Source organism: Sunxiuqinia indica (assembly GCF_009847015.1).
Taxonomy (GTDB): Bacteria; Bacteroidota; Bacteroidia; order Bacteroidales; family Prolixibacteraceae; genus Sunxiuqinia; species Sunxiuqinia indica.
In genome coordinates this window covers 1-57,671 of record NZ_WVEM01000019.1, presented here as the reverse complement: position 1 = coordinate 57,671, position 57,671 = coordinate 1, and the positions used below count along the sequence as shown (strand labels likewise).

General features: G+C 40.0%; 50 protein-coding genes (1 of these 50 running past the window's edge). 34 read left to right on the top strand and 16 right to left on the bottom strand.

All coding sequences use genetic code 11. The features are described from left to right. The 7 genes from buk to GR929_RS20280 form a co-directional block, all read left to right on the top strand. Positions 1-952: the 3' portion of a butyrate kinase gene (gene buk, locus GR929_RS20310; protein ID WP_159523367.1), read on the top strand. 143 nt of this gene lie to the left of the window's left edge; the window shows 952 of its 1,095 coding nt (coding positions 144-1,095); the start codon falls outside the window, past its left edge; it ends in the stop codon at positions 950-952. A 289-nt stretch (positions 953-1,241) separates the two neighbouring features. Further along, a complete protein-coding gene (locus GR929_RS20305) occupies positions 1,242-3,374 on the top strand; it encodes an amino acid permease (RefSeq protein ID WP_159523365.1) in 2,133 nt (710 codons plus the stop codon). A gap of 127 nt (positions 3,375-3,501) precedes the next feature. Continuing rightward, positions 3,502-4,782 (top strand): cation:proton antiporter domain-containing protein, encoded by a 1,281-nt coding sequence (locus GR929_RS20300; RefSeq protein ID WP_159523363.1) that lies wholly within the window; start codon positions 3,502-3,504, stop codon positions 4,780-4,782. 171 nt (positions 4,783-4,953) lie between these two features. Beyond that, positions 4,954-6,234, top strand: coding sequence for a glucuronyl esterase domain-containing protein (locus GR929_RS20295; RefSeq protein ID WP_201301074.1), 1,281 nt, complete (start codon positions 4,954-4,956; stop codon positions 6,232-6,234). 21 nt (positions 6,235-6,255) lie between these two features. Next, a complete protein-coding gene (locus GR929_RS20290; protein WP_159523361.1) occupies positions 6,256-6,783 on the top strand; it encodes a DUF1697 domain-containing protein in 528 nt (175 codons plus the stop codon). Positions 6,784-6,885: 102 nt separating this feature from the next. Then, entirely contained in the window at positions 6,886-8,355 is a 1,470-nt protein-coding gene (rhaB, locus tag GR929_RS20285; protein ID WP_159523359.1) for a rhamnulokinase, read from the top strand. A 164-nt stretch (positions 8,356-8,519) separates the two neighbouring features. Next, the gene (locus GR929_RS20280; RefSeq protein ID WP_159523357.1) at positions 8,520-10,373 is read left to right on the top strand and encodes an alpha-amylase family protein; all 1,854 of its coding nucleotides are present in this window, start codon (positions 8,520-8,522) and stop codon (positions 10,371-10,373) included. Here the strand turns inward: GR929_RS20280 and GR929_RS20275 are convergent. Further along, complete coding sequence (locus GR929_RS20275) at positions 10,351-11,190, bottom strand: FRG domain-containing protein (RefSeq protein WP_159523355.1); 840 nt, start codon at positions 11,188-11,190, stop codon at positions 10,351-10,353. The two genes, GR929_RS20280 and GR929_RS20275, sit on opposite strands and share 23 nt — an antisense overlap. 188 nt (positions 11,191-11,378) lie before the next feature. On the opposite strand from GR929_RS20275, the gene GR929_RS20270 reads away from it, so the two are divergent. Then, positions 11,379-12,668 (top strand): hypothetical protein, encoded by a 1,290-nt coding sequence (locus tag GR929_RS20270; RefSeq protein WP_159523353.1) that lies wholly within the window; start codon positions 11,379-11,381, stop codon positions 12,666-12,668. Between the two features lie 33 nt (positions 12,669-12,701). Here the strand turns inward: GR929_RS20270 and GR929_RS20265 are convergent, their stop codons facing one another. The 7 genes from GR929_RS20265 to GR929_RS20235 all read right to left on the bottom strand — a co-directional run bounded on the left by GR929_RS20265 (position 12,702) and on the right by GR929_RS20235 (position 19,522). After that, positions 12,702-13,460: a ThuA domain-containing protein gene (locus GR929_RS20265; protein WP_159523351.1), complete on the bottom strand. Its 759-nt coding sequence runs from the start codon at positions 13,458-13,460 to the stop codon at positions 12,702-12,704. 94 nt (positions 13,461-13,554) lie between these two features. Beyond that, positions 13,555-15,198 carry a sodium ion-translocating decarboxylase subunit beta gene (locus tag GR929_RS20260; protein ID WP_235934531.1) on the bottom strand — a complete coding sequence of 548 codons (1,644 nt, stop codon included), beginning with the start codon at positions 15,196-15,198 and terminating at the stop codon, positions 13,555-13,557. A gap of 15 nt (positions 15,199-15,213) precedes the next feature. Further along, on the bottom strand, positions 15,214-15,639 hold the full coding sequence (locus GR929_RS20255; RefSeq protein ID WP_159523349.1) for a biotin/lipoyl-containing protein: 426 nt from the start codon (positions 15,637-15,639) through the stop codon (positions 15,214-15,216). A gap of 26 nt (positions 15,640-15,665) precedes the next feature. Then, positions 15,666-16,031, bottom strand: coding sequence for an OadG family protein (locus GR929_RS20250; RefSeq protein ID WP_235934529.1), 366 nt, complete (start codon positions 16,029-16,031; stop codon positions 15,666-15,668). A 12-nt stretch (positions 16,032-16,043) separates the two neighbouring features. Continuing rightward, on the bottom strand, positions 16,044-17,603 hold the full coding sequence (locus tag GR929_RS20245; protein WP_159523347.1) for an acyl-CoA carboxylase subunit beta: 1,560 nt from the start codon (positions 17,601-17,603) through the stop codon (positions 16,044-16,046). Between the two features lie 25 nt (positions 17,604-17,628). Continuing rightward, positions 17,629-18,033 (bottom strand): methylmalonyl-CoA epimerase, encoded by a 405-nt coding sequence (mce, locus tag GR929_RS20240; protein ID WP_159523345.1) that lies wholly within the window; start codon positions 18,031-18,033, stop codon positions 17,629-17,631. Positions 18,034-18,205: 172 nt separating this feature from the next. Next, a complete protein-coding gene (locus tag GR929_RS20235) occupies positions 18,206-19,522 on the bottom strand; it encodes an acetyl-CoA hydrolase/transferase family protein (protein WP_159523343.1) in 1,317 nt (438 codons plus the stop codon). 779 nt (positions 19,523-20,301) lie between these two features. Here GR929_RS20235 and GR929_RS20230 point away from each other — a divergent pair. The 20 genes from GR929_RS20230 (at position 20,302) to GR929_RS20140 (ending at position 43,253) form a co-directional block, all read left to right on the top strand. Further along, a complete protein-coding gene (locus GR929_RS20230) occupies positions 20,302-20,868 on the top strand; it encodes a DUF4255 domain-containing protein (protein ID WP_159523341.1) in 567 nt (188 codons plus the stop codon). A 3-nt stretch (positions 20,869-20,871) separates the two neighbouring features. Further along, positions 20,872-21,921 (top strand): hypothetical protein, encoded by a 1,050-nt coding sequence (locus GR929_RS20225; protein ID WP_159523339.1) that lies wholly within the window; start codon positions 20,872-20,874, stop codon positions 21,919-21,921. A 20-nt stretch (positions 21,922-21,941) separates the two neighbouring features. Continuing rightward, positions 21,942-23,351 (top strand): phage tail sheath family protein, encoded by a 1,410-nt coding sequence (locus GR929_RS20220; RefSeq protein WP_159523337.1) that lies wholly within the window; start codon positions 21,942-21,944, stop codon positions 23,349-23,351. A 38-nt stretch (positions 23,352-23,389) separates the two neighbouring features. Beyond that, complete coding sequence (locus GR929_RS20215; RefSeq protein ID WP_159523335.1) at positions 23,390-23,821, top strand: phage tail protein; 432 nt, start codon at positions 23,390-23,392, stop codon at positions 23,819-23,821. A 12-nt stretch (positions 23,822-23,833) separates the two neighbouring features. Beyond that, positions 23,834-24,280 (top strand): phage tail protein, encoded by a 447-nt coding sequence (locus GR929_RS20210; RefSeq protein ID WP_159523333.1) that lies wholly within the window; start codon positions 23,834-23,836, stop codon positions 24,278-24,280. A 3-nt stretch (positions 24,281-24,283) separates the two neighbouring features. Beyond that, a complete protein-coding gene (locus GR929_RS21810; RefSeq protein WP_201301073.1) occupies positions 24,284-24,448 on the top strand; it encodes a DUF5908 family protein in 165 nt (54 codons plus the stop codon). Position 24,449: 1 nt separating this feature from the next. Beyond that, positions 24,450-25,187, top strand: a complete 738-nt coding sequence (locus GR929_RS20205) for a CIS tube protein (RefSeq protein WP_159523331.1) — start codon at positions 24,450-24,452, stop codon at positions 25,185-25,187. Next, positions 25,184-26,938: a type VI secretion system tip protein VgrG gene (gene vgrG, locus GR929_RS20200; protein ID WP_159523329.1), complete on the top strand. Its 1,755-nt coding sequence runs from the start codon at positions 25,184-25,186 to the stop codon at positions 26,936-26,938. The genes GR929_RS20205 and vgrG overlap by 4 nt, the downstream gene beginning before the upstream one ends. A gap of 10 nt (positions 26,939-26,948) precedes the next feature. After that, positions 26,949-27,236: a PAAR domain-containing protein gene (locus tag GR929_RS20195; RefSeq protein WP_159523327.1), complete on the top strand. Its 288-nt coding sequence runs from the start codon at positions 26,949-26,951 to the stop codon at positions 27,234-27,236. A gap of 17 nt (positions 27,237-27,253) precedes the next feature. Continuing rightward, the gene (locus GR929_RS20190) at positions 27,254-27,679 is read left to right on the top strand and encodes a GPW/gp25 family protein (RefSeq protein WP_159523325.1); all 426 of its coding nucleotides are present in this window, start codon (positions 27,254-27,256) and stop codon (positions 27,677-27,679) included. Positions 27,680-27,685: 6 nt separating this feature from the next. Further along, positions 27,686-30,769 (top strand): baseplate J/gp47 family protein, encoded by a 3,084-nt coding sequence (locus GR929_RS20185; protein ID WP_159523323.1) that lies wholly within the window; start codon positions 27,686-27,688, stop codon positions 30,767-30,769. Between the two features lie 100 nt (positions 30,770-30,869). Further along, positions 30,870-33,479: a diguanylate cyclase gene (locus tag GR929_RS20180; protein WP_159523321.1), complete on the top strand. Its 2,610-nt coding sequence runs from the start codon at positions 30,870-30,872 to the stop codon at positions 33,477-33,479. A 57-nt stretch (positions 33,480-33,536) separates the two neighbouring features. Beyond that, entirely contained in the window at positions 33,537-36,245 is a 2,709-nt protein-coding gene (locus GR929_RS20175) for a hypothetical protein (protein WP_159523319.1), read from the top strand. Between the two features lie 111 nt (positions 36,246-36,356). Beyond that, positions 36,357-37,844 (top strand): contractile injection system tape measure protein, encoded by a 1,488-nt coding sequence (locus GR929_RS20170; RefSeq protein ID WP_159523317.1) that lies wholly within the window; start codon positions 36,357-36,359, stop codon positions 37,842-37,844. Beyond that, positions 37,844-39,190 (top strand): ATP-binding protein, encoded by a 1,347-nt coding sequence (locus GR929_RS20165; protein ID WP_159523315.1) that lies wholly within the window; start codon positions 37,844-37,846, stop codon positions 39,188-39,190. The genes GR929_RS20170 and GR929_RS20165 overlap by 1 nt, the downstream gene beginning before the upstream one ends. Before the next feature lie 19 nt (positions 39,191-39,209). Then, positions 39,210-40,847, top strand: coding sequence for an eCIS core domain-containing protein (locus GR929_RS20160; protein ID WP_159523313.1), 1,638 nt, complete (start codon positions 39,210-39,212; stop codon positions 40,845-40,847). A 26-nt stretch (positions 40,848-40,873) separates the two neighbouring features. Then, entirely contained in the window at positions 40,874-41,572 is a 699-nt protein-coding gene (locus tag GR929_RS20155) for a CBS domain-containing protein (RefSeq protein ID WP_159523311.1), read from the top strand. A 167-nt stretch (positions 41,573-41,739) separates the two neighbouring features. Further along, positions 41,740-41,910, top strand: a complete 171-nt coding sequence (locus GR929_RS20150) for a hypothetical protein (protein ID WP_159523309.1) — start codon at positions 41,740-41,742, stop codon at positions 41,908-41,910. Between the two features lie 107 nt (positions 41,911-42,017). Continuing rightward, complete coding sequence (gene folE / locus GR929_RS20145) at positions 42,018-42,755, top strand: GTP cyclohydrolase I FolE (protein WP_235934528.1); 738 nt, start codon at positions 42,018-42,020, stop codon at positions 42,753-42,755. 144 nt (positions 42,756-42,899) lie between these two features. Further along, positions 42,900-43,253: a T9SS type A sorting domain-containing protein gene (locus GR929_RS20140; protein WP_159523307.1), complete on the top strand. Its 354-nt coding sequence runs from the start codon at positions 42,900-42,902 to the stop codon at positions 43,251-43,253. A 39-nt stretch (positions 43,254-43,292) separates the two neighbouring features. On the opposite strand, the gene GR929_RS22060 is transcribed toward GR929_RS20140, so the two are convergent. Beyond that, entirely contained in the window at positions 43,293-43,421 is a 129-nt protein-coding gene (locus tag GR929_RS22060; RefSeq protein ID WP_262886065.1) for a hypothetical protein, read from the bottom strand. Positions 43,422-43,604: 183 nt separating this feature from the next. On the opposite strand from GR929_RS22060, the gene hutI reads away from it, so the two are divergent. Further along, positions 43,605-44,855, top strand: coding sequence for an imidazolonepropionase (gene hutI / locus GR929_RS20135; RefSeq protein WP_159523305.1), 1,251 nt, complete (start codon positions 43,605-43,607; stop codon positions 44,853-44,855). 75 nt (positions 44,856-44,930) lie between these two features. After that, positions 44,931-45,977 carry a glutamate formimidoyltransferase gene (gene ftcD, locus GR929_RS20130; protein ID WP_159523303.1) on the top strand — a complete coding sequence of 349 codons (1,047 nt, stop codon included), beginning with the start codon at positions 44,931-44,933 and terminating at the stop codon, positions 45,975-45,977. A 99-nt stretch (positions 45,978-46,076) separates the two neighbouring features. Here ftcD and GR929_RS20125 read toward each other — a convergent pair whose 3' ends face one another. Both GR929_RS20125 and GR929_RS20120 read right to left on the bottom strand, forming a co-directional pair. After that, a complete protein-coding gene (locus tag GR929_RS20125) occupies positions 46,077-46,943 on the bottom strand; it encodes a transglutaminase-like domain-containing protein (protein WP_159523301.1) in 867 nt (288 codons plus the stop codon). Between the two features lie 6 nt (positions 46,944-46,949). Further along, complete coding sequence (locus tag GR929_RS20120; protein WP_159523299.1) at positions 46,950-47,825, bottom strand: nucleoside phosphorylase; 876 nt, start codon at positions 47,823-47,825, stop codon at positions 46,950-46,952. Positions 47,826-47,998: 173 nt separating this feature from the next. On the opposite strand from GR929_RS20120, the gene GR929_RS20115 reads away from it, so the two are divergent. Beyond that, on the top strand, positions 47,999-48,817 hold the full coding sequence (locus GR929_RS20115; RefSeq protein ID WP_159523297.1) for a prohibitin family protein: 819 nt from the start codon (positions 47,999-48,001) through the stop codon (positions 48,815-48,817). Positions 48,818-48,907: 90 nt separating this feature from the next. On the opposite strand, the gene GR929_RS20110 is transcribed toward GR929_RS20115, so the two are convergent. The 5 genes from GR929_RS20110 to GR929_RS20090 all read right to left on the bottom strand — a co-directional run bounded on the left by GR929_RS20110 (position 48,908) and on the right by GR929_RS20090 (position 54,687). Then, the gene (locus GR929_RS20110; RefSeq protein WP_159523295.1) at positions 48,908-50,146 is read right to left on the bottom strand and encodes a PQQ-binding-like beta-propeller repeat protein; all 1,239 of its coding nucleotides are present in this window, start codon (positions 50,144-50,146) and stop codon (positions 48,908-48,910) included. 77 nt (positions 50,147-50,223) lie between these two features. Then, positions 50,224-50,643 carry a gamma-glutamylcyclotransferase family protein gene (locus GR929_RS20105; protein ID WP_159523293.1) on the bottom strand — a complete coding sequence of 140 codons (420 nt, stop codon included), beginning with the start codon at positions 50,641-50,643 and terminating at the stop codon, positions 50,224-50,226. A 243-nt stretch (positions 50,644-50,886) separates the two neighbouring features. Then, entirely contained in the window at positions 50,887-52,914 is a 2,028-nt protein-coding gene (locus GR929_RS20100; RefSeq protein ID WP_159523291.1) for an ATP-binding protein, read from the bottom strand. A gap of 75 nt (positions 52,915-52,989) precedes the next feature. Next, positions 52,990-54,135, bottom strand: a complete 1,146-nt coding sequence (locus GR929_RS20095; RefSeq protein ID WP_159523289.1) for a BT_3928 family protein — start codon at positions 54,133-54,135, stop codon at positions 52,990-52,992. A gap of 9 nt (positions 54,136-54,144) precedes the next feature. Next, positions 54,145-54,687, bottom strand: a complete 543-nt coding sequence (locus GR929_RS20090) for a DUF1599 domain-containing protein (RefSeq protein WP_159523287.1) — start codon at positions 54,685-54,687, stop codon at positions 54,145-54,147. Between the two features lie 108 nt (positions 54,688-54,795). Here GR929_RS20090 and folP point away from each other — a divergent pair, with 108 nt between their 5' ends. From folP to GR929_RS20075, 3 genes are read left to right on the top strand one after another with little or no spacing between them, the layout of a single operon-like run. Further along, positions 54,796-55,677: a dihydropteroate synthase gene (gene folP, locus GR929_RS20085; RefSeq protein WP_159523285.1), complete on the top strand. Its 882-nt coding sequence runs from the start codon at positions 54,796-54,798 to the stop codon at positions 55,675-55,677. Next, positions 55,674-56,468 (top strand): diadenylate cyclase CdaA, encoded by a 795-nt coding sequence (cdaA, locus tag GR929_RS20080; RefSeq protein ID WP_159523283.1) that lies wholly within the window; start codon positions 55,674-55,676, stop codon positions 56,466-56,468. Before folP ends, cdaA begins: the two co-directional genes overlap by 4 nt. Further along, positions 56,458-57,543 (top strand): mechanosensitive ion channel family protein, encoded by a 1,086-nt coding sequence (locus tag GR929_RS20075; RefSeq protein ID WP_159523281.1) that lies wholly within the window; start codon positions 56,458-56,460, stop codon positions 57,541-57,543. The genes cdaA and GR929_RS20075 overlap by 11 nt, the downstream gene beginning before the upstream one ends. Positions 57,544-57,671 lie beyond the last annotated feature (128 nt).

The following is a 57,671-nucleotide window of genomic DNA, read 5'->3' as shown; positions in this document are numbered from 1 at the left end:
ATTTGATTATCGTAAGGGGATGATTATTGATTCTCTGGTGGAAGAAGGTTTTGAGGTGGATCGCATCAAATATATTATTGGTCGAGGTGGTTTGACCTATCCTCTGGAATCAGGCGTTTATTTGGTAAACAACGAAATGCTATTGCATGCCAGCCAGGGAGTTTACGGCCAGCACGCCAGCAACCTGGGGCCTTTGATTGCTGATTACATAGCCAACCAAATACCCGGAGCTCAGGCTTTTATTGCCGATCCGGTGGTTACTGATGAAATAAGCGATATTGCTCGAATTACAGGTCATCCAAATTTCGAGAAGAGATCAATCTTTCATGCGCTGAATCAGAAAGCAACAGCTCGTTTTCATGCTAAAAAACAAGGTGAAATATATGAAGATATGAACCTGATTGTTGCTCATCTGGGAGGAGGTATTTCCGTTGGAGCACACCAAAAAGGACGCGTTGTGGACGTTAATAACGGCTTGGATGGAGATGGCCCGTTTAGCCCGGAGAGAAGTGGGGGATTACCAACCGGCCAGGTAATCGACTGGTGTTTCGATAGTAACATGACTAAGGACGAAGTTCGTCGCATGGTGGTTGGAGAAGGTGGCTATGTCGCTTATTTAAAAACCAACAATGCGAAAGAAGTTGAGGAGCTTGCTGGTCGGGGAGATGCGCAGGCAAAGTTGATTCAGGACGCTATGGCCTACCAAATAGCAAAATCAATTGGACAAATGGCTGTTGTTTTTGACGGCGTTGTGGATGCCATTTTGCTAACCGGTGGTGTTGCTTACAATAATTATTTAACAGATTACATTCGCAAAAAAGTACAATTCATTGCCGAGGTATTCGTTTATCCAGGTGAAGATGAATTAGAAGCATTGGCAAAAAATGCCCTGAGAGTAGCTCGGGAAGAAGTTGTAGCCCAAAAATATCAGCCCAGATATCCGAAGGGATAATTTAGAAATATTTACAATTTTAACAATAACACATCATTGTGCCGTTTCAATTTTCATGTTGAGCAAAGGTGTCTCATCTATAGTTAAATAGCGATTCCATTATATTGACATTGGTTTGTCAACATTCTTTTTCTGATTGATTTTTTGAGATCAGCTTCAATACTTTTATTCTCCTATCTGTTATTCATGATAGTTGTATTTTAGTGATCTAATTTATTTGGGTATGAAAGACAGTCGTGTTCTAATCAGTTCGATTTTCTTGTCTAATTCAATTTTTCAACGGTGAACTATGAAAAAAACTGAAAAACTAAAAAAGGAGCTTGGATTATTTGATGTGTTTTCAATTAGCACAGGAGCAATGTTTAGCTCAGGATTTTTTTTGTTGCCGGGGTTAGCGTCTCAGTATACCGGACCATCTGTTTTTGTCGCTTACCTGTTTGCCGGATTACTAATTCTTCCGGCGATGTTTAGTATTGCTGAAATTTCAACAGCGCTTCCCCGGTCAGGAGGAGCTTATTTTTTCCTTGATCGGAGTTTAGGTCCATTAATGGGTACCATTGGAGGTTTAGGTACCTATTTCGCCTTGGTTTTTAAAACAGCTTTTGCGATTGTTGGAATAGGTGCTTACGCCGCTATTTTTTGGGATGTCCCTGTTAAAACGATTGCGGTGGCAGCTACTTTTTTCTTTATGGCATTGAATCTAATTGGTGCTAAAAAAACCTCGCGAATGCAGAGCTTTTTAGTTGTCTTTTTGTTGGTTGTTTTAGGAACTTTCGTTTTTGACGGTCTTTATCGAATATTTTTCACTGTTGGCGTGGATAAACCTTCGATCAACACTCATTTTAATCCTTTTTTCACCAATGGTTTTGAAGGACTGATTACAGCGGCTGGCTTTGTTTTTGTTTCTTATCTAGGATTAACAAAAATTGCAAGTGTCGCTGAAGAAATCAAAAATCCGGAAAAGAATATCCCACTGGGCATGGCTTTATCACTGATCGTTACTTCGCTCATATACTTTCTCGGAGTCTTTATCATGGTTTCGTTGATCCATCCCGATGAGTTCGCAGTTGATTTGGCACCTGCAGCAAGTGCTGTAAAAGTATTATTTACATGGTTACCAGGAGATTTGGGAACCTATCTGATGATCGGTGCAGCTATGGCTGCTTTTGCTTCCACCGGTAATGCAGGCTTACTGTCTTCTTCTCGTTATCCATTTGCAATGGGAAGAGACAAGTTGTTTCCTGCCTTATTTTCGAAAGTTGGAAAGAAAGGAACTCCCGTGGTTTCTATCGTAATGACCACCGCATTAATTGTCATCTTCATTCTTGTTTTATCAGAAGAAGGAATTGCTAAACTAGCCAGCACATTCAACCTCATTATCTTTTTACTTATAAATTTTGCAGTGATAGTTTTTCGAAGTAGTAAAATAAGTTCCTATGATCCGGGATTCAATTCTCCGCTGTATCCCTGGATGCAAATTGCAGGTATGCTTATCTCTCTGGTTTTAATTGTATTTATGGGATGGGGAGCTATTCTGTTCAGTTTTGTTATTATTTTATTGGCTTCAATGTGGTTTTATTATTATGCCAAGAAAAATGTAAAGCGTGAGGGAGCGATTTATCACTGGTTCGCACTTTTAGGACAGCACCAACATGTCGAGCTTGAAAATGAATTTATGACAATATTAAAAGAAAAAGGATTAAGACAGGGAGATCCTTTTGATGAATTAATCATTAACTCCAAGATTACTAAAATTAAGCAGGAGAACATGACTTTTGAAGAACTGGTTGTTCAGGTGGCTGGCTGGCTTTCTTTTCAACTCGTTGTTTCTAAAAAGGAGCTTATTGATGACTTCCATGCGCTATCAGCCTTTGACTCCTCATTGATTAAACCTGAAGTTGCAATCTTACATGCAAAAAACAGCCGGATAAAAAAGCCGTTGCTTCATGTAATACTCTTCGAAAAAGGCATACCTAAACCAGTGGCAAAATCAGGAATTCAATCAGAAGATAATATCAAAATATTTTTCTTCCTTGCCAATCCTGAAGGTGAACCCAGACTTCAATTGCGCATGTTAGCTCGGTTAATCGACATTGTAGAACGCGAAGATTTTGTGAAAGAACTCTTGAATAAAGATAATGATCGGAGTATCAAGGAATACTTGTTGCACAATGAACGTTACATCACAGTTCAATTATTGAGAAACACAGTTCAATCAGAATTGATTGGTAGGTATTTAAAGGACGTAGTTTTCCCGGAAAATGTTCTTGTTGCACTGGTTGAACGAGATGGGCTCTCGTTTGCACCCCATGGAAATACCTTGCTAAATAAGAATGACATATTGACTATTATCGGAGAACCTCAATCGATCTCCAGGTTGTATAAACAATATATGCAAGCGGAATTTAAAAGTAAGAAGTAGGACCTTGATCTTAAGTAGAGTATACTTGTGATCTCGAAAAACTAGCAGAACTAGGATCAGTTTAGCTTACTTTGTTCAGGCATATTTCAGGCTAATTGTTATATTCGGCTAAAATAAAATTTAGTGAATGAGTGCTTACTTATTTGTAATTAGCTTGTGTGTTGTTGTTATTATTTCATTCTTCTTTAGTTTAATAGCTAAAAGAACCAATTTGCCGAGCGTGCTAATGCTCATCCTTCTAGGAGTTGGAATTCAACAAGTATTGCTCTATTTCGGGATTGAGCCTCAATATTTTAATACCCTCGAGGTGTTAGGTATCGTAGGTTTGATTATGATTGTACTGGAAGCGGCGCTTGACTTGGAATTGAAGAGAGATAAATGGCCAATTATTTGGAAATCATTTGTTATCGCGTTTGTTTCTCTCGGATTTTCCAGTGTATTAATCGCTTTTGTAACCCAATTATTCATTCAAAACCTGGATTTCATTTCTGCATTGATTTACGCCATTCCTTTTTCGATAATGAGCAGTGCGATTATTATTCCAAGTGTGTCTAATTTATCAAAGGACAAGCGGGAATTCATGATTTACGAGAGTACATTTTCTGATATTCTTGGTATTATGTTTTTCTATTTTTTAATTGAAAATGTGGATGCAAGTGGTGCCGGAGAAGTTGCAATTGCTCTCGGAAGTAATATTTTCCTTACGCTTATTATCTCGGTTGTTTTAAGTTATGCCTTAACGTATATTATTCAAAACATAAAAACAGAGGCTAAGTTTTTCTTGTTTTTGGCTGTTTTGGTTTTACTTTATGCCGTTGCAAAACTGTTCCATTTGTCTTCTTTGCTAATTATTCTCATGTTTGGTTTATTACTTCGCAATCATAAAGTACTACTGTGGGGAAAATTAGAACGATGGTTAGATGATGAGGCTATTGATGGTTTGTTCGAGAATTTTAAAATGATCACGATTGAAAGTTCCTTTTTAGTGCGAACCTTTTTCTTTGTCGTATTTGGAATCAGCTTGTCGCTTAATACATTGGTGAATTGGGAAGTTTGGATCATGAGTGGCTTGTTTTTAGTTATTCTTTACCTGATTCGGTATGTCATGTTTTTTGCAGTAGAACGAAAGGACATATTTCCGCAAGTGTTTTTAGCACCACGAGGTTTAATCTCAATTTTGTTGTTCTTTGCTATTCCTGAAGATTTTAAAGTGCCTGAGCTCGAAAGTGGTGCGTTGTTGGTTGTAATTATTTTTACCAGTCTGATTATGGCTTGGTCACTGATTTCTGAAACTGCTAATGCCAGGTTGAAGAACAAAGAAAAAGATATTAAAATAGCGCAGCAGGAGAAACTACCCTTTCAGAAAATTAAAGAGAGTAAACTTACTGATGTTTTTCACAATAATTGATGAGGCTGCAGGATTGTTTAAGGCAATAGAATCGGAAAAAGTTAACAAGCAAAAATGATTGGATTTGCACCATTAATACTATTATAAAGAATAGTTTGTTATTCGTCCGATTTAAAAGAAAACGCTATTTTTGAGATAGCTAAAACTTCATGAAAAAAAACAGAATTTGCTATGAGATACCTTGTTCTCTCACTTTCCTTTATAATTAGTTTTAATTTGTTCGGACAGCAAACCGATGTTAATTACGACGAAAGTGAGATTCCTGATTATAAATTGCCAAAATTGCTGATTACTGAATCTGGTCGAAAAGTTAAAAACGTAAAGCGTTGGGAGAAGAAACGTCGTCCGGAGTTATTGGAAATATTTAAACACGAAATATATGGAAATATTCCAGAGGAAATTGATATTTCCGACGTGATTGTCCATGAAGAAAATGGTGTTTTTTTTGACGGGCTAGCCAAGCGTAAGCAAGTGGAAATAATCTTTAAAAAAGACGATCGCGAATTGAGTGCAGAGATATTGATCTATACACCAAAGGATTCAGTAAAGGCTCCTGTTTTTGTTGGTTATAACTTCAGCGGAAACCATACAATTTCTTACGATCCGAACATTCGGCTGACTGAGTCCTGGGTGCCCGATAATCCATCTTGGGGAATCGTTCACAATCAGGTTACCGAGCAATCCAGAGGAGTAGCCACCGATAAATGGCCGGTTAAAAAGATGATCGAAGCCGGATATGGTGTGGCAACAATATATTGCGGCGATATTGATCCTGACCGGGATAACTTTCAGGATGGCATTCATCCATTTTCGTATCAGCTGGGGCAATTTCGTCCGGGATATGACGAATGGGGAAGTATCTCTGCCTGGGCTTGGGGACTGTCAAAAGCGATGGATTATTTTACAACTGATCAAGATATTGATTCGACCAAGGTAATGGTTTTTGGTTTTTCGCGTATGGGAAAAGCAGCTGTTTGGGCTGCTGCATTAGATCAACGTTTTGCGATGTGTATCTCCAATAATTCCGGTTGTATGGGAGCAGCATTGTCTCGTCGTCGCATTGGAGAAACAATTGGGATTATTACTTATCATTTTCCACACTGGTTTTGTGAAAACCTGAATAAGTATTCCGGGCACGAAGATAAACTACCAATAGACCAACACATGCTTTTAGGAATGATCGCCCCTCGGCCGCTCTATGTAACCAGCGCTACGGCCGATTTGTGGTCAGATCCGAAAGGTGAATTTTTGTCGACACTGGAAGCCGGAAAAGTATACGAACTTTACGATAAGAGAGGTTTGCCCGTAACCGAAATGCCTGCACCGAATACCCCGGTTTCGGAAACTGTGGGTTACCATATTCGGACCGGGAAGCACGATATTACTCCTTATGACTGGGAACAATTTATCAACTTTGCCAACAAACAGTTTTACTCCCAACCCGAAGAATAGTGGGGGATTAGTTTTGTACTGATGAAAAAATATGTTGTTTTTATGCGTGGTATTAATGTAGGAGGGAACAAAAAAGTTCCTATGAACCAATTGAAAGATGTTTTAACGCGAAATGGATACCATAATGTAAAAACGCTTTTGGCTTCGGGAAATGTCGTTTTTGAAAGTGAGGAAGAGCGAATTCGTTTAGTTCAGAGTATTATTGAAGAAGCTTTTGGTTTTTCGATACCTACCATCGTGTTTCCTTTCGATTACATTAAGGCCATTGTAGAAAATCAGCCATTTAAGGACGTTGAAACGGCTTCAACGATCAAATGCAATGTCACTTTTTCGCAGGCTGAGTTGAAAACCTCGTTAAGTATTCCGTTTCAAAACGAAGATGGTTCTTTCAGGATTCTTCAAGTTACTGATCATTCTGTGTTTTGGATGAGTGATACGAGCAAAATAAAAACAACGGAGGTCATGAAACTTTTGGATAGGGAATTTGGGAAAGAAATTACTACCCGAAATTACAATACTGTTGTAAAGCTGGCAAAACTGGCATCTTGATAAAATTTGATTGATGGTTGTCAGGATTGAACAGGATAGCCAATCTCATTATTCTTACTTAATTTGATTGAAACTGAAATTAACCGACTAACAAACAAACTTATGCAACACAATAACTTTCTGGCTTTCGATCTGGGAGCATCAAGCGGAAGAGCAATTTTAGGCACTTTGGAACAAGGAAAACTGAAACTGACAGAGGTTCACCGCTTTGATAATCAGATGCAATACATCAATGGACATTTCTTTTGGAACATCTTCAGCTTGTTTAATGAGTTAAAAACAGGCTTAAAAAAATGTATTCAGGAATTTGGTGTTCAACCGGATTCTATTGGAGTTGATACCTGGGGAGTTGATTTTGTGCATCTGAACAAAGAAGGAATGATCATTTCGCTTCCGTTTGCTTATCGCGATTCGCGGACAGATACTTCCATGGATGAATTGTTTGCTAAAATTCCAAAAGAAGAAGTATACGAGCAAACCGGCATCCAGTTTATGCAATTTAATAGTTTATTTCAGCTTTTTTCTATGATTCAGGATCAATCGTCATTGCTTGAGATCACCGATAAAATTTTGTTTATGCCTGATGCGCTGAACTATCTTTTTTCTGGTGAAGCTGTTGCTGAATATACCATTGCAAGTACCAGTCAGATGGTTGTTCCGGGTGAAATGAAATGGCAAACCGGATTAATAGAGAAAGCAGGAATCCCGACTTCAATTTTAGCCAATCTAGTGAAGCCCGGTACCCAAATTGGAAAAATAAAACCAGATGTGGCGCAAGAAACAGGAAGCACAGAAGTGCCGGTGATTGCTGTAGCCGGACATGACACTGCCTCTGCTATTGCTTCGGTGCCGGCTGATGATAAAAACTATGCCTATATCAGTTCAGGTACCTGGTCGCTGATGGGGATTGAAAGTGAGAAACCTTTGGTGTCGTCAAAGACACTGGAAATGAACTACACGAACGAAGGGGGAGTGGAAGGAACAACTCGCTTTTTAAAAAATATTATGGGCATGTGGCTCATCCAGGAATGTCGGCGTGCCTGGCTCGATATGAAGAACTACACGTGGGATGAAATGGTGAAACTTGCGTCAGGTTCTGAACCATTTAAATATTTGATTAACCCTGACGATTCATGCTTTTTGAATCCGAAGAAGATGCCTGAGGCAATTATAGAATACTGTGCAAAAACGGGCCAGGGTAAACCCGAAAACCATGCTCAAATTATTCGTTGTGTGTATGATAGTCTGGCTTTGAAATACCGATTTACACTGGAACAAATTCTTTCCGTAAGCGAAGAACTTATTGAGAAGATACACATCATTGGAGGAGGCGCCAATAATCGCTTTTTAAATCAACTAACAGCTGATGCTACAAAGCTAAAGGTGGTTGCCGGACCAACAGAAGCAACAGCTACCGGAAATATTCTATTGCAAGCCAAGGCAATGGGAGCATTGCAATCATTAGCAGAGATGCGCACAGTTGTAAAGCATTCTTTTGAAGTGGAAGAATTTACTCCTGGCTCTGATTTGGACTGGGATGCCGCGTATCAAAGATATACCAGTTTAAAATAAGTCTATCGAAAAAGCTGAATGAATCATCAAATTTGAATTTTGTGTATTTAAGTTTTAAAAATTATGCCAAACAGATGGTGTAAAATGTTTGCTTTTATAAGCATATCAGTTAATTTAGACCTTTTAATTTTAGTAGGGCAATTTTCATATAAATAATTCTTTTCGTGGACGATATAACTGTTGGTAGACGTAGAAATAGAACCTTGATTTTTATGATATTGGCTTTTTTTGCATTTGCGAATACAGTTCAAGGGCAAAACGAGTATCATTTTGATGAAAGTGATATTACGATTGAAGGAAGTTTGAGGCCATTTAGGCCTACAATTAGTGTTGAGCAGATATCAATGAGCCGTTATCAGGTATATTTTGCTCTTCATTCCTCTGCGCCGAGCCAACTACCTGATTTCTCAATGACTTTTAAATTCCCCAAGAATAAAATTAATCAACTGTGGAACTCTCAAACCTGGTCAAACAAGTCTTATTTTTCGTTGCCATCGTATGACCGTGCTACAGCTGACTTTTCCATTATTTCCGGCTTGACACTTAATGATCAGAATCAAATAACGTTTACTTGCAGCGATCGATTCGATTCGAGGTTTGCGACTACATTTGTGAAAGAACAAAATGATACCTTAGAGTTTGGAATCACTTTTTTTGAAGATAATCCTCCACGATCAAGTACGCAGGATTACGTTACGCAAATACTGATCGATTTTAGAAATATTCATTTTTCACAGGCTGTTTACGAAGCTTCAAAGTGGCGGTTCCAAAAAGTTTTTAAGTATGCCGCTTTAAAATCGAACAGAAGTGTAGCTCCTGTTTATTCAACCTGGTATCCAATGTATCGTGGTATTCCGTTGGAGAATATTTCCCGCGAGCTGGATTCACTTAAAACTTTTGGTTTCAAATCAATTTTAATTGATGATAGTTGGCGCTCGCTCGTGAAACTAAAAGTAGATACCGTTTACGATTACGAAAAGGCTGACTTAAAAAACTTGAAGCTCTTGATCGAGAAAAGTAATGCAATGGACATGAAGCTTTATTTGTGGTATTCATTACCATTTATGGGCGGCAATCCGGTGATTACGAAGAAATTTGAAGGGAAATACCTTCGATATAAAGATCCACAACAAATATATGTTTTGGATCCACGCTATCTGGATGTTCGCAACCACTTGGTGAGCACTTATTATAACTTCTACAAGGATTGGTTATTTGATGGGGTTTGGTTTGATTTTATCAGTAACTTTTATCCGGATGAACCGATTATTGTGAGCGAGGATTTGGGACGTGACTTTACGGATGTTCAATTGGCGGTTGACAGTTTGATGGCAGGAATGGTATCTCGGTTACAATCCATTAATCCGAATGTTTTTATGGGGCAGGAGTTTAATCCAGTTGGGCCGGATCAGAATCATGACCGAAATTTTATAGTTGGTTTCGTTGGTGTCGACGGTACGAAACTGATACGGGAAAAGATGGTCAATAATCGCATCTTGTATGGACGATATACTCCATTTATGGAGATTATGGGAATTCATCCACGTGATAACAGTGAAGATATTGCACGGAAATTTCAATCCATTATGTTTGGAAATCCACACTTGTCGTTTTTTACCACCACCTTGCCAAATGATGCCAAACAAACCATTCGGTTTTGGTTAAACTACTGGAAAGAGAACCACGAAGTCTTGATGGAGTCAGACTTTGAGCCTCAGAAGGTTGCAAACATGTATCCTGTTATTAAGGTGAAAGGCGATGAGAAGATTATTTATGCGCTGTACGGCGATTACACGCTGAGTTTGCCGCTGGCTGTTGATCGCCCCATTGATGTCATAAACTCAAAAGAAACAGCCCAAGTCGAATTTTTAGTGAATGAAGAAGGTCGCGTTTATAGGTATGAGATCTATAATCACTTAGGAGAGCTACTTGAGCAAAATAATTTAAAGGTAAAACGTAAAAACTTAATTCAATTGGAAGTCCCGGTAGCAGGTTTTATTCGAATTCTTCCGAATTGAAAGGATCTCCCACAATTGGCTGGTAATGGCGTTTTAGCCATCTGGCCAATCCATCCAGTCCCGGAAACAGTACGCGCTCAGTAATATTAGCCTGATCAAGTTTATCGCGAACCTCCCACTTCAGTTCTTTCGGAATAATAATCCTGCGGTAAAGCCCCGGATGTTTAACGAGCCATTCATCAAGTGTGGTTGTTGGTTGGGTCATTACACTAAAAAAGGCATATTGGTTAACAATCCGCTGATCCAGAGATGGTGGCTCAAAAAATATAACCTGATCTTTGCCTAATTTCTTGTCAAAATCGCTCAATGAAACAATGTTTTCCTCAAGCATTTCTACGGTAAAAGCATTACACTTTTCGTCGCATAGCAGTTGGTTTAGAGGCTCCGAAACCAACTTATTGGCTTTCACAAAATCTACTTTCCATATTACCCCGTCAATATCAAACTTCTCGGTATTTGATGTTGCAAAGTGCATTGCTACAAATGGCGAATAAGTCCAGTCCAACAGGCGGGTAGGGAGCCCATGATGTTGAGCCATAACAAGTGATCTCCAGAACGATGCACTTAATTGTGCATCTTTTGAGATACTGTATTTTCTGAAGTTACGGAGTAGGTGATATTCTAATTCCGATCGTACACCGCAGTTACGCAGGAAACTATTTTTAAGTTCGTAGCTGGCATCTGACAACCCGCGAAAAGCATAGTCGGAGCGGTACCGGCTCAACCGGGGTTTCCATGAATCATGGTAAACTTCTTCGCACAGTTCTTCCCAACTTTGAACGACGTGGTCGTTTTGGTAAATCTTTCTTGTTCCCATCTTCTCAAAATTGTTAAAAAAATTGGAATTATAAATCACGAAGACCATCTTTTTTGATGCTGACTCAAATAAAAAAGTCAACACGTTCTTTTCAAAAATATCTGTTAAATAAATTTAAATAACCAAAGTAGGTTGCCGCTTTCCCTCTTAAATTCTATTTTAGTTGGGCATTTGTTGAAAATTTAAAAATGAGGGAGTGTTTTTTTATTCTGGTATTTTTATTGACCTGTTTTTTTGCTCAGTCATTTGCGCAAAATAATGACGATTTTACTGACCTTCTTCAAGTCCCTTTTTTCTATCCCGAAATAAATCCAGAAAGTGCAATAGGCATTTATTCGCTCGATTTGCCATTTTATTTTCCAGATGCAGATCCTAAAAAACACCAGCTCTCAGTTAGTTATACTATGGCAAATACGTGGCATCCGAGGGCACGTTTTCTGTATCCACAACATTTGACTGTTGATCAGCGAGAAGAGCTTACTGAAATTCCGATGACTGTTCGTCCTGAATATTTCGAAGTAATGCGAATTGAAACCAGAGACAAAGCTTTTCACTCAGATGGGGTCATTCAACATTTAAAGCTGACTTATTTGAATACCTGGACATCAAAACACAGTTTGATTGTTAATTTAAATCTGCATCAGTTGGTTGGTGGGAAGTCAATTTTGAACTATTTGGTTAGTGATAATTTTATCGAAACTTTTCACTCAAACTTTGCTGTTGAGGATAACTACGGACGAAGGCTTTATCCGTTTAACCGGGCTTCTATTCAATATACAGATGAGGAGGGAAATACTTTTCGAAAAAATAAAGGTGATTTTTTCACAAGTGTGGTTGATGCACACTATTACCGTCAGCTTTTCACGCTAAAAAGTTCCAATTTTCATTTTGATTCACAACTGGGAGGGCATTTGTCTATTCCTTTTAATCACGTACATCCATACCTAATTCCAGGTATTTCTGCCGGCTTCAGAATGGATTTCCCTTTAGGAGAACAAAGTTCGTTTACTTATGCTTTAGATGGAGGAATAACCGATCAGCTGTTTGCAAAGATGGGGAGTGATGTCCGTGTAATCGATTGGAGGTATCGCAAGCATGGACGTACTTTTTTCGGACTCAATCTGATGTCGAAAAAGAAGAATACGACTGTAATTGGTCTGGCTGTAAATTATCAGGACCCTTTGCTGAAAGGCTACTATTTTACCTGGGATCAGACCGGATACCATGAAATTGGTATTGATGTATTGAGGGAAGGTGATGTATGGGAAGGTGAGCCGATTTCGCAGGAGTTTTATTTGTCGAAATTAACACCAGCAGCTTTATATTATTTTTCGTTAAAAACGTATTTCATATTCGGATTTCATAAAAATGGGCACGAGTTTAATATTTATTGCGGTGAAGATCTGTTTTCGGTTAATAATGCGCCCGACATCCAATTTAGTTTTCAATATCGGTTTTCTCCGTTTGGGAAGAAGTAAAAACCTTGTTACTTCTTATTTTTCCGACTACATCTACTCGTTTTTTCCGGCCCAGTTTACAGCAGCCGAATAGTGATCTCTCACTTTTTGATTTTGAAAGGATTCGTTCGTGTGCCCAAAAACCGAGTAAAACGAACGGATGCCGTCAAACTCTTGCCACCAAATTAGTGGATGATCTCCCATTTTCCAATCGTCATTTTTCGTTTTTTTAATACTCGATTCGTCAAGACGGGCAAGAACGTGTACCTTTTCGCGTGGGTTTTCTTTAAAACTATACCATTCGTCGACAGTTGTATAGCTGTCCATTCCTTCAAAAACTTTCATGGTCGGATGATTGTGATCTTCAATGATAACTTTTCCTTCTTGCGCAGGTGGATGTGTTAAAAAATAAGCACCGCATAGTTTTCCAAACCAATCCCATTCATATTCACAGTCGGAGGCAGCATGAATGCCAACAAAACCTTTACCTGTTTTCATAAATGTTTCGAAAGCTTTTTGTTGATTTGGACTTAAAACGTCCCCTGTCGGATTCAGGAAAACAACCACGTCAAAATTAACCAGAAAATCCATTGTGAACAGATTCGCATTTTCGGTGGCAGTTAAGCTCCAACCTTCCTGTAGTGCCAGTTCATCAAACATTTTAATGCCACTTGAAATAGATTGATGGTGCCAGCCTTCGGTTTTATAGAATACAAGCACGTTCAAGGTTTTTGGAGGGAAATTTTTACTGGGTTGAGCATATCCTGAAAACAGAGTAATGCAGAGAACCATCAGGAGAAATATTTTTTTCATGGCTTAGTTCGAATTGGTTTATAGTTATGCAATAATACAAAAAAAAGGTTGTCCTCAAGCGAGGACAACCTTTTGAATTATAGTCTTGTTTGTTTTACATCAAGAAACTTAGTAAGATACCTGCACCAATAGCAGAGCCAATTACTCCCGAAACGTTCGGAGCCATAGCATGCATTAGCAAGTGGTTTGTTGGATCTTCTTTCAATCCCATGGTTTGCACTACACGCGCGCTATCGGGCACCGCTGACACTCCCGCTGCACCAATCATCGGGTTGATTTTATTGTCTTTTTTGAAGAACAAGTTCATAATTTTAGCACTGATGACACCACCAGCTGTTGCGATAACAAAAGACGCTGCACCAAGCAAGAAAATCTTGATTGACGAAGGGGTTAAAAATACGTCAGCTTGTGTAGATGCTCCTACCGTAATACCAAGCAAAATAGTAATGGTATTAATTAAGGCAAAGTTTGCTGTGTCAGCCAAGCGTTTAGTAACGGTTGACTCTTTCAGTAAGTTACCAAAGAACAACATACCTAAAAGAGGTAGCGCTGACGGTGCGATATAGGCCGTCAAAATCAATCCAACAACCGGGAACAAAATTTTCTCTAGCTTAGAAACCGCTCTTGGAGGTTTCATGCGGATGAGGCGTTCTCTTTTGCTCGTTAAAAGTCTGATAACCGGAGGTTGAATAACTGGAACTAAAGCCATGTATGAGTAGGCTGCAATTGCAATTGGACCAATGAGGTTTTTCACCGTTTCACCATTGGCCATCACATTCAGTCCGTTGGCTAGTTTCGATGAAATGAAGATCGCCGTTGGGCCGTCAGCACCACCGATAATACCAATCGCACCAGCTTCAGGTGGCGCAAATCCCATCCAAAGTGCTCCAAGGAATGTTAAGAAGATACCAATCTGGGCTGCTGCTCCCAATAACATCAATTTCGGATTCGAAATTAACGAGGAGAAGTCGGTCATGGCACCAATTCCCAAGAAAATTAATGGAGGATACCAACCTTGCACAACTCCTTGATAAAGGATATTCATAACAGATCCCGGCTCGTAAATTCCTAATTTCAGGTTGAAGTCAACGGCCTGAAACATTGGAATGTTTCCGATCAGAATTCCAAAGCCGATTGGCACCAACAACAGTGGTTCAAAATCGTATTTGATAGCCAAAAACAAGAATACAAAGCCGATGAACATCATCAGAATGTGTTTCCACGAGACGTTTGCAAAACCGGAAAATTCGTAAAAGTTAAACAATCCGGAAACTGCTCCTGAATAGTTTTTGTACACGTATCCGTCACCGGTCAATTTACCATCTTTCAAGCTAAGTTCACGAGTGCCAAGCTCCAATAATTCGTCCTTTGAGACATAGTCATTGGATTGGCTATTCGGATTCATGTTTTTATACAGGTGGGTAACTGTTTTTGGATAGAAACCTAATATGACTTTATCATCTTCTATTTTCCATTTACCCGAATAACGTTGTTTTAGGGAGTCCATCACAAACGTGTTGTTCTCCGAAAAAGAAAGTGTTTTGTAACGTTTAGCCGTTTCAAAATCTTCCTTCTTGTCTACCTCAGGGTTGAATGTGGGCGAAGCGACATAACCGTCGCTTCGGTTAATCCATTTCCCATCGGTTATTTTTTCAGCTAAATTACTGCTTTCATCAGCCCTTGTAAATGAGGGTAAAATCAACAGCAACGCAGCTATTATTAATAATAGTTTTTTCATTACCAGCAGATTTTTTTAGCTAATTTCAATTAATACATCATCCTGTAGCACAGCATCTCCTTCTTTAACTTTGACGGCTGTTACTTGGCCAGATTTCTCAGCAAGTACCTGGTTTTCCATTTTCATGGCCTCCATGATGAGTAGGTTTTGACCTTCTTTCACTTCGTCGCCAACAGCAACTAGCATTTTAAAAATGGTCCCCGGAAGTGGCGCTTTTACGGCCGTTCCTCCGCTGGATTGTTGCTTTTTGATTTGGCCTTCGCCAGGTTGTTGAATAATCGGTTTACGAACAAGTTTAGGGGTTTTAGAGGACTTCACCTCACCCTTAATTTCAACCTGGTATTTTGTACCGTTTACTTCAATTGTGGCAATGTTTTCTTCAATATCTTTGATATGAACATCGTATTCATCGCCGCTTATGGTAAATTTATATTTTTTCATTTTCTAAAAATTATGCAATAAAACTGTTATCGCGGCCAGTTATTGGTCACACTGTAAATTTTTGAACTCCACGGGGAATAAGCTTTCTTAACCTTTTTGATGGTTACAATGTTACTTTCTTCGTCGTGTTGGTTTATAAAGTAAAGGTGCAGTGCCATACCTATCGCGGCAGTCACATTTCCTTCAATGTGGCATTCTCCTTCTGTGTCTTCGCAATGGGGGGCTTTCTTCTTAGGTTCTTTCTTTTTGAACTTCATGTTGATCAGCTTTGGAAGCCTCAGAAAAACAATCACGAGCAAGGTTAAAGCGAAGAACACGATAAAGAACCCAACAAGGGCAACGGTCCATCCGAAATCCATTTGAGAAGCCAATATGATTAAAAGATTATTCATAGACTAGTTTGATTATAATGGAATGTTTGAATGTTTTTTAGGTGGATTGACAAGCTTTTTAGTTGCTAAGCTTTGCAGGCCACGAATAATACGAATACGAGTGTTACGAGGTTCAATGACATCGTCAATATAGCCGTATGATGCAGCTTGGTATGGATTTGCAAACTTTTCTTTGTATTCTGCTTCGTGTTCAGCAATGAACTTAGCACGTTCTTCAGGATCCTCGATTGAAGAAAGCTTACGTCCTTGCAATACTTCAACAGCACCGGCAGCTCCCATTACTGCAATTTCAGCTGATGGCCATGCATAGTTTAAGTCGCCACGCAATTGTTTACACGACATTACATCGTGTGCTCCACCGTATGACTTACGCAAAGTAATAGTGATCTTTGGCACAGTTGCCTCGCCGTAAGCAAACATTAATTTTGCTCCGTGTGTAATGATACCACCATATTCTTGTTTGCTTCCGGGTAAAAATCCAGGAACGTCAACCAGCGTGACGATTGGAATGTTGAAGGCATCCAGAAAGCGAACAAATCGAGCAGCTTTACGTGATGCTTCAATATCGAGAACTCCGGCTAGGTAGTTCGGTTGGTTGGCAACAATACCAACGGATTGTCCGTCGAATTTAGCGAATCCAACAATGATATTTTTGGCATAGTTCCGGTGTACTTCTAAAAATTCGCCATAGTCGGCTAACGAGTGAATCACCTCTTTTACATCGTAAGGCTGGTTTGGATTGTCTGGAATAATTTCATTCAAAGAATCTTCCAACCGGTCAATTGGGTCGTCGCAGTCGGTAATTGGTGCATCTTCCAGATTATTTTGAGGAAGGTACGACAATAGTTTGCGGATGACCAAAAGTCCTTCTTCTTCATTTTCAACTAAGAAATGAGAAACTCCTGATTTTGATGCATGAACCTTACCGCCACCTAAATCTGCAACTGAAATATCCTCTCCGGTAACAGTTTTAACAACTTTCGGACCGGTTACAAACATGTACGAGTTTTCCTCGGTCATCATGATAAAGTCAGTTAGGGCAGGGGAATATACAGCTCCACCGGCGCAAGGACCAAAAATGGCTGAAATTTGAGGAATAACACCTGATGCCAGGATGTTGCGTTCAAAGATTTCGGCATAACCAGCCAAGCTAGTCACACCTTCCTGAATACGTGCACCACCGCTATCGTTGATTCCAATAACCGGAGCACCTGCTTTCATAGCCATATCCATAACTTTGCAGATTTTTTGTGCAAAGGTTTCAGACAGGGATCCACCAAATACGGTAAAATCCTGTGAGAAAACGTAAATTACACGACCGTCGATTGTTCCGTGACCGGTAACAACACCATCGCCCATAAATTTGGTTTTCTCCAAACCAAAGTTGGTACAACGGTGAGTGACAAACATGTCAAACTCTTCGAAACTACCTTCGTCAAGTAGCATTTCGATGCGTTCACGTGCGGTAAATTTGCCTTTGGCATGTTGGGCTTCAATTCGTTTGATGCCGCCACCTAATTTGGCCTCTGCACGTAATTCAATTAATTTGTTGATTTTATCTTGATTGCTCATTGTATATATAATAAATGATTTTTGGTTATTTATCGCTGCAGAATTCAGTTAGTACGCCAAGTGTTGATTTTGGATGTAAGAAACCAATGTTCAACCCTTCGGCTCCTTTTCTTGGGGTTTTGTCGATCAGGCGGATACCGTCTTCTTCTGCTTGCTTTAGTGACTCATTAATGTTGTCGACAGCAAAAGCCAAGTGATGGATTCCTTGTCCTTTTTTCTCGATGAATTTACCAATTGGTCCTTCGGGGTCGGTTGATTCTAATAATTCAATTTTAGTGTCACCAACTTTAAAAAAGGCTGTTTTTACCTTTTGGTCAGCAACCTCTTCAACAGCATAGCATTTTAGGCCTAATACTTTTTCGTAATATGGTATGGCTTCTTCTAAGCTGTTTACTGCAATTCCAATGTGTTCAATATGTGAAACTCCCATGATTAGTTATTTATGTAAATGGTTGATAGTATGTTTATTTATTTGTTAGAATATTTTTTTAACAAATTGCTCAAAAGTTCGAAAATTGCTCAAAAAAAAGGAGCAATTAAAGTATAATTATAAAAACGGATTGAATACGAAAACAGGCAGGATTCCCCTGCCTGTTTGATTGTTATACGTTTTGTTGTTGTTGGACAAAATGATAATGAGAACCGAACCGTTCAAATGCGGCTTTGTCCAATGCTTCTCTATGTTCGGGATGTGCAATAGATGTTAGCAAGCGCGCACGTTCTTGTAGCGTTTTTCCGTACAAGTTAACGGCTCCGTATTCGGTAACTACCCAGTGCATATTGGCACGAGTACTTACAACACCTGACCCTGGAATTAGTATCGGACTAATTTTAGAAACTCCTTTTGCGGTAACCGATGGTAACGCAATAATTGGTTTACCGCCCTTTGAATGACCAGCTCCACGGATGAAGTCAATTTGACCACCAACACCTGAATAGTGTATTGTTCCAATTGAATCGGCACAAACTTGTCCGGTTAAATCAACAGCCAGCGCTGAGTTGATTGCTGTAACCTTGTCGTTTTGTCTTACAATGTGTACATTATTTGTGTGGGCAACGTCCATCATGGCAACCATTGGGTTGTCGTCAATGAAGTCGTATAGTTCCTTGGTTCCCATCAAAAATGAGGCAACCATTTTACCTTTGTCGGTTGTTTTGTGTTTACCGGTAACAACTCCTTTTTCAACCAAAGGAAGAATACCATCGGCAAACATTTCAGTATGAACTCCCAAATCTTTGTGGTTTCCGAGTTGAGCTAAAACAGCATTCGGAATTCCTCCGATACCCATTTGAAGGCAAGCTCCATCTTCAACAAGTTCTGCTACATTCTTACCAATGGTCACGTCAATGTCTGAAAGTGTACCCATTTCGTGTGCGTAAAGCTCAATATCATCTTCAACAAATAAATCAATTTCGTTGATATGAATCATTGCATCGCCCCAGGCTCTTGGTACATTAGGGTTAACAGCAGCGATAACAACATCGGCACATTCAATAGCTGCTTTAGTTGCATCTACTGACGTTCCGAGCGATACAAAACCATGTTTGTCTGGAGTTGATACCATAATCATCGCTACATTCACTTTTAAGTATCCTTCGCGGATTAACTTTTGTGTTTCACTTAAAAACACGGGGATGTAATCGGCATACCCAGCCTGAGTTTGCTTTCGTAGGTTTCCTCCAACAAAGAATTGCTCTGCTGCGAAAATCCCTTCAAATTCAGGATTGGCGTACTCCACTTCTCCTTCGATGTGGATATGCTGGATTTTTACATCAACGAGTTCTCCGTTACGTCCGCGTTCTACCATTGGTTTAATTAATGTATGCGGTGTTACCGCCACACTACTTAAATGAACACGATCGCCGGATTTTATAACTTTTACTGCCTCCTCAGGAGTAATGTATTTAATTTGCTTCATAATTGTGAATTAGAATAGATTGCGCTCTGAGATTTGCGGCAAATATAAAAAAGAATCTATCAATAATAAGCGAATGAAACTTATTTAAAAATGGTCTAGACAATACAGGCTTGTTTGTAAAGTTAACGTTAATAAAAAGGGGAGTGTTTTACAAAAGAATATTCAGGCTGATAGGCTATTATTTTTATCTATCATAAATCACTACAGTAGGTTTTCTAACTATTGAAAGTAATATTCAAATCCTTAAAAGTTCAAAAAGACACTCTGCTTTATGAGGTTAATTTGCAGTTATTAATATGTTAGCAAGTACAGACTTTTCTTTGTCGATTTTCATGATCAGAAAACCCTATAGGTGAAAAATACTCTTATTAAATTATGCATCATTGTGAGTGCGACTTTCCCGATATTTTCAGAAATATGATAACTGAACTTATTTTCAGAATAATAAACTTTTGTCCCTTTTTTGCGATTTATTCTGTTTTGATAAATAGATAAATTAAAATTGAAAAAGATCAAAATACTTGGTTACCTTTTAGTTGTAAACTGTATTAACAATTAGAGGATATAATAAGAAAAAGATCGGAATGTATGAATAAGTGGGGTGGATCATGCTTTTTCTTGTTATCGTATATTATCCTGAAAGAATTAACTCGCTGAAGGATTCTACATGTTTTCTGGAAGCGAACTCTGAAAAAATACATGGTTTAAAAACCTGTACGTTCCGACTGTATTTAGTTAATCACGGTTCAGCGAATTAGCCGAATAAATAGAAAGCCCCCATGATTGAACAATCGCTTTTCTTCTTGAAAAACCAATTGAATAATTACCTCAGATTACGTACTAATTCTGATGATGATAAGGTTGAGCTAATTCCACTTTTCGATAAAAATGGAAAACAACAGGTTTCCAGCTTGGCAATGACTCTGGTGAGTATTGAAGAGGAACGGGTTTTAAAAAATCAGAATCTATACCGAGAAACACCACAGGGAACAATCGCCAAAACCGATCCCAAAATCATGGTCAATTTGTATGTGCTTTTTGCGGCCAACTTTGGTGACGATGAGTTTGGTTATCGCGAATCGCTTAAGTTTATTTCATATGTCATTGGCTTTTTTCAATCACACAGCCTTTTCACACCTATCAACTATCCCGATCTTAACGAGCAGGTTGCCAAGTTGACAACAGAGCTTCACACTCTCTCTTTTGAGCAGCAAAATAACTTATGGGGATCACTCGGAGCTAAACTGATGAGCTCGGTGATGTATAAAGTTAAAATGCTGGCTATCTATGACGATAACATTAAAATGGATGCTCCACCAATTACAGAAGCAAATCTTAACTCTTAAATAATGCAGTTGTTTAGCTATCAGTCAATCATGCAAATCGAGATTTTAAACGACTACTATAAATCTTTAATATCTCCTGATTTTTCTTTTGTGCCAGAACGAAATACCGCTCGTTCAATGAACGGTTTGGGGATTCGGTCGATGGAGAAAAATGGAATGTTGAATTTTTTTGCTGAAGTTGATGAAACCGGAAAGCTAAAAAATGATCAGGTTTCAGGATCATTTAAACTTGTCTTTTTTCTGAAGTTGAATAACCCGTCTTATTTTAATTTTACAAATCTTCCCTTTGATTCGGGCAATTCGAAAATTTATTACTTCTCCAATAAAGCCAGTAACGAGCAAGAGGTTTTTGACACTGGTGCCGATTCGCTGCTTTTAAACCAGAATACCCATACCGGTGATGTAGATCAGATTGTTGCTTCCGGAATGGTTTATTCATACATCCATGATGGAAATGACGGAGCGAAAAAGGCTGAGCTGGTTTCGGTTGATAACGATGGAACTGTCGATTCGCAAGAATTGGATCCGGTCGATGAGCATTACAATTTTCAATTTAAACTGAATGACCTTCCTGCCGGAATGTATAAGCTAATGATTGATGGAGGGGAGGTAGACCGATTTTATTTTACTGGCGAGCAATTTTCAAACAGGCATTTTGGAGTGCTTGAACTCTTTAGTCAGGCTCCTTCAAATTATAGATGGTTTACTAATGCGAACGAAGTTGCGCCCAAAAAATACCGAATAGCATTTGAACACCGCAAAACCACTTGGCGGTATCAGGTTTTTAACCGTAGCGAAGTCGATTTTTCAAATCCGGGAGTGCGGGAAGCCGATACACCCTGGGAATTTACCGATATCGGGAACAATGTTTTTGTTTCCGACAATCCAATGCCCTTAAAAGAAGCCTCTATAAAAGGAATTGCCCTGCTCGGCAAAAAAAATAATATGGCTTCAGTTCTTATCGATAATCTACCGAATCCCGATCCTTCGCTGATAAAGCCTGATCCGGGAGATCCAACAACAATCTACTCTGATATGTACATCTATCTCTGACACTTAAATTTTAATAAATTATGGCTAAAACGTACAAAACACCGGGAGTTTACATCGAAGAAATTTCGTTGTTGCCTCCATCCATAGCAGAGGTTGAAACTGCTATTCCGGCTTTTATCGGGTATACTGAAAAAGCCAAAAAAAATAATCAGTCGCTAACTAACGTTCCCACCCGGATTACCTCGCTTTTAGAATACAAAGCCTATTTCGGTGGACCTGATTTGGAAACAGGAATTCTGGTAAACATTACTGACACCTATGATACTGCTGGTAATTTGAGCCGGGTTCTTGAAGTGCCTGAACCTGCTACAAAATCAAAATTCTTGATGTATTATTCTCTACAAATGTACTTCGCCAATGGTGGAGGGCCATGCTACATTATTTCGGTGGGAGACTATACTGCTACTGTCAGTAAAAGCGATTTGGGAGCCAATGGCGGGTTAGCCGAACTGGCCAAGGAAGATGAGCCAACCTTGATTGTTTTCCCTGATGCAACAGGTGTCTCCACCGTAGCCAATTTCTATGGATTGTATGAAGATGCGCTGAAGCAGTGTCAATCATTGCAGGACAGGTTTACGATTTTAGATACTTACAATGAGGCGAGTGGGTTTGCTGATACCCTGCGTACAAATATCAGTTTGGGAACTGACTATCTGAAATACGGAGCTGTTTATTATCCCTGGCTGAAAACGACATTGCCCTATGCGTGCCAGGAAAGCGATGTGAGTATTGCGCATACCGAAGTTGATGCGCCCGGAGGAACGACCAGTTACGATGGGGACAAACTCAGTGACCTGACGGCTAACACCGAACTTTACAATCAAATTAAAATTGAACTTAATAAACTCACATTAACCTTGCCTCCTTCAGCAGCGGTAGCCGGAATTTATGCCCGCGTTGATAGCAATCGTGGTGTCTGGAAAGCTCCTGCTAATGTTGGCGTGATGGAAGTAATCGGGCCAAATAAAAAGGTGACGAACCAAGAGCAAGATGGATTGAATGTGCATCCAACCGGAAAATCGATCAATGTTATTCGTTCGTTTGCCGGAAAAGGAACATTGGTGTGGGGTGCCCGCACATTGGCCGGTAATGATAATGAGTGGCGCTATGTGCCGGTTCGCCGGTTTTACAACTTTGCCGAAGAGTCCATTAAAAAAGGTTCGCAGTGGGTGGTGTTCGAACCCAACGATGCCAATACTTGGGTGCGGGTAAAAGCGATGATTGAAAACTTCCTGACCAAACAATGGCGTGCTGGTGCTTTGGCTGGTGCTAAAGCAGAGGATGCTTACTTCGTAAAAGTTGGACTTGGCGAGACGATGACTTCTCTCGATATTCTTGAAGGACGCATGAATATTGAAATCGGAATGGCTGTGGTTCGCCCGGCTGAATTTATTATCCTGAAGTTTTCTCACAAGCTCCAGGAGTCCTAAAACAAAACCGTTAATTAATTTGATTAAAACGAAATATTATGGCTGAATATCCAATTCCAAAATTTCATTTTCAGGTTGAGTGGGGCGGAACCAAACTGGGGTTTTCCGAAGTTTCAGGCCTCGACGTTGAAACCGAAGTAATTGAATACCGCGACGGTAACATGCCCGAATACAACAAACTGAAGATGCCGGGCATGCAAAAGTTTTCCAATATAACCTTGAAGCGTGGCGTGTTCCAAAAGGACAACGAATTTTACGATTGGTGGAATACTGTGAAGCTAAATACCATTGAGCGACGCGACATTATCATCAGCTTGCTGAATGAAGAGCATGCTCCGGTATTGTCATGGAAAATTAAGAATGCCTGGCCGGTAAAAGTTCAAAGCACCGATCTGAAATCCGATGGAAACGAGGTGGCCATCGAAACTCTGGAACTGGCCCATGAAGGTTTGTCAATGGAAATGAGTTAAACGAAAGAAAATATGGACTTTACTTATCCACCGGTAGGATTTCACTTTTCTGTTGTATTTGAATTGTTGCCTCAGCTGCCTAATGATTTCCGTTTTCAGGAGGTCACCGGTTTAACAGTTGATGTGGAAACAGAAGAATATAAAGAGGGAGGTGAAAACCGGTTTGTTCATCAGCTGCCAACCCGCACCAAGTATCACAATATTGAGTTGAAGCGGGGAATGTTTATGGGCTCCGGAATATTGATGTGGTGCCGTAATGCCATCGAAAGCTTCAATTTTCAACCGACAAACCTCACGATCGCTCTTTTAAACGAAGATCACATTCCGGTTGCTGCTTGGTATGTGGTGAATGCTTATCCTGTTTCCTGGTCCGTTTCAGACTTTAACGCCATGGAAAGTAAAGTGGTCATCGAATCAATTAAACTTCAGTACAACTATTTTAAAATTTTAGCAATATAGCTCATGCCAGTAGTAATTCGAGAACTTGTTATACGAGCCAATGTGACTGAAAATCCTCAAGGCGAATCAGCCTTTTCTTCTGCTGAGAGTCAATCTTCAAAAGAAGAGATTATCAAAGAATGTGTTGAGCAGGTAATGGAAATATTGAAACAAAAAACAGAACGGTAGCATGGATATCTTCACAGGACTGGAAGGTCAGTTGACCAAAATGAAAATAAGCGTTTGTGAAAATACCGAGCCATTTAATCCGCGCTCCGGCGAAGACTATGAGTTCGTGGTTTTGGTGAATCCCGAGCAAATTAAACAGAAGTACGCGACCCAGTTTGATGAATCGCAAGCCGATGGTACAACGGGTGCAAATGTTCGTTTTCGTGTGCAAAAGCCACAGCGATTTGAAACCGATTTACTGTTTGACAGCACTGGAGTAATTGCCAATGACCAGATGCCTTTGTCTAACATTTTGGGTACAAAACAAGCTGAGGGGGTTGATTCGCAGTTGGATCGTTTCAAGAATATTGTTTTTAAGTACGATGGCGAAAATCATGCGCCCAACTTATTGCAAATTCAGTGGGGGAGTTTTTTGTTTCGTGGTAAATTGAAAGACCTGATTATTACTTACTCGCTTTTTAAGCCGGATGGTACACCGATTCGGGCAAAAGCAAAATGCACATTTGTTGAGTCGATGGCCGATGCCTTGAGAGCCGCTCGTGAGCGGGCTGAATCACCGGATTTGACCCATGTTCGAACGTTGAAGAACGATGAGAATCTGCCTCTGATGGCTCACCGGATTTACAAAGAGCCGGGCTATTACCGAGAGGTTGCCGAGGTAAACAAACTGCGCAGTTTGCGCCAAATTGCAACAGGAACGCAAATTCATTTTCCACCCATAAATAAAACAAGCAAATGACAAACGAGCGAAACATTCCAATCCCTTCACCGGGCGATGTTGTGACCTTCACCATTTTAATCAATGGTGAAGCAATTCCGGGTACTATTGGCATAAAGTCTATTGCGGTAGCTAAAGAGGTGAACCGGATTTCATATGCACAGCTATCAATTTTGGATGGCTCGGCCGCTCAGGAAAATTTTGAGGTTAGCAGTGGGACATCTTTTTTACCGGGCAATGAAATTGAAATCCAGCTTGGGTACAGTTCAGACGAACAGACATTGTTTAAGGGAATCATCACGAAGCATGGCTTGAAAACACGGAGGAATAATTCATCAGAATTGAGAATTGAATGCCGCGACAAAGCCTACAAAATGACCTTAAACCGACACAGTAAATACTTTTATGAACTGACTGACGGAGAGCTTTGTGAACAAATGGCGTCAGACAATGGTGTGGAAACCGACACGATTGAAACGGACTCTTTTACCAACTCCAGCATTGTGCAGATGAATGTTTCAGACTGGGATTTTTTATTGAGCCGCTCCGAAGCTTGCAACAAGTTGCTTTTTACCGATGATGGTAAGTTGAGTTTTAGAAAGCCTGATTTAAGTGGTGAACCCACGCTTAGTCTGACCTACGGTGCTAATATTATGGAGTTTGAGGCAGAGATCGACGCCCGGGACCAATATGCCGCTGTAAGCGGCGAGTCGTGGGATTATACTAATCTCGAGGTTTTAACGTTGGAATCGGCTAATGCGAATTTTGAAGAAGCTGGCAATCTGTCGACAGTTAAATTGTCGGAGACGGTGGGACTCGAAAGCTTGAATGCTAGGCATTCCGGGCAGTTAAAAACGGAAGAGTTGCAGTCTTGGATTGACGCAAGGATGCTGAAAAGTAAGCTGTCGAAAATAAACGGACGGGTGAGCTTTCAGGGATTTGCCGGAGTGAAGCCCGGCGATCTGATTGAACTAGAGGGACTTGGCGACCGGTTTAACGGAAACGTATTTGTTGCTTCTGTCAATCATGAAGTGGCGCAGGGTGGCTGGATCACTCATGTCCAGTTTGGCATGAGTAGAGATTGGTTTTCGGCACATGTTAAAGGATATGAAGACCAGCCTGCATCGGGCGTTATCCCTGCTGTTAACGGGCTGCAAATTGGTATTGTCACAGCTCTGGAAGGCGATCCGGAAGGCGAATTTCGTATCCAGGTGAAACTGCCGCTTATTTCGGATCAGGACGAAGGGATTTGGGCAAGGGTTGCCACCTTGGATGCAGGAGGTAATCGTGGAACATTTTTTTTACCCGAGATTGAAGATGAAGTGGTGGTGGGCTTTTTGAATGATGACCCACGGGATGCCATCATTCTTGGCATGCTGAATAGTAGCTCTAAGCCGGCAGCGTTTGAAGCCAGCGATGATAATCATGTAAAAGGCTATTCAAGCCGCGATGAGCTTAAACTTGTATTTAACGACGATGAAAAAAGCATCACTATTAGCACTCCAAGTGGAAATAAATTACAACTCAGCGAAGATTCCGGCCACCTGTTATTGGAAGATGAAAATGGTAACAGCATCATCATGGACAGTTCTGGCATTACGCTGGAGTCAGCTGCCGATTTGATTTTGAAAGCCAGTGGCGATCTCAAATTTGAGGGAACTAACATCGAACTGGGAGCCAATGCGCAAATGAAAGTGAGTGGATCGGCATCGACTGATATTACTTCATCCGGATCGTTGAAAATTGAAGGTTCAATTGTACAAATCAACTAAAAAAATACACATGCCTTTAGCAGCACGAATAGGAGATATGCATACTTGCCCGATGGTGACTGGAACTGTACCACATGTTGGCGGTCCGGTTGCGGTTGGATGTCCAACAGTTTTAATTGAAGGAATGCCAGCGGCAAGAGTTGGAGACATGGCTGTTTGCACCGGACCGCCGGATACCATTGCAGCCGGCTCGGGCACGGTAATGATTGGTGGAATGCCCGCGGCACGAATGGGTGATTCAACGGCTCACGGTGGAATGATTGTAGTGGGAGCAGCTACTGTAATGATTGGCGGATAGATAAACGATTGAAGATTATGGCAAAAAACGAATTCAATACATCATTTTTAGGAACAGGCTGGAGCTTTCCTCCTGAATTTGCAAAAAAAGCACAACAAGTTCGTATGTCGGCCGACGAAAGAGATATTGAAGAAAGTCTGCAAATCTTGTTATCAACTCGACTTGGAGAGCGAATCATGCATCCTGATTATGGGTGTGACTTAACCGATTTGATTTTTGAACCGCTCAGTGTAACGGTGAAGACCTATATTTCCAATTTGGTTGAAACAGCCATCTTGTATCACGAACCACGTATTCTGCTGCATAAAATTGATTTGTTGGCTGATAGTGAAAATGAAGGGTTGGTGAAAATTAAAGTTGAGTATACAGTCAGTTCAACCAATTCGAGAAAGAATTACGTCTATCCATTTTACATCAACGAAGGAACAAACCTCAATAAGTAAAAACAAATGAAGGACTGCAAGGATAAAATACCGGTTTTAGTTCGCGACGGCACCAGTCAGTCAGATCGATTTCCAAAGAGCTTAGATCCTTCTTCTGTGAAAATTGACGGTCGGTCGGAGAGTGATTTGATTGATTATGCACTTCAGTTTGCTGAAATGCTCAACTACTACGATTTGGAAAATCAGGTGGATGGAAATTGGACGCCTTTCCTCAGCCAACTCAAAACCGATGCGAAAGCTGCCCTAAGCGGGACAATGACACCACAAGCAGGCTTGTTTTTAACATTCTTACGCTTGTTCCAAAAACAGCAGGATCAGCTAAATGGCTTGACAAAAAAACATTTAGATACTTTTTTTCGTGATGTGCTTCACATTCAACCCAAATCGGCTAAAGCTGATCAGGTGCATGTTTTATTTGAACTGGCTAAAAAAGTTGATCCAACTCTCGTGAAAGCTAAGACTTTGCTGAAGGCCGGAAAAGATTCGGAAGGTAATGAATTAGCCTATCAATTGTTGGAAGATGTTGTCGTTAATCACACCAAAGTTAATGCGATAAAAAGCATTTTGGTTGATCCAGTCAGCAATAATGCCGTGCATTACGGAGAAATGGTAAACAGTGCTGACGGCCTGGAGGAAGAGCTTCCGGAAGATGATCCTAAATGGTCAGCTTTTGGGCGAACAAGCTTTCCAAAAGCCGATGTCGGATTTGCTCTGGCTAGTCCGGTTTTATGGCTGCAGGAAGGAGATCGGACAATTCAGGTGACCTTAATACTCGAAACAGATGAACTGGACATACCGACCCAGGCGCTTCAAAATGCCTTTAAAATATATTTGAGTGGTGAAGAAGAATGGTTGGGACCCTATTATTCGACTCCTTCCCTAAAGAAGGTATCCGGACAATTTGAGCTTGTTTTTAGCATCAATTTGCCAGCAACAGAAAAACCGGTGGACTATTTCGACAGCCAGGTTTTAAACGGCAATTTCCAAACTATATTCCCTATGATGAAGGTTGTTCCGGATGCTTCTTCTTCAAACTACCTTAATGCCTATTTGCAAGGGGTAACCTTGAAAAGTGCCCGGATTCATGTCGATGTGAAAGGAATCAAATCGCTGAAGGTTCGCAACGATCAGGGAGCTCTGGATGCTTCCAAGGCATTTCTGCCGTTTGGCGCCAATCCTGTTCAGGGATCCTCGTTTGATGTGGGTTATCCTGAAGCTTTTACAAAAAGGTTGAACGAGTTTAAGATCGTGGTGGATTGGATGGATGTACCCTCGGCCAACCTGAATAGTTACTATGGCTCCTCGTATGGAGGGGATTACTCGTGGTTGAATTATAATTTGACTTCAAACCAGTTTAAAGCAAACTTGAGTTATCGGAATAAGACGGGGCAGACCAGCACGAAAACGGTCGGTCTGTTCAATTCCACGAACAATCAAAACCGGGCAATTTATACCGTTTCAGAAAGTCCGTTGTTGATTGCGCTAGTGCCACAACTCATGTTGAGCAAACAATTAGCGGTGTCGTCGAGTCGTAAAATTTCATCTCTTTTCCAGCGTAAATACCGTTTGTTGCAAGGAAATAAATTACTTCGGAAGCCATTTCCAAAGGTACAGTTGCAAACAGAATCACCAGATGAAGGCTTTGTAACCTTCGAACTACTGGACGATTTTTTGCATCGCGAGTATCGTCAAAAGTATGTGAAGGCCACCGTTCAGTTTGCACAAGGCAACACATTGTACCTGCCCAAAGAACCTTATCAGCCCAAAATTAAAAACATATCGCTCAATTATAAAGCTTCATCTACAACGGTGGATTTTTCACTGACTGATGAAGATTCCTTTGCGGATAAAGACGTTGAATTTTTTCAGATTGGAGCTTTCGGACAGCGCGAACGACATGGTTATTTATCAACTCAGACGAAGGTGCAAATAGGAAGGAATACCTTGTTGGCGGACTATTCGCAGCAGGGACAACTGCTGGTTGGCATGAAGGACTGGAGCAAAGGGCAAATTGTAAACTTATTGATTCAAGTCGCTGATGGCAGCGCCAATCCACAAAAAGATAAAGAACAGGTTACCTGGTCAGTCTTGGTTGAAGATGATTGGCAGGTGCTGAATTCAGACTATTTGCTGGCTGATGCGACCAATGGTCTGTTGAGAAGCGGAATTGTAAAACTCAATCTGCCTGATGAAGCTTCAAAGGACCACAATTGGTTGCCCGATGATATGGTGTGGATCAGGGCATCGGTAAAAGCCAACCCTGATGCGGTTTGCCAATTGATCAATATTCATGCGGAAGCGGGTTTGGCAGAGTTAGCAGAGCCGGAAAACCACCCGACTCATTTGCCAGCGCCACTGCAAGCTGAATCAATCAGTAAATTGGTAAAACCCATTGGCACCATCAAGAGGGTTTCTCAGCCCTACGCCAGCTTTGGTGGTCGCTCCGAAGAAAAGAGCGAGGCTTACTACACGAGAGTGAGTGAGCGTTTGCGCCACAAAAACAGGGCCATCACCCTCTGGGATTACGAGCGACTGGTGCTACAGGAATTTCCGGCTATTAGCAAGGTGAAGTGCCTGAACCACACATGCGATACCCTGGAGCGTGCTCCGGGGCACGTGAGTTTGACGGTTGTTCCTGACCTTCAGAATAAAAACGCGGTGAACGTGCTGCAGCCCCGGGTGAGCAAAGCGACTTTGGATGATGTCAAAACTTTTGTGAAACGATTGGCTCCTTCGCTCATCGAAATTCATACCAGTAATCCAGTTTATGAACAGGTTCAATTGGAATTTGAAGTAAGCTTCATAAAGGGTTATGACTATGGCTATTATCGGAAAGAGTTAAATCGTGAGCTAATGGAATTTCTATCGCCATGGTCCACCGGAAAGCAAGCCGAAATTTACTTTGGCGGTCGCATTGAAAAGTCGGTTTTACTCAAATTTGTCGAGACCCGAAGCTATGTTGATTTTGTGTCTCATTTCAAAATGTATCACAATACATCTTCCAAAGATGTGGAGTCAGCCATTGCCACTAATGCGCGGGCCATTTTGGTGTCGCATGCCGAACATCTAATTCACAACTATAACAGCTAGAAATACATGATGAAACGAGCATGTAAAAATATTAACACACAGGAGCATGACTATTTAAAGCGAGTTCCATGTGTTGCAAAAAATAAACAATTATAAACACATGAAAGAAAGTCCGGTCATATCAAAAATAAATAAGCAGGATGAAAATCCCGGGAATTATTATTGGTTGCGAGAGCAAGGGTTGAAATACATTCAGGAGCTTTCCGGACGAATTTGGACGGATTACAATACGCATGACCCGGGTGTAACAATTTTGGAGATACTCTGTTTTGCCTTGACCGATCTGGACTATCGGACTAACTTCCCGATTGAAGATTTGCTTGCCGAGGAAACGGACAACGAACTGGCGATGCATAAGCAGTTTTTATCTGCAATTAAAGCATTGCCCTCGCGCCCTGTGAGTATAGCCGACTATCGTAAGTTGCTGATCGATATATCTGGTGTTAAAAATGCCTGGTTGAAGAAAGGTAACTCCGAAGTACCGATATATTTCAACAAAGAAAAAGAAGAACTAACAACGCTGAAAGCTGGCTTAAAAACCATTGATTCAGTAGAAATAAAGGGGATTTATAAAGTAATTGTTGAATTTGAGGCAGAATTGAAACCCGCTCAACAAAAAGCAGTCTTTACTGAAGTTGAGCGGCGGTTGCATGCCAACCGAAATCTGTGCGAAACTTTTAATTCTGTGGAACCGATAACGACGCAGGATTTCATTTTATGTGGCGAAATTGGGTTGGGGTCAGAGGTAAACGTTGAGGAAGTGGAGGCTAGAATCCTCTTCGAAGTACAGAATTATTTGTCGCCTTCGGTTCATACTTATACGCTGCAACAAATGCTGGACAAAGGCAAAAAGGCTGAAGAGATCTTTGATGGACCACTGTATCAGGATTCGGAACAGCTTTTTTCGGGCGGCTTTATTGACGATGATGAACTGGAAGCCTCTAGTTTAAAGTCCTCGATTTATTTGTCTGATCTGATTCATCTGATCATGGATATTGAAGGCGTTGAGTCGGTGCGTGATTTAATTATTCAGCCCAATGTGGCTAAGCTGCCCCAAAACTGGGATAAGTGGGTGGTGCCAATTGAAGAAAATAAACAAGCACATTTAGATACAGACCAATCGCGGTTGGTTTTTTACAAGGATTTATTGGCTTTTCGATCAAACAAAACTTTGGTTGATGCCGAACTGGCTGAGTTGAATAAAGCTACTCAAACAGCTTTTGAATCAGTGAAAATTAGCGATTTCCCCATGATCAAGGGGGAATATGTTGATCCGGCTTCATTTCTGTCGGTAGCGAAGGAATTTCCGATGAACTATGGCATTGGCGATATCGGCTTACCGGCTCAGGCAACTTTGGAACGAAAAGCCCAAGCTCGGCAACTGAAGGCCTATTTGCTATTTTTTGACCAGCTGATGACAAATTATTTTGCTCAGCTCTCGCAGGTGAAAGAGCTTTTCTCTGCGGATAGTTCAATCAGTCGAACCTACTTCACACAGGTTGTAGAGGGCATGGATGATATTGAAAACTTAATGTCTGATTGGGGAAATGTGAATGCCAATCTGGAGCAAATTATTGAGAACGAAGATCTGTTTTACCAACGTCGGCATCAGTTTCTGGATCATTTGTTGGCACGATTTAACGAGCAGTTTACCGATTATGTGCTGTTGATGTATTCGATGTCCGGAGAGCTTAGCGAGCGTGACGATATGCTTGAAGATAAGTCCAACTTTCTTGAAAATTACGAGTGGATTTCCCGCAACCGATCAGCTGGCTTTAATTTTAGGTTGAAAGATGAATTGTGGAATACCAATAATGTTTCGGGACTTCAGCACCGTGTGGCTCATTTGCTGGGAATCAGAAATTACAAGCGGCGCGATTTGGCTCGTATTCAGTATGATATTTACGACGAAAAAGATGACGATGATATTACCGAATATCGCTTTCGGGTAATTGATAGCGAAACCGACAAAATACTGATTAGCAGCAGTACGCACTACCTGGATGAAGATGATGCCATTGCGGAAATGAAAACCTGCGTGGCCATGGGTGTTGATCTGGAGAATTATGAGCTGAAAGAAACTATTGACGGGCGTTTCTATTTCAATTTGGTGAACGAGCAACAGGAAGTGATTGGCCGCCGGATAGAATACTTTGAAACGGTGGAGGAACGCACGGAAGCTATCAAATACCTCAGACGCTTTTTACAGGCAAATTACAGTAGCGAAGGGCTCTTCGTAGTAGAACATGTGTTATTGAGACCTTTGGTGAAAGGGCATCCGGTATTTGAAATTTGTGAAGGAAAAGATTCTGATTGCTTGGTCAAAGATCCATATTCATATCAAATTTCGGTGATTTTACCTGCCTGGGAAAAGCGTTTTCAGAACATGAATTTCCGACGGTTTGTGGAGAAAACCATTCGCCAGGAGACTCCTGCTCATATCTTTCCAAAGGTCTGTTGGATTGATGAAATTCAAATGTCGGAGTTTGAAGATTGTTACCTGGAATGGCTGGAAGCCTACGCTATATATCCGAAATATGCCACAAAATATAAAGAGACACTTCAGTGCCTGTTGGATATTCTGGTTCGATTAAAGAATGTTTACCCGCAGGGTACATTGCATGACTGCATTGACGGGGGCGATGAGAACCCCATGATTTTGAACCTGACGAGCCTCGGCTCAATGAAGAATAAAAATAGTGAGCAGTAATTCTTTTTACGATTGATAATGAAATACAACTAGCAGCAACTTTTAAGATACAGCATCATGGAAAGCAACTTATTAAAATTGAAAAACAGACTGGATCAGTTTCCGGTCTTCGAAGAAAACCAGGTGTTAACAGAAGATCATCTCAACCAGGTTGTGAATTATCTTGATCAGCAAGCGCGGTTGAGCCGACGAAATCTACACGGTTATGGAATCGTTTGCGGTTTAAAGCTGAGTGTGGTTAATCGTCAGTTGTTCCTTTCAAAAGGTTGTGGTCTCACTACCGATGGCGATTTGCTGGAATGGCCTGCTGATACCGGCTTTCCAAATTTCAGATTGTTTAAAGATGATCAGGCGAAATATCCTTTATTTCAGGATGCCGTTGTTTATGAGTTGCTACCAGACGGTGTGAAGGAAGAGGACATGCTGAATTTTAGTCAGTTTAGCCAGCAAACAGAGCGGAAGCTGAACGATTTTGCAGCACTGCTATATCTGGAAAGTTTTTTATTTGATCCTGATTTATGTACTGGGGGCGACTGCGACAATAAAGGACAAAAGCAGGTTAATCGGTTGCGTGTACTTTTGGTTTCCAAGTCTGTTGCTGCTCAACAGCCCAGTTTGCAGTCTGCCGGAAAATCCTTTTTTAAACTGAACAAGCTTTCCGTTCAGCGTTTGGTGATGACTCCCGGATCGTACGACAATTACACCAAGTTGGCAAATGCTTATCAATCAATTATTAAAACAACAAGCCAATCGTTACAGGAAGCCTTAAAAAACTGTTATGCCCAGTTGAGTTTCTTGTTGGCCGAATCATTCAACAATGTTAACCCGACGGTGGCATGGAATCAGAAGTTAGCGCAGATCTCCGCTTTAACATCAACCGTTGGGAAACAATACAAATACGCCTTTATTAAAGATGTGGTACAGGCTTACAATGAATTTGTTGATTCTTGTTATCAGCTGGATGTGGCATGTTTGGCTGAAATCGGGTTATCACCCAAGCATTTGTTTATTGGTGATGCCGCGGCTCAAATTGAAGATAAAAAAGATCCGTATCTCCAGCAATTTATTGAAATACCCTATCAGGGAAAAGGTCGGGAGCAATTCCAAAAATGCTTGTTCCTGTTCAAACGAATTGGCGCATTGATTCAGTCGGTTGATTTTTCATCAGATACAACGATTAAAATTACTCCATCAACGTTGAATGATTGTTTGGGAAATAAGGCGATTCCGGCTTATTATCAGCCAGCCGGAAGTACGCGACTCTTTGAAAAGTGGAGCTTTGATTTAACGCAAAAAGATCGTGAGATTAGCATTCGCGGCTATCATGCATCACAATATTCGCAACTACCGGAGGTCGTTAATCCGCTGAGTTATGATTTGACAACCTTCGATCATTTTCGCATTGAAGGGCATTTGGGAAAACCGTTTAAAACGGCATTCGAAACGCTGAAAAGCATGATCAGTAGTAATAACCTGCCCATCAAAGTGCTTCCCATAATGATTGAAACTGACTTTGAACGCGCATGGGTGTGGCCGGGCTTGAAATACTACGGAATGGAGATTTTGCACAAGCTTTATCGTGACGAACTGGTCAATAACCTGAATGAGTTGAAGCGCTTTAATGTAGAACTAAACAGTAAAGTGCAGGCGGCTGATGATGAGGAATTACCACCGCTGAATATTGAATCTAACTCACTTTCGTTAAAAGCTTTTACGGCCCAGCAAACCAATTTGGTCAACCAAAAAATTACAACGACTAAGCAATTTCTGGCCAAATCTATTGTTGATTTTGATCATGATTCCTTCGAGAATAATTACAAAGAAGTGATATCGCATGGTGCAGCATTAAATAAAGGGATAAAGGGAGTTACGTTTGCTTCGGCCTACACTCCCCTTGAAAAAACAGTCAATAATATCAACTTCAGTAAACTGAAAGGGTTGGCCGATTTGATCAAGAAGCGCGGAGAAAAAGACAAGGAAAAATCGATGTTGCAAACTTTCCTGGAAGAACATCCCGGATTGGAACATACTGGAGGAGTACCCCGTGGTGGTACGTTTGTACTGCTGTACAGTTCTTCAACGAAAAAGGTGGTGGCCGATATGAGTCTGCCATATTGGTATGTTGATATTCCGGTTCAGGAAGTACCTGAAGAATCGGATGTTTCAGACGACAACTTAGTACTCGACTGGAAGTTTAATAATGACATTTTCGTTTACACCAACCAAAACAATAAGCTGAAGGAAAGTTTGTCAAATCTCAACCTTCAATTTGATCAGTTGAAGTTTGATGTTGAAACACAGAAAACAAATCTGAATTCATATCAGGGAAGTATTAATACGCTAATTCAAACTATTCCTGCTTATCAATTGGATTATGGAAGCATAGGTGGCATTACAGCAGGCGTTCAAGATCCGGATCTGGCGAAAAATGTTGGTTTACTTACTGAGATGAATAATTATAAGATGAATTTGGAAAACCAGATCAATGCCGGAAATGCAACAGATGCTGAAAAAGCGGTTTACAATGACATGGAAATGGTGATGGCCGGAATTGTGGAAGACACCATTGTAAAAACTTCAAAAACAAGCTCTGATATTGTGAAAGGAAGTGATGAAGCTAAATCGCTTGAAATGATGGTTAATTTAACGAAGAACTTACAAAGCGATGGCGCTAAGTCTAAAGTTCGCAATGTGATAGAAACTATAAAAACCGAGTCGTCAGCAAAAACAAACTATGTGGAAACACTTGGAATGTTTCGATTATAAGTAGTGCGAATAATTTAGTGTTATGTTTCGAGTCTTTAACAATTTGCGACAGAAGCGAAACCGAAGATATCAAATAGGTCCGTGACCTTAATTTAAATACAACCAGCTAAAATGGAAAAAGAAAAGCATCATATAATTCAAGGCTTTCAAGTTGAGATCAATGTTTCCAATAAACGAATTGGGCAGGCTGCAGCCGATCAGACACAGTACATCATGAAAAATAAGATCATTCCAATTACGGAAAAGGTGTTGGATGAATGGTCTGATGAAAATACACATATTCAGCTGGATCGCCTGGAGATTGATTTGGGAGCCATTCCGTTTGATGACTTGGCGCATGAAATGCCGGATCTATTCGAAACAAAAATTAAGGAAACATTGAAGAGTTTGTTTTCGCAAAGGCAGAAAATTGAAGAAGAATCACTTGTTCATGTTGAGTATCCGCAAGTCTTATTAGATCAACTTATCTTCTTTCTGCAAAAAGGGCATTTCCCATGGCACTTGCATGTCGCGTACAAAGATCCCGACGAAATGGTTTTGAAACTGTTGAATGATGACAGTTCGCAGCTGATAAAACAACTAAAACCACTTTTGATTTCGGATGATGTTTTGAACCGCTTGGTTCGTTCGCTGCATTCGGATACCGTTGATTTGTTTTTAGCCGAAATTGCTTTCTCAGATGCAGCTACACAAGCTATGCTGCTGATTGGGGAGCTGGCGCGTTTCAATCATATGCAAAATATTCATCTTAGCCGGAAGCAAATTGAAGCCGTGGTATATCGACAGGCTATTAAAAGAGCTGCTCTCGGACAGATTGTTTTTACAGGCAAATCGGTGGCGAAAACTGTTAGCGAGTTGCTGTCGTTTTTTAATTATGACCGAAAACAAATTCCGGGGTACGTCAGGCAATTCTCCATGTTTGCAAAGTCAGAACGGTTTTTAACGCAATTTGTAGATGTGATTGATGAACTGAAAAAGCAAGGGAAACTGGACGAATTGGATCGTCCTGATCCTGCAATTGATGAAAGCAGGAAAAAGCGGAAGACCGACAAAAAGGTGGCTGAGCAAGAACAAGGAAAAGAGCAGGTTGAAGACTCGATGATTTGCAACCTCGATAATGCCGGCTTAGTTCTGCTTTATCCTTATTTAAAACATCTTTTTGAACGCTTGAACTGGATGGAAAACAACCAATTCATAAACGAAAATAGGCGAGCACAAGCCGTATTGTTGACCGACTATTTGGTTTATGGTGAGCAGAACTTTGTTTCGGAGCATAGGTTGGGATTAAATAAGATTTTGTGCGGGATGCAAATACAGGAGGCTATAGATCCTTTGGTTGAAATCGGCGAACAGGAAAAAGAGGAAGCTGATGAACTTCTGATTTCAGCGATTAAACATTGGAGCACCTTAAAAAATACGTCAGCAGACGGATATCGCTATTCTTTTTTGAAACGAGACGGCGTGCTGAAATTTGTAAATGAAAGCTGGCAGCTAAACGTTGAACGTAAAAGCTACGATATGTTAATGGAATCGTTGCCTTTTACAATCGGCATTATTCAATTGCCCTGGATGAATCATAAACTGAAAGTGGAATGGTAATGGACAATATCATCAATAATGCGACATCGCTCGAACAAGACTTGAAATGGTTTTCGCAAGTTTTAGATGTTCGGTTAAAACTCTACTTCGGTCAGGAATGTTCGGTGGCGTCGGTTTACGATATTGAACCACCTGCTTTTAAAAAGGACGAATCCATTTATACCGATTTTATTCACTATTACAATTTATCGTTTGCTGAACGGATTTTGCTTTTGCTGTCACTAATTCCGCATGTAAAACCAGAGCTGCTAGATCCGCTGCTTTTGGTGAATCAAAAGACCAACCGTGGCTGGACTGAATTTGGCGGCATCAAAGGGAAAAACCATGGCGGGATTATACCAACGGGTGAAACCTTTGTATTTCTTATGACCGGTGGTGTATTGCAGGAGCGTTTTGCTTTGTCGGAAGCATTCAGTGCCGAGCATGTTTTTGCCAAACACCAAATATTGAAACTGGAATCGGCTCCGGAAGGAGAACCTTATTTGTCTGGGATCATTCAAATTTCAGGAGATGTTCTTGATCATTTAACGCGGGGCGAAGTTCATCGTCCAATGATGAGCTCAAAATTCCCTGCCAAGCTGATTACAACAGAGCGGGCGTGGACTGACCTCGTTGTTGATGAGAAGACCTTTCATCAAATTGAAGAAATTAAAACCTGGCTTGAACACGGCAACACTTTGCTTTACGAGTGGGGCATGAGCAAAAAGCTTCGTAAAGGCTATCGCTGTTTGTTTCATGGCCCGTCGGGAACCGGAAAAACAATGACTGCCTGCTTGCTGGGAAAAGATACAAACCGCGATGTTTACCGAATTGATTTGTCGATGGTTGTTTCTAAATACATTGGTGAAACCGAGAAGAATCTGTCGGCGGTTTTCAATCAGGCTGAAAATAAAAACTGGATCCTGTTTTTTGATGAGGCCGATGCTCTTTTCGGCAAGCGTACCAGCGTATCGGATGCACACGACCGCTATGCCAATCAGGAAGTCTCATACCTGCTGCAGCGTATTGAAGATTATAATGGCTTGGTTTTATTGGCTTCAAACCAGAAAGAAAATATGGATGAAGCCTTTACCCGACGTTTTGATAATATCATCAATTTTACTTTGCCGCGACCTGATCAGCGGTTGGAAATATGGAAAAATGCCTTTGCCGAAAAATCAACTTTGGCGAATGATATCTCGCTAAAAGAGATTGCCAGGGGGTATGAACTTTCAGGAGGAGCGATCATGAATGCTGTTGGCTACGCATCGCTGATGACTTTAAAGAAGAACTCGCAGGAGATTTCGAAAAATGACCTGCTAACCGGTGTTCGGAAGGAATACCAGAAAGAAGGCCGAACCATTTAACGCTAAAAAACAAATCAGTATGAACACAACCAAAGCAAAAAAGAAGGAATCGCAAGATAAAAATGTAAGTCGGTCGGTCGCCGATTCGGTTGGAGTTGTTGTTCAACCCAAAATGAAAGTAGGTGCACCGGGAGACCGATATGAAAATGAAGCCGATCGTGTTGCTGATCAGGTGGTCACCGGATCGGAACCATCGATTCAAAAACAGGAAGAGGAGGAGGCGGCGCAAATGTCACCAATCGAGGCCGTATCAGTTTCTCAGATTCAGGCTTGCCCGTGTGACCGGGAAGATTCGTTGCAAAAAAAAGGATTGAATCAATCGGCAAGCGTGGCTTCACCATGGCTCGAGCAGCAAATTAATAACTCGAAAAGTGGAGGGGAAGCGCTACCAAAAAATACAAGGTCATTTATGGAAACTCGATTTGGTCATGATTTTAGCGGGGTGCGTGTTCATCATGACTCTAGTGCTGCAACCATGAGTTCGAACATACAGGCAAAAGCATTTACCAATCGAAATCATATCTATTTCAATCAAGGATATTATTCTCCCGAAACCAGCTCGGGTAAAAAGCTAATTGCCCATGAGTTAACTCATACCATTCAGCAAGGAGCCAGTCAGAAATCGGATACCGTTCAGCGTGATTTGGCCGTTGCTCCTACAACTCCTGATGCAGAGGTTATTCCATTAACACCTGAGCAGGTTAGTGCAGCCTTGCATTATAATTTAAACCGATTTGCGAACGAAGATGAATTGAAGGTAATTCGTGATGTGATTGGACTTTCTCCGGAGGCTGAGCATTTGATCGACGAAGAATTTGTGAGAAGTGTTGGACGATGGCAGGCTTCGCATGGGCTGGGGCAGGATGGTAAGCTCGGACCGAATACCGTTGCTACTTTGGTAGCCGAGTATCAGGCCGAGAGCACGCTGGCTCCTGATATGGCAGAACGTGGCCGTCGGCTGGATATCAGAACCAAGAGTAATGAGCGGCGAAATAACATTGACGTGGGTGGGCATAGCGATTTGTTTGATGCGATTTTGAGCCACAAAAATGCGATGCTAACACTTTTGATGCGGATCAATTTTCGGTTTCATCCGGATAGCTCGGGCACGAACTTGACTAACAATGAACAGGATACGTTTATCACTCGTTTCCGGCGTGATGTACGTCGTGTGTGGTCGTTTATGTATGCGCTTGTGCCAGCGGGCAGAAACCTGCTTCGCAATTACCTGGATACCTATTACGCCAATATTCGAATTGTCAATACAGCAACCAATCCGCATTATGTGGCACATATTACACGAACTGCAAACGCGTACGACAATACCAATCCGCCGGGAGCTGCAATAGGGAATGGAGGACCTGCAGCTGACAATGACAATGGCTGGCTGCGATTGGGAAGTCGCGATGTCGGACTATTTCGAGGACAGTCTCGCGGCGGTTTTCCTATGCGGCAATATACATCTGCTCATGAATTTGGACATATGATGGGCTTACCGCATATTCATTGCAACACAAACTCCAATGCGTGCTATGGAACAACCAGAGCAGAGCGTGCCAATATTATGGGCTTAAATAATACGGTAACACCGAGTAATTATTTGCCATTTACGACAGCGATGCGCGTCATTACCGGTTCAAACTGGCGAGCCAGATAATCATTTAACTTTTAAGAATAAACGAAATGAAGGAATGGATTCCTTTTTTGCAACAATTGATTTGGCCGGTGTTTATTGTGCTTCTACTAATTGTGTTTAAAGGTAAATTAGAGGGGTTGTACAAAATGGCTACTGAAGGCCGTGAGATTGAAATTGCTGGCGTGTTTAAGATCGGTCAGGCTATTAAAGAAACGGAAATTAAGCAATTTGCAACCGGCGACCTTAGTATTGAGGCGATGGAGGGAGATGAGTTTGCTATTGAAAAGGGAAGTTGGGAAATGCTTAATCAGTTACAAGAAAAATTACGTAATTCTGAATTGAATTCCATTGATGTGATGATTCTTCGACCCGATAAATACTATTTTAAAAACCTGCTGCTTCGATATGTTGGTACACTGGGAATCAAACAACTCATTTTTGTTGATAGCAGTGGTCATTTTGATGGGTGGATTGAAAGCAGCATCTTTTCGGGGCAAATATTGGCCAATGATCAGCAGGAGTATAAATATGAACAACTGAAAGAATTTTTGGCCGGCATTCATCACGAAACCATTCAACCAAATGACAATACTGGCGATGTTCTTGAAAAAATGAGAAAATATAAACAGGAGTACATGCCTGTAATCGATCAGAAAAAGTACAAGTACTTTGTGAATAAATCCGATATTTTAACAGCTCTCGTATCGACTGTTTTAACACAGGATAAGGAAGTGAAAGAAAAATAAATTGAATATAAAACTCCTGAAAATTTGAAATGTTTAAAATGAGTATCCGTGGGTTTATACGCGGACAACGATGCGATTCTATAGCACTATCTCATAAATTGTGTAAATAGAAATACCGGGGGGCGACTCCCGGTATTTTTTTGTTCAATTATAAATTTTACACAGTAATGAAAAAAGAAGATTTATTAAATGATGATTTTCTTAAGCAGTTTAAATCAGGAGAGGAACTCAACGATTTTCTGAAACAGTGTCATATCGAACATTGTTTGATACCAATTGGCCTACTCTTCCGAAAGAGTTTTAGTAAAACATTATTCAGGGTTGTAGCTATTTTGTAAATATTTGAATATGAGTAAGAAATATGCCTTGTTTAAAAAAAACACATAAATATTAAACAAACATACTATTTGCTTGTTGGTTAGATATGAAAACATTCGGAGGATAGATGATGAAAGTAAAGGGTTTTGTTAAAACAAGTCAGCCATCGCAATTAGTGAACGGTGGAACAAATGGGAGCTCTGTCAGTAATTTTGTAGATCATGATATCATTGGAGACAACCATGTTGCAACGTCAGCAGATACACCATTGCGTGATGATGCATTTATGAGAAGCGATGAGCAAAAGATGGCAGTCATTGAAGATAAGTTCCGTGACATAATGAATGCACTTGGACTCGACTTGAATGATGATAGTTTGAAGGGAACTCCCGGGCGTGTCGCCAAAATGTACGTTAAGGAAATCTTTAACGGACTAAATCCTGAAAACAAACCCAAGATTTCAGTTTTCGAAAATAAGTTTCAGTATGGCGAAATGCTAGTCGAAAAGAATATTAATCTGAATTCGACCTGTGAACATCATTTTCTTCCAATTGTAGGAAAGGCTCACGTTGCTTACGTTTCTAGCGGGCAGGTAATCGGCTTATCGAAAATAAACCGCATTGTCGATTATTTCGCCAGACGTCCACAGGTGCAGGAGCGCTTAACGGTTCAAATTGCAAGCGAATTGAAACTGATTCTGAAAACAGATGATGTGGCTGTTCTAATAGATGCCAAACATATGTGCGTTTCATCGAGAGGCATTGAGGATGAAAGCAGTTCAACTGTTACTGCGGAGTACGGCGGCATATTTAAGCAACAAGACCGCAAGGACGAATTTCTAAAATATATATCACTTGGGAAGTAGTTAGTTTTGCATTATTCAGATTAACCTCTCAATTTGTCCTGGAAGGTTTTTTTATTCTTTGACTTGATTAATATTTATTAAGAAAGTTTGCAGCTTTTTGGAACAATTCTTGTCATTTTTATAAAAAAGCAAACAAGAATTATCATGAAAACAAGAATACTTTCAATTATACTAATCTCATTTTTAACACTTCCTATAGCGTTTGGTGCCAGAGCAGCCGAACAGCAAGTTGATAATAAGTCCTATCAAATCGAGAAAATTTATCCAAATCCTGTAAAAAACTTTGTTTACGTTGAGCTTTCTTCTGAGAAATATTCAACTGTTCAGTTTGATTTGATTGATATTCTTGGAAATAAAGTCAAGCTTTGGAAAAAAGTTGAATTAGTTCCGGGAAGTCAACGTATACAGTTGGAAACAAATGATTTAAATAACGGGTTTTACTTGCTTCGAGCCACGATAGACAAACAAATAATTGTGAAGCGAATTCGGAAGCTCTGAATTACGTTAGTTGTTGCTTGTCTAATTTTTTCCAACTTTTCAATAAATACGTCGATCCAACCAAAACGAACGGTATCTTCCGAAGAATTGCGAAAAGTTATTGATGATTTGCCTATTTCGTTTTGTAATAACTAAACGATATCCCACTTGCTTTTTGATGGTTTTCATAGAACCAGTTTTGTCATTCTTCAATGTGCGTTGCATAAAATGTTTCCATAATTTAGATCCATTATTGGCGTAGCAGGGATCTTTCAACTTCAATTACGAATAGAATGGGATTTGTTGGGTGAGTAAAAGTTTATTTCAACGTCATTTTTTACTAACTTGTATATAAAACCTCAGAATTTAGCGATGAAGTTGATATTGGAAAATATTAAGGAATTGGTTCAGGTTGAAGAAAAGTCCAGGGTGTGGGTTGCTGGAAAAGAAATGGCTAAATTAGATATACTAAAAAATGCTTATTTGATTGTTGATGATGACCAAATCGAGACTTTTGGGTCGATGGATGGTTTTAGCGAAGATTTGGTTGATGGTGTCGAGCTGATTCTGGAGATTGATTGTTCAGGAAAAATAGTGTTACCCGGTTATTGCGATTCTCATACCCATTTGGTTTTTCCGGCTGGTTGCGAGTATGAATTTGTTAACCGGATCAAGGGCCGTAATTGCGAAGAGAAAGCACGAAGGGAGCGAATGATTTTGAATTCGGCCAAAGAAATGGAGCAAGCTTCGGAAGATGACTTATTTGAAGCTGCAACAGTACGCTTGAATGAGATCAAAAAAATGGGAACAACTTCGGTGGAAATCAAGAGTGGATACGGGTTAACTGTAGAGTCGGAGTTGAAAATGTTGCGTGTGATTAGACAGTTGAAAGAAGATAGTCCTTTAATGATAAAAGCCACATTTTTAGGTGCAAATGCAATACCTCCCGGTTTTAAGAATAACCGTAAAAAATATATCAACTTGATTATTCAGGAAATGCTTCCCGAAATTGGGTATGAAGGATTGGCGGACTATATAGATGTATTTTGCGATCAGGGCTTTTTCACCCCTACAGAAACGACCAAAATCCTAGAAGCAGCCTTGAAGTATGATCTCCAACCCAAAATACATGCGAATGAATTTGGCCAGACCGGAGGAGTGGATATTGCAGTAAATAATCAAGCACTTTCTGTTGATTGTTTGACGTATATTGGAGAAAATGAAATTTCTGCTTTGCTTAATTCGGAGACCATGCCAACCATTTTGCCGGGAGCTGCTTTCTTTTTAAACCAAGCTTTATCACCTGCTCGAGAAATGATTGGTGCTGGTTTGCCGATTGCTTTGGCCAGCGATTATAACCCGGTAACTGCTCCTTCGGGTAATATGAATTTGATTCAATCATTGGCCTGTATTAACTACTGCATGACATCTGAAGAGGCGCTTAATGCCTGCACCTTGAATTCAGCTTATGCGATGGGCTTAGAAAACAGTGTGGGAAGCATTTGTAAAGGAAAGCAAGCCAATTTGTTAATAACAAAAGAACTTCCATCGTACACAGCTATTCCGTATTATTTTGGAACCAATCCGATTGAAACTGTCATTATCAATGGCGAAATTTATTAGTTTCGAAGAACCAGTTCATATATATTTGAAGCAAAATTTAACTCCGTAAAGACTCGTGAGTAAAAGTCAAAACTAATGACACAACTAATAGAATGTGTGCCGAATTTCAGTGAAGGAAGAAATCCAGCCGTAATCAAGCAGATTACAGATGCGATTGAAAGCGTTAACGGTATTAAGCTACTAAATGTTGATCCGGGAAAAGCTACGAACAGGACTGTCGTAACGTTTGTTGGCGAACCTCTTGCTGTGATTGAAGCGGCTTTTCGCGGTATCCAAAAAGCTTCCGAAGTTATTGATATGAGTAAGCAACAGGGGGAACATCCTCGCTTTGGTGCGACTGATGTTTGTCCTCTGGTGCCAATTACGGGTATTTCAATGGAGGAAACTGTTGAATATGTCTACCAATTAGCAAAGCGAATTGGTGAAGAACTGGAAATACCTGTGTTTTGCTATGAGTTCGCGGCACGAAGTGAGATTCGAAAAAGCCTTGCAAATTGCCGTTTTGGTGAGTATGAAGGATTGCCAGATAAATTGAAAGATCCAAATTGGCAACCGGACTTTGGTCCTTCAAAGCCAAATGTAAATGCTGGGGCGATTGCAGTTGGCGCCCGCAATTTCCTGATTGCCTATAATGTTAATCTGAATACCCGTTCGATATCAAAGGCTAGCGCTGTTGCTTCTGATGTACGGGAGTCTGGCCGTGTAAGGCGCGAGACAGGTAAAATAGTTAAAGACGAAAGCGGGAATCCGGTTCGGATCCCGGGAGTATTAAAGAAAGTGCGTGCAATCGGCTGGTACATAGAAGAATATAAGATCGCGCAAGTTTCCATGAATTTGATCGACCTTTCGGTAACTCCAGTCCATATTGCTTATAGCGAAGTTTGTAAAAGTGCAGAGAGAAGAGGAGTGAGTGTTACTGGTTCAGAGCTAATCGGACTTATTCCACTGCAGGCAATGCTTGATGCCGGTAACTATTTTTTGCAAAGCCAAAATCGTACAACTAATATTTCCGATCAAGAGATTGTCGATATGGCAATCAAGTCAATGGGATTAGATGAACTGGCACCATTTAATCCACGGGAACGGATCATTGAATATTTATTGGAAGATCGACTGACATAAGAAGAGTCTCACCGGAAACAGTGAACTCTGTATTCCATCCCCAATTATGAAGCGATTACTTATCTTGGTATGACGAGCAACACGGAGCTTCACGCGGTTTTAAAGGAAGTTTGAAATTTGGCGCAAGTCTTTCACTTTATCCTGGTAGCCGAGTGAGTCATAGCTTTCGATCAGGCTTTCAAGGAGTTTTTTTATGATGATTTTGTCTTCACAAGGGGCATAAAAATCATCGGCTCCAAATTGCTCGTTTTTGTTCAAAAAATAATCAACTTCTTTCCGCCCTATAATAGCTCCTTTATTTGAAGGATTGATATAAAAAAGAACGGGCGATTGGTGTTCACTTCCATGTGCTTTTTGAGCTGCTTCAGCATCTACATAAGCAAGTAAAGGTGTTTTCGGAAAGTTGACGAACTCTACTGGCAAACTCAACTCACGAGCAACCAATGCGTACAAAATAGCGACTGAAATGGCATTGCCTTTTTTGGTCTCAAGTAGTTGATTGATGTAACTGTTTTGCGGCGAATTGAGGTTGTTGAGATTGACCGAAAACTTGTTGGTGTCGTAGAAAATATGATTTAGAACGGTAATCTTTTCCAGAGAAGTCAGCCTGTTATTAATTTCAAGCCAGACATCATTACTAATTTTTTGAATTTTAGATTTGATGCTTTTCAACTTCAAATCAGGGTATTGGTAACTGGAAATGAGGAAGAAGCCTTCAAATAAATCAACTTTTTTTTGGTTGTTCCAATTCCATAGTTTCGTTCGGGTTTCGCTGAATTGAATTTGTTGAATCAGATTTTCAATTCGCATTTGGATCAATTCATCCAAACTTGTCTCCCAAATATGTTCCAATTGCTCAACAATTTTGCTATCCTCACACAACAATTGTTGCTCTACTTCTTCATACACGGCTTCATCCGGATCATCCAACAACGTAATTAAGGCTTGTAATCGATCACTTTTCATAGCATCCTATGAGTTACTTATCTTTTCTAAAACCAATTCAATCAATTTTTCCATATAGGTATGGTAGGATTCATTTGCTTCCTTATTCGTTCGGCTTGCAATAATCAGGCAAACCGTTACAGCCTCATGACCCAGTAGAGCCGAAAGTCCGTAAATAGCAGAGCATTCCATCTCGTAGTTCGTAACCTGAAGTTCTTTGTAGTAAAAGCTCTCTATTTTTTCGTTTAATGATGGATCAATTGTTTTCAGCCTTAGTTCACGGCCTTGGGGGCCATAAAAGCCAGGAGCCGAAATCGTCACACCTTCGTGAAAAACGTTTTTGTCAGAAAATAATCTGAGTAGTAAGGGCGAACAATCAACAACGTAGGGACGTCCCAGTATCGTGTTCCACTCCGTGTGATTAAAAAAGTTCTTCTCAAAGTCAATATCAGATATGAGTTCTCGATCTGCGTAAAAATTTAGCAATCCGTCGAAGCCAATTGCTTTTTTTGATACTACAAAGGAGTTAACCGGCAAATGTTTTTGCATACCTCCGGAAGTTCCAATGCGTATAATTTTAAGAGAGCGCTTTTCATCTTTTATTTTACGTTTGTCTAAATCAATATTTACCAATGCGTCAAGTTCGTTTAATACAATATCGATATTGTCGGTGCCAATTCCTGTAGAAATGACCGTAATACGCGTATTGTTGTACTTTCCGGTAGTGGAAACAAATTCTCTGTTTTGAACAGTATATTCAACTTCTGAAAGAAATGACTGAATTGCTTTAACTCGGGATGGATCGCCTACAAGAATCACATAATCAGCTATGTTTTCTGGCTTTAAATGAAGGTGAAAAATACTTCCGTCTTTGTTGATGATTAGTTCTGAAGACCCGATCATACAAGAGTATTTTTGATTACATGCCAAATCTAAGTAAAAAAAAGATTTTAACAAACCTTTCCACGCTATGAATCAGACTATTTTAATGTTCGGCTTTAATTTGAGCTAAATATTTGAGTCTTTGTTTAAAAACCTTACATTTACCTGAATGACAAATTAAAAATATAGAGCGAATGGATTTCAATTTTAAAAAATCGTATTTAATTATTTTGGGTGTAGTAGTGGTGGTCCTTTTATTTTTTGGAAGTAGCATGTTTGTAACCGTTCAACCAGGAGAACGGGCAGTTCTTTTCCGCCCTTTTAGTTCTGGATTAGACAAAGAGAATATTTACATACCAGGGTTTCATGTTGTGGCCCCATGGAATACCCTATTTGTATACGATGTAAAGGAACAACAGCGTGAAGAAACAATGGATGTATTGGATAAAAACGGATTGTCGATAAACGTAGATGTTTCGGTTCGTTTCAATCCTACTTATACCAGAATTGGCTATTTGCATGAGATTTTTGGCAAGCGTTATATCGATAATCTTATCGTGCCAGAGGTTCGCTCTTCGGTTCGTCAGGTAGCCGGGCGTTACACTGCCGAAGAAATATACTCTACCAAAAGGAGCGAGGTTGAAGCATCAATTATTAATGAAACCAAAGAGGTTCTGGAGAATAATGATATTGCCATGAAGGCCTTGCTGATTCGTTCTATCAATCTTCCTGACAAGATTAAACAAGCTATTGAGAAAAAGCTGGAGGAAGAACAGGCTTTCTTAACCTACCAATATACGCTTGAAACTGCCAAGCAGGAGGCGGAGAAAAGACGGATTGATGCCGAAGGTATTGCACGGTTCAATCGCATTCTTGATGCATCGCTGACAGCCAGTATTTTAAAACAACGAGGCATTGAGGCGACTTTGGATTTAGCCAAATCACCGAATGCTAAAGTGATAGTCGTTGGAAGCACAAAAGATGGATTACCGCTTATTTTGGGTGGAAACTAATAAATAGTGGTTGAGTGACAGAAGAGCCGGCAAGATTTTATCTCGCTGGCTCTTTTTATATCGGGTCTGTTTTCAACTTGAGTATTTACCTCATGATTTTTTTCTGATATCGTACGCTCCAAGATAGTTGCCATGCCTTATGTATAAAACTCCGTGATGAATTACCGGGTGAGCAAAATGTTCTTTGGTTCCCTTTTTTATATCAAAAGAGCTAATTAATTCCAGTTTATCAAAAGGGTCAACAAGCGAAAGCTCTCCTTTATCAGCGTAAAAATAGATCAGTCCATCTGCCAATATCGTAATTCCTCGGCCAAGTTTGAGGCTGTCGGTTTTTTCTGCTGTTTCACCGTTTATAGCAACGAGTTGGCGTTTACTGTGGCTGCCTGTATAAAGTTGGTCGTCGAGCTTGATAAAACCACCCATATAGTTGTCGAAACCTGGTGTTTGCCATATTTCTTCAATCGAATTTCCATCTTCGCTGATTGCTAGTTTTACGCCTCCATTTCCATCTGCCGCAGAATAATAGATAAAACCGTTGTCAAACAAGATCGTGTTTCCGTGGGTGTCACCTTTTCCCGGTTCTCGCTCTTCTAGTATAGTGTTTGTCTGTTCTTGCGACCAAAGTAGTTTGCCTGTCTCTGCGTCGATGCCAAGTAGATGATAGGCGGAAAATGTCGCTAGTATCTTTTTGTTATTCCATTCGAAAAGGAGAGGAGAGTTGTAACCGGGGCGTTCTTTAAAATAAGGATGTGACCAAACCAATTCTCCGCTATTTCGGTCCAATGCAATCAAGTTATGATCCGTTCCACCGGGTTGACAATAAACCAGATCCCCGTTAATAACTAGCGATTGCGAATATCCAAAGCGTGGAATCTCGCCACCAAAGTCGTCGAGCATATTTCTTTTCCACAAAACACTGCCGTTTTCCGTTTCAATACAACACAAATCACCAGATCCAGAACAAACATAAATCTGGTCGTTCAATATGCTTGGTGTTCCTCGCGATCCAGCGAAGTTTTTTGTCCATTCTTTACCATAGGCTGAACGCCAGATTTCTTTTCCTTGATGGTCCAATTTAAACAGGTATCCGAGGCTATCAATTTCACCGGTTATATACACAAATTTATCAGTAATAATCGGGCTACTGTAGCCATTGCCAATGGTTTCAGTGCCCCATATTTCAGTAGGACCAAGTTCCGGCCAACTTTTTAATAAGTTGGTTTCGAGATAGGTACCTGAGCGATTTATCCCACGCCATTGGGTAACTTTGGGTTTCGGATTACAAGCCAACAGGCTGATTGAGATAATTAGGAAGACGATTTTTTTCATGTGTTCGTGGTTAAGAAGACAATTCGTTTTTAATTAAAAGTAGCTGAAAACGTATTTTTATTACAACCTATCTTGAATTAAGCATTGAATAGCAGATTGTCGATCCAATTTCTAAAGGCTTGAATTTCATCCAACATGCTCTGTCTGCTTTTAGTTGTTCCTACGTTTGTTGATATTCCAATCGCATCATTTTGGGTGTAAACAAAAGCATTTTCAAGGCCTGAGTCGCACTCGATCGAAACGGTTTCACGCTCATAAAAAGGAACATCTTCCCACAGGTCCAAAATTTTTACTTCTTTTTCATTAACCTCTACTAATTTTCCACTTACTGTTGATCCTTGATCCGGTTTTACAAACAGATAACCACTTTCAGGATTTACATAAAGACTATAGTTGGACAGACGGCCCGCTTTGTATTTGGGTTTTCGTTTCAATAAACACTCAAAAAACTCAGGATCACCAATTGTTCCGTAAACAAAAAGTTGTGTTTTTTCCATTGGTCGTTTTTAATTGGAAGAAGCTTTTGCAGATAGTGGTTTGCTTGCTTTTAAGTTTTGTTTTTGTAAATCGATTAAGATTAAATGTAAGAAATTTGTAAATAAAATAGAGACGATTGCTCCGGGAAAAGTAAAATTTGATTAATTTCGGATTAAATTAATAATTTAGACCCCCGCCAAAATCCTTTCTCGCACCTTACCGGCGGGGGATTTTTTGCAATATGTCGGAAATTACTTGTTGTGTCAGGCTTCGAAAAGCGGAAAGCTTAAATAGAACTCCGAGCCTTTACCTTTTTTAGAAATAACATGAATTTTTGAACCGAGTAATTGTGCAAGAGAGTGAGAGATCGCTAGTCCTAATCCGGCACCTTGCTTTAAATTATCGACTTGAGTAAATCGAGAAAATAGAAGTGCCCGGTCCTTTTGGGAAATACCAATACCAGTATCTTTAACGAAAAGATCAAAATTGCCGGGAATGGATGATTCTCGGCACCCTAGTGTAACAACACCTTCGGGCGTATATTTAAATGCATTCGAAATAAAGTTGTTTAATATCTGTTCCAGGCGAGTCTGATCGGTATTGATGATGCAATCGTAATAATCCAACTGAATATCTAGTTTAAAGTCGATCAAAGCAGGACAATCTTCTTTGTGTTGGACATAGATCCTTTTCAGTAAAGGTTTTACTTCGGTTCTTTTTTTTGCAATTTCAAGCGAGTTGGTTTCTATTTTCGAAATATCAATAACATCGTTAATGATTGTCAGTAGGTTTTCATTTTGTTTGATAATAATATTGATGAAATCTTGTTTTCTATCTTCTTCAACCTCATTAGATGCAATTAAATATGAAAAGCCAATGATTGAGTTCAGAGGGGTTCTGATCTCGTGACTCATATTTGCTAAAAAGGCTGATTTCAGTTTTTCGTTTTTTTCGGCTGTTTCTTTTGCTTTAATTAGTTCTTGTTCACGCAGTTTCTGATCTGTTATCATTTGGATTATTCCGATAGATTTTACTGGAATTTGTTGCTCATTTCTTAAAAGCTGACCGAAAAGCCGGACATAAATTGTTTGATTCAGCTTGTTAATTATCCTGCATTCTTTTTCGACCGTTTCTTTCTGGTCAATTTTCCTGAAAAAATTTATTACATCTTCAAGATCATCAGGATGAATAAGACTTTTGATATATTCTGCAGTCAAATATTCTTTTTCTTTGTTTACCCCGGTAAAACTATACACTTCGTCAGACCAGTAAATTTTTCTATCCTCCAAACTCATTTCCCAGGTTCCCATTTCTCCAACTTCCATTGCTTTGTGCAAATAGGTATCCCGGTCTTTCAGTTCCCGGGTTCTTGTTTTTACTTGTTGTCTTAGCACTGCTATAAAAAGAAAAGCAACACCAAACAGAGTGATAAATCCGTAGATCAAAAATTGTAACCAGATTGGCAAAACCCATTGAGCTTGCTCGAAAACAGCCTTTTTGTAATCAGCAATTAGTTGAAAATATATTGAGTTCGGAGTGCTTTTGTAAATAGCCAGACGGTTATCGATCTTTTTTCGTAAGTCTTCATTTTTGCCAATTGGGAAAGAATATTTCAACTCTGTGGGGTTAAAATACAGGCCTGAGCTAACCACTTCTGGTGGGAGTTCTCCTAACAAATTCGGAGATGGACCTACAATGGCAAACAGTTCCTTCCTCTTCAGTCTGTTTAATGCTTCAGAATGACTATTGATGTAGACCGCTTGTATTTTGATATCGAATTCGGCGATGTATTTAAGAAAACCAGCGGCGTTGTTGTCGTCAATAACCAATCCTATTTTTTTATTTTCAAGCTGAAGGATATTCTTGAAGTCAGTTTGCTTGTTCATATAGAGCTCGCTCCACATGGTGTACAAATTGGAATCGGTAAAGTCAAGTATTTCTTTTCGCTTAGCCGTTTCCTGTGTGCCCGGTAACACATCAATTTCTCCGTTCTGCACTTTTATGAAAAGCTCATTCCACGATCCATCGACCCATTCAAACTGAATATTTTCATCTTGAGCGATTTTTTCGAACAGTACCAACGGAAATCCTTTTACTTCTCCATTTTGGTCACGAGACATAAAGCCAGGGACATTTGGAAGTCCTACCTGATACAAAAAAGTCTCTTCAGCAAAGGTCGCAATGAAGCCAAAACACAGGATGAGAATCAATCCGGTTTTGTACAAACCCTTAATGTTTTCAGAGTGAGTTGGAGATATTCCGTTTTTAAGGCTGCAATGGTTTGGGTTCATTTTGCACTATTGATATTATCAAATGTACAAAATGAACTGGTATTAAAAAAGATGAATATGAGTTTGTTAGAAAATCTATTTTCCTAGCACTTCGAAGTATTTTAATTGCTTCTCAAATTCTTCAATTGTTGGAAAATCGTTGTAATGCCATTTATCCAGAATGGTACCATTTTTAATAAGCATTAGCCCTGGGTTCGAACGGATCATTGTTTTTAAGGTAATCTCGTCGGCATTAAACATTTCGAAGGGCAAATCATGTTCAGCAATATAGTAGTCAATATTTTCGGGGAGCGAAGACGTTAACCCTATAAAATTCATTCCCTGGGCATTTGCGTATTGAGCCAGTTCTCTCAGCTGTTCCAAGTTAGAAATATCGGCGTCATCGAGGTTTTTAGATATGAAGAAAAAAGTATAATTCTCATCGTAAAGGAAAAAGTCTTTAATGTCTTCCCCTTCAGGTGTTTCTATAAAGAAATTGTGAATTGGAGCTTTGTAGCCTTCCTGTACCAATTTCGTGTCAATTGATTCAAATTCCCAGGTTGTAGAATCTTGCCAGGGGGAATTCTCTTCAGTAAACTTCTTTACTTCTCCTGTATTTTTGTTTTTATAGTATAAGGTATTTTCATACACATCTTTAGGAGCATCGTCTGGTACAGTCATTCCCTCAGGAATATTAACTCCAATTTTATAAGGTCGAAAATCAATAATAGGGAGGTGGTTGTACGAGTAGTCAATTAGATAAGCAAATACCAGTATTGTAGAGATCGCCATCATGGAGGCAATTGGTTTAAATTTTGCGGAATGATGTCGTTTGCGATAGGCAAAAACAATAATCGCGAACGCAAGAAATACGATATTCTTAAAAAATGTTTCCCAATTGGTTAAAATTAGTGCATCTCCAAAACAACCACAGTCGGTGACCGGATTCGTCAAGGCCAGAATAAATGTAAGCACTGTGAAAAAACTCATCACCAATACGGCAAGGGCCGAGGTGAGTGAGATAAAAACGTTGAAAACCAGTGCGATGCCAATGGCGAATTCTGTTGCCGATAACAAAATACCGAGAGGGAGCGCGAATGACGTTAGCGAATCCATACCCCAGACATTAAAATAATCGGTGAACTTATAAGCCATTCCCCAAGGATCAATGCCTTTTACAAAACCTGAAAAGATAAAAACCAGCCCGAGCAGAATTCGGGCAATGTGCCACAATGTTTTCATAAAATTCCTCTATTCTTTATATTCTAGCTTAATTAACGCAAAAACGGCGTAATTGATCATGTCTAAATAATTGGCATCAATTCCTTCCGAGATGATTGTTTTTCCGGCATTATCTTCTATCTGTTTTGTTCGCTTAATTTTCATCAGAATAAGATCGGTAATGGAGCTGATTCGCATCTGACGCCACGCTTCATCGTAGTCATGGTTTTTATTTAACATCAGATCTTTAGCTTGATTGAAATAATTCAGGTAAAGCTCATGGGTTTCCTCTTCAGTAAGGTCATCTTCATCGGCAATTCCTTTTTCAAGTTGAACAAGCGCCATGATGCAGTAATTGATAATTCCAATATATTCTGATCGACTACCTTCATCAACTTTCATGTTTTCCTTCATTTCAATGCTTCGTATTCGCTGAGCTTTGATGAAAATTTGATCAGTCATAGAGCTGGGACGCAAAATACGCCAGGCAACTCCGTAGTCTTTCATTTTTTTTACGAAAATATCCTCACAAATTTCAATAATATGATTGTATTGTTCAATGGTTCTTTCCATTTTGTGCATTTAATTTTGAGCCATAAAAATAGGAAAAAATGCGTATTTTGTTGGCTTTATTATACTTTTGTATGAAGCATTGTTTAACTTATCTAATACTTAGGTTTTATGTTGATCACAACCTCAGCAAGTAAGTTCTTTAAACGAAAACATACGATCAATGTTAATGGGCAACTAATCGACCTGTCGAACCCTGTTGTGATGGGGATTTTAAACGTAAGCCCCGATTCTTTTTTTGACGGAGGAAAATATGTAATCGAAGATGCCATTCTTCGGCGTGCAGAACAAATGCTGGAAGAGGGGGTAAGCATTATCGATATTGGTGCAGTGTCATCTCGTCCGGGGGCTGATTCCATTTCAACAAAGGAAGAACTGACCCGCTTATTGCCAGCAGTAACCGCTATTCGGAAACGGTTTCCGGAGGCTCCGATTTCAATCGATACTTTTCGTTCGTGGGTGGCATTGCGCGTAATTGATGAATGTGGTGATTGTATCATCAATGATATTTCAGGAGGTGATTTTGATGAGCACATGTTTGACACCGTTGGGAAATTGGGGATGCCATACATCTTGATGCACATGAAAGGAACGCCTCAAACGATGCAGGACGATCCTCAATATGATGATATAATAAAAGATATTTCGAAATATTTTTCTGAAAAAGTACGAAAACTGACTAAAGCGGGAGTCAAAGATGTTATTCTTGATCCGGGTTTTGGTTTTGGTAAAACGTTAGAGAATAATTATGATTTGCTAAATCGGTTGGATTCCTTTAAGGTTTTTCAATTGCCGGTAATGGTTGGTATGAGCCGAAAATCAATGATCCATAAGTTGTTGGAAGTTGATGCCGAACAAAGTTTAGGAGGAACAATTACGGCTAATACGATGGCACTGCTTGGTGGAGCCGATATTTTGAGGGTGCACGATGTGAAAGATGCTGTTGAGTCGGTAAAGATTTTTACCAAGCTTAAAGAGACGGCTAATTTATGAGCTTATTTATAACATTAAGGTTTTTAGATGTTTTAGACATATTGCTGGTGGCTTTTTTGCTTTACCAGCTTTACTTGCTGATTAAAGGCACCGTAGCCTTTAATATTTTTATTGGGCTTTTTTTAGTGTACCTATTCTGGCTGCTGGTGAGGGCGCTAAATATGGAGCTGCTCGGATCATTTATGGGGCAGTTTATTGGGGTAGGTATTTTGGCTTTGATTGTTGTGTTTCAACCCGAAATCCGACGTTTTTTGTTACTGATTGGGAGTAACCCACAGGTAAATCGCTTTCTGAGCGTTGAAAAATTATTCAATCTAAAAACGAAGTCAGCTTCCGGGCAACATTTGAAAATGATTGTTAGAGCTTGCGAAAATATGGCGAAAGTGAAAACAGGAGCTTTAATCGTTATTGCGCAAAATTCGGAGTTGAAGGAATATATCAGAACAGGTGAAAAATTGAACGCTCGTATTTCGGATAGTTTGTTGGAGACCGTTTTTTTTAAAAATACCCCTTTACATGATGGAGCTGTAATCATTAACGGGAATAAAATAATGGCAGCAAGATGTATTTTACCGCTGACCAACAAGGAAGATTTAAATCCGCTGTTTGGATTGCGACATCGGGCAGCAGTTGGAATTACCGAAAATACGGATGCCTGTGCAATTATTGTTTCTGAAGAAACCGGAAGGATTTCGGTTGCTCTGTCTGGCGAACTTAGGCACAATCTCTCGGGGATTGATTTGAGTAATATACTTGAAAATATTATTATAGATATTGACGATGCTGACTAAACTTAAAGAACTTATTTTATTTGAAAATGATGTGTTCAGGGTTGACCTGTTGGATTTGATTTTAATCATTGCGATAGGCTTTGTAGCGTTTATAATAATACGGCTATTACATCGATTCATTAAAAAGCTGCTGACAAATAAGCATATTTCTTTTCGTTTTTCTCGCTATTTATTGCAAGGAGCCAGGTTGTTGGGGTGGATCAGCTTCTTTTTTATTGCACTTGAAGTGCTGGGTATTAAAAGTTCCATCGTCTTTAATTACGTATTGTATGCCGGTGAAAAATTTAAGTTGCAAATTTTTAATATTTTTATCATTCTGGTCGTCCTGTATATTGTCAGAGGCTTATCCTTCTTAGTTGAGTATTGGTTTGATGATCGGATTGATAGTAAAAAACTGGATAAGGGAAGGGGAAAGTCGTTCCTTCAGATTGTTAAATACATTATTTGGATGCTGGGGATTAGTGTGGCAATTGGCTCACTTGGATTCGAAATCACCTTGATTATTGCCAGTGTATCAGCTCTGTTGATTGGTGTGGGATTCGGCTTACAACATATTTTTAACGACTTCTTTTCAGGCATTATCATTTTATTTGATGGATCGATTGAAGTGGACGATGTGGTAGAAATGGAGGGCGTTGTAGGACGCGTGCTGGAAATTGGTTTACGTGTTTCAAAAGTGTTGACGCGCGACAACGTTGTTATTATTGTCCCCAATTCTCGGTTTACAGGGCAGCAAGTGATTAACTGGAGTCACAATGCTGATGTCACCAGGTTTTATGTTCCTGTGGGCGTTGCTTATGGTTCTGATGTCAGGTTGGTGGAACGAATATTACTTGAGGCTGCTAAAGATCACTCTCAAATTGTGAAGACCCCGGCCGCATTTGTTCGATTTAATGATTTTGGAGAGTCTTCACTTGATTTTGAGTTGTATTTCTGGACAGCTAATGACTTCATGGTCGAAAATATCAAAAGTGATCTGCGCTTTGAAATTGATCACCAGTTCCGCGAAAATAAAGTTGAGATCCCATTTCCACAACGTGATTTGCATTTTAAAAGCAGGAACTTCAATTTATAGGATCTAGTTAGTCAATCCTTAAAAACAAAATAAATCACTGGTTATCAACAGGTAGTGTGAATAAAATCCGTGATTTCAAGGTGTTAAATTGCAAGGTTATTAGTAAATTAGGGAAAAAGCTTGCAGAA

What these genes read in the sequence shown, in the direction of transcription:
- GR929_RS20305 (WP_159523365.1), top strand. Translation starts at nt 1,242, where the DNA reads ATGAAAAAAACTGAAAAACTAAAAAAGGAGCTTGGATTATTTGATGTG.
- GR929_RS20300 (WP_159523363.1), top strand. Translation starts at nt 3,502, where the DNA reads ATGAGTGCTTACTTATTTGTAATTAGCTTGTGTGTTGTTGTTATTATT.
- GR929_RS20295 (WP_201301074.1), top strand. Translation starts at nt 4,954, where the DNA reads ATGAGATACCTTGTTCTCTCACTTTCCTTTATAATTAGTTTTAATTTG.
- GR929_RS20290 (WP_159523361.1), top strand. Translation starts at nt 6,256, where the DNA reads ATGAAAAAATATGTTGTTTTTATGCGTGGTATTAATGTAGGAGGGAAC.
- rhaB (WP_159523359.1), top strand. Translation starts at nt 6,886, where the DNA reads ATGCAACACAATAACTTTCTGGCTTTCGATCTGGGAGCATCAAGCGGA.
- GR929_RS20275 (WP_159523355.1), bottom strand. Translation starts at nt 11,190, where the DNA reads ATGGGAACAAGAAAGATTTACCAAAACGACCACGTCGTTCAAAGTTGG.
- GR929_RS20270 (WP_159523353.1), top strand. Translation starts at nt 11,379, where the DNA reads ATGAGGGAGTGTTTTTTTATTCTGGTATTTTTATTGACCTGTTTTTTT.
- GR929_RS20265 (WP_159523351.1), bottom strand. Translation starts at nt 13,460, where the DNA reads ATGAAAAAAATATTTCTCCTGATGGTTCTCTGCATTACTCTGTTTTCA.
- GR929_RS20260 (WP_235934531.1), bottom strand. Translation starts at nt 15,198, where the DNA reads ATGAAAAAACTATTATTAATAATAGCTGCGTTGCTGTTGATTTTACCC.
- GR929_RS20255 (WP_159523349.1), bottom strand. Translation starts at nt 15,639, where the DNA reads ATGAAAAAATATAAATTTACCATAAGCGGCGATGAATACGATGTTCAT.
- GR929_RS20250 (WP_235934529.1), bottom strand. Translation starts at nt 16,031, where the DNA reads ATGAATAATCTTTTAATCATATTGGCTTCTCAAATGGATTTCGGATGG.
- GR929_RS20245 (WP_159523347.1), bottom strand. Translation starts at nt 17,603, where the DNA reads ATGAGCAATCAAGATAAAATCAACAAATTAATTGAATTACGTGCAGAG.
- mce (WP_159523345.1), bottom strand. Translation starts at nt 18,033, where the DNA reads ATGGGAGTTTCACATATTGAACACATTGGAATTGCAGTAAACAGCTTA.
- GR929_RS20235 (WP_159523343.1), bottom strand. Translation starts at nt 19,522, where the DNA reads ATGAAGCAAATTAAATACATTACTCCTGAGGAGGCAGTAAAAGTTATA.
- GR929_RS20230 (WP_159523341.1), top strand. Translation starts at nt 20,302, where the DNA reads ATGATTGAACAATCGCTTTTCTTCTTGAAAAACCAATTGAATAATTAC.
- GR929_RS20225 (WP_159523339.1), top strand. Translation starts at nt 20,872, where the DNA reads ATGCAGTTGTTTAGCTATCAGTCAATCATGCAAATCGAGATTTTAAAC.
- GR929_RS20220 (WP_159523337.1), top strand. Translation starts at nt 21,942, where the DNA reads ATGGCTAAAACGTACAAAACACCGGGAGTTTACATCGAAGAAATTTCG.
- GR929_RS20215 (WP_159523335.1), top strand. Translation starts at nt 23,390, where the DNA reads ATGGCTGAATATCCAATTCCAAAATTTCATTTTCAGGTTGAGTGGGGC.
- GR929_RS20210 (WP_159523333.1), top strand. Translation starts at nt 23,834, where the DNA reads ATGGACTTTACTTATCCACCGGTAGGATTTCACTTTTCTGTTGTATTT.
- GR929_RS21810 (WP_201301073.1), top strand. Translation starts at nt 24,284, where the DNA reads ATGCCAGTAGTAATTCGAGAACTTGTTATACGAGCCAATGTGACTGAA.
- GR929_RS20205 (WP_159523331.1), top strand. Translation starts at nt 24,450, where the DNA reads ATGGATATCTTCACAGGACTGGAAGGTCAGTTGACCAAAATGAAAATA.
- vgrG (WP_159523329.1), top strand. Translation starts at nt 25,184, where the DNA reads ATGACAAACGAGCGAAACATTCCAATCCCTTCACCGGGCGATGTTGTG.
- GR929_RS20195 (WP_159523327.1), top strand. Translation starts at nt 26,949, where the DNA reads ATGCCTTTAGCAGCACGAATAGGAGATATGCATACTTGCCCGATGGTG.
- GR929_RS20190 (WP_159523325.1), top strand. Translation starts at nt 27,254, where the DNA reads ATGGCAAAAAACGAATTCAATACATCATTTTTAGGAACAGGCTGGAGC.
- GR929_RS20185 (WP_159523323.1), top strand. Translation starts at nt 27,686, where the DNA reads ATGAAGGACTGCAAGGATAAAATACCGGTTTTAGTTCGCGACGGCACC.
- GR929_RS20180 (WP_159523321.1), top strand. Translation starts at nt 30,870, where the DNA reads ATGAAAGAAAGTCCGGTCATATCAAAAATAAATAAGCAGGATGAAAAT.
- GR929_RS20175 (WP_159523319.1), top strand. Translation starts at nt 33,537, where the DNA reads ATGGAAAGCAACTTATTAAAATTGAAAAACAGACTGGATCAGTTTCCG.
- GR929_RS20170 (WP_159523317.1), top strand. Translation starts at nt 36,357, where the DNA reads ATGGAAAAAGAAAAGCATCATATAATTCAAGGCTTTCAAGTTGAGATC.
- GR929_RS20165 (WP_159523315.1), top strand. Translation starts at nt 37,844, where the DNA reads ATGGACAATATCATCAATAATGCGACATCGCTCGAACAAGACTTGAAA.
- GR929_RS20160 (WP_159523313.1), top strand. Translation starts at nt 39,210, where the DNA reads ATGAACACAACCAAAGCAAAAAAGAAGGAATCGCAAGATAAAAATGTA.
- GR929_RS20155 (WP_159523311.1), top strand. Translation starts at nt 40,874, where the DNA reads ATGAAGGAATGGATTCCTTTTTTGCAACAATTGATTTGGCCGGTGTTT.
- GR929_RS20150 (WP_159523309.1), top strand. Translation starts at nt 41,740, where the DNA reads ATGAAAAAAGAAGATTTATTAAATGATGATTTTCTTAAGCAGTTTAAA.
- folE (WP_235934528.1), top strand. Translation starts at nt 42,018, where the DNA reads ATGATGAAAGTAAAGGGTTTTGTTAAAACAAGTCAGCCATCGCAATTA.
- GR929_RS20140 (WP_159523307.1), top strand. Translation starts at nt 42,900, where the DNA reads ATGAAAACAAGAATACTTTCAATTATACTAATCTCATTTTTAACACTT.
- GR929_RS22060 (WP_262886065.1), bottom strand. Translation starts at nt 43,421, where the DNA reads ATGAAAACCATCAAAAAGCAAGTGGGATATCGTTTAGTTATTACAAAA.
- hutI (WP_159523305.1), top strand. Translation starts at nt 43,605, where the DNA reads ATGAAGTTGATATTGGAAAATATTAAGGAATTGGTTCAGGTTGAAGAA.
- ftcD (WP_159523303.1), top strand. Translation starts at nt 44,931, where the DNA reads ATGACACAACTAATAGAATGTGTGCCGAATTTCAGTGAAGGAAGAAAT.
- GR929_RS20125 (WP_159523301.1), bottom strand. Translation starts at nt 46,943, where the DNA reads ATGAAAAGTGATCGATTACAAGCCTTAATTACGTTGTTGGATGATCCG.
- GR929_RS20120 (WP_159523299.1), bottom strand. Translation starts at nt 47,825, where the DNA reads ATGATCGGGTCTTCAGAACTAATCATCAACAAAGACGGAAGTATTTTT.
- GR929_RS20115 (WP_159523297.1), top strand. Translation starts at nt 47,999, where the DNA reads ATGGATTTCAATTTTAAAAAATCGTATTTAATTATTTTGGGTGTAGTA.
- GR929_RS20110 (WP_159523295.1), bottom strand. Translation starts at nt 50,146, where the DNA reads ATGAAAAAAATCGTCTTCCTAATTATCTCAATCAGCCTGTTGGCTTGT.
- GR929_RS20105 (WP_159523293.1), bottom strand. Translation starts at nt 50,643, where the DNA reads ATGGAAAAAACACAACTTTTTGTTTACGGAACAATTGGTGATCCTGAG.
- GR929_RS20100 (WP_159523291.1), bottom strand. Translation starts at nt 52,914, where the DNA reads ATGAACCCAAACCATTGCAGCCTTAAAAACGGAATATCTCCAACTCAC.
- GR929_RS20095 (WP_159523289.1), bottom strand. Translation starts at nt 54,135, where the DNA reads ATGAAAACATTGTGGCACATTGCCCGAATTCTGCTCGGGCTGGTTTTT.
- GR929_RS20090 (WP_159523287.1), bottom strand. Translation starts at nt 54,687, where the DNA reads ATGGAAAGAACCATTGAACAATACAATCATATTATTGAAATTTGTGAG.
- folP (WP_159523285.1), top strand. Translation starts at nt 54,796, where the DNA reads ATGTTGATCACAACCTCAGCAAGTAAGTTCTTTAAACGAAAACATACG.
- cdaA (WP_159523283.1), top strand. Translation starts at nt 55,674, where the DNA reads ATGAGCTTATTTATAACATTAAGGTTTTTAGATGTTTTAGACATATTG.
- GR929_RS20075 (WP_159523281.1), top strand. Translation starts at nt 56,458, where the DNA reads ATGCTGACTAAACTTAAAGAACTTATTTTATTTGAAAATGATGTGTTC.